This window comes from Streptomyces sp. NPDC001315 (genome assembly GCF_042896175.1).
Taxonomy (GTDB): Bacteria; Actinomycetota; Actinomycetes; order Streptomycetales; family Streptomycetaceae; genus Streptomyces.
The window spans coordinates 1-56,491 of record NZ_JBIAWZ010000001.1; the positions used below are offsets into that span (position 1 = coordinate 1).

Annotated in this window: 52 protein-coding genes (1 of these 52 cut by a window edge); 19 read left to right on the plus strand and 33 right to left on the minus strand. The window is 71.3% G+C overall.

Going from position 1 to position 56,491, the window contains the following annotated elements; all coding sequences use genetic code 11:
- Positions 1 to 134: 134 nt before the first annotated feature.
- From fabD (ACFY16_RS00005) to ACFY16_RS00080, 16 genes are all read right to left on the minus strand, one after another.
- Positions 135 to 1,094, minus strand: coding sequence for an ACP S-malonyltransferase (gene fabD / locus ACFY16_RS00005; RefSeq protein WP_390644779.1), 960 nt, complete (start codon positions 1,092 to 1,094; stop codon positions 135 to 137).
- 68 nt (positions 1,095 to 1,162) lie between these two features.
- Positions 1,163 to 3,559, minus strand: coding sequence for an SDR family oxidoreductase (locus ACFY16_RS00010; RefSeq protein ID WP_390644780.1), 2,397 nt, complete (start codon positions 3,557 to 3,559; stop codon positions 1,163 to 1,165).
- Positions 3,556 to 4,791: an NAD(P)/FAD-dependent oxidoreductase gene (locus tag ACFY16_RS00015; protein ID WP_390644781.1), complete on the minus strand. Its 1,236-nt coding sequence runs from the start codon at positions 4,789 to 4,791 to the stop codon at positions 3,556 to 3,558. Before ACFY16_RS00015 ends, ACFY16_RS00010 begins: the two co-directional genes overlap by 4 nt.
- A 166-nt stretch (positions 4,792 to 4,957) precedes the next feature.
- On the minus strand, positions 4,958 to 5,173 hold the full coding sequence (locus ACFY16_RS00020; RefSeq protein ID WP_390644782.1) for a ferredoxin: 216 nt from the start codon (positions 5,171 to 5,173) through the stop codon (positions 4,958 to 4,960).
- 33 nt (positions 5,174 to 5,206) lie between these two features.
- Positions 5,207 to 6,391: a cytochrome P450 gene (locus tag ACFY16_RS00025; protein WP_390644783.1), complete on the minus strand. Its 1,185-nt coding sequence runs from the start codon at positions 6,389 to 6,391 to the stop codon at positions 5,207 to 5,209.
- A gap of 43 nt (positions 6,392 to 6,434) precedes the next feature.
- On the minus strand, positions 6,435 to 7,379 hold the full coding sequence (locus ACFY16_RS00030) for an aromatase/cyclase (RefSeq protein WP_390644784.1): 945 nt from the start codon (positions 7,377 to 7,379) through the stop codon (positions 6,435 to 6,437).
- A 76-nt stretch (positions 7,380 to 7,455) separates the two neighbouring features.
- Positions 7,456 to 8,241, minus strand: coding sequence for a 3-oxoacyl-ACP reductase FabG (gene fabG / locus ACFY16_RS00035; RefSeq protein WP_390644785.1), 786 nt, complete (start codon positions 8,239 to 8,241; stop codon positions 7,456 to 7,458).
- Between the two features lie 102 nt (positions 8,242 to 8,343).
- Positions 8,344 to 8,610 (minus strand): acyl carrier protein, encoded by a 267-nt coding sequence (locus ACFY16_RS00040; RefSeq protein WP_390644786.1) that lies wholly within the window; start codon positions 8,608 to 8,610, stop codon positions 8,344 to 8,346.
- A gap of 94 nt (positions 8,611 to 8,704) precedes the next feature.
- Positions 8,705 to 9,919: a ketosynthase chain-length factor gene (locus tag ACFY16_RS00045; protein ID WP_390644787.1), complete on the minus strand. Its 1,215-nt coding sequence runs from the start codon at positions 9,917 to 9,919 to the stop codon at positions 8,705 to 8,707.
- Complete coding sequence (locus ACFY16_RS00050; RefSeq protein ID WP_390644788.1) at positions 9,916 to 11,184, minus strand: beta-ketoacyl-[acyl-carrier-protein] synthase family protein; 1,269 nt, start codon at positions 11,182 to 11,184, stop codon at positions 9,916 to 9,918. The genes ACFY16_RS00045 and ACFY16_RS00050 overlap by 4 nt, the downstream gene beginning before the upstream one ends.
- Positions 11,181 to 11,519, minus strand: coding sequence for a TcmI family type II polyketide cyclase (locus tag ACFY16_RS00055; RefSeq protein ID WP_390644789.1), 339 nt, complete (start codon positions 11,517 to 11,519; stop codon positions 11,181 to 11,183). The genes ACFY16_RS00050 and ACFY16_RS00055 overlap by 4 nt, the downstream gene beginning before the upstream one ends.
- Positions 11,520 to 11,563: 44 nt before the next feature.
- Complete coding sequence (locus tag ACFY16_RS00060) at positions 11,564 to 13,024, minus strand: FAD-dependent monooxygenase (protein WP_390644790.1); 1,461 nt, start codon at positions 13,022 to 13,024, stop codon at positions 11,564 to 11,566.
- 23 nt (positions 13,025 to 13,047) lie between these two features.
- The gene (fabD, locus tag ACFY16_RS00065; protein WP_390644791.1) at positions 13,048 to 14,001 is read right to left on the minus strand and encodes an ACP S-malonyltransferase; all 954 of its coding nucleotides are present in this window, start codon (positions 13,999 to 14,001) and stop codon (positions 13,048 to 13,050) included.
- 58 nt (positions 14,002 to 14,059) lie between these two features.
- Positions 14,060 to 15,523 (minus strand): multicopper oxidase family protein, encoded by a 1,464-nt coding sequence (locus ACFY16_RS00070; RefSeq protein WP_390644792.1) that lies wholly within the window; start codon positions 15,521 to 15,523, stop codon positions 14,060 to 14,062.
- A gap of 528 nt (positions 15,524 to 16,051) precedes the next feature.
- A complete protein-coding gene (locus ACFY16_RS00075; protein ID WP_390644793.1) occupies positions 16,052 to 16,918 on the minus strand; it encodes a hypothetical protein in 867 nt (288 codons plus the stop codon).
- Positions 16,919 to 16,985: 67 nt separating this feature from the next.
- Entirely contained in the window at positions 16,986 to 17,651 is a 666-nt protein-coding gene (locus tag ACFY16_RS00080; protein WP_390646053.1) for a response regulator transcription factor, read from the minus strand.
- Positions 17,652 to 18,032: 381 nt separating this feature from the next.
- Here ACFY16_RS00080 and ACFY16_RS00085 point away from each other — a divergent pair, with 381 nt between their 5' ends.
- Positions 18,033 to 18,692, plus strand: a complete 660-nt coding sequence (locus ACFY16_RS00085) for a ScbR family autoregulator-binding transcription factor (RefSeq protein ID WP_390644794.1) — start codon at positions 18,033 to 18,035, stop codon at positions 18,690 to 18,692.
- A 150-nt stretch (positions 18,693 to 18,842) separates the two neighbouring features.
- Positions 18,843 to 20,075, plus strand: a complete 1,233-nt coding sequence (locus ACFY16_RS00090) for a cytochrome P450 (RefSeq protein WP_390644795.1) — start codon at positions 18,843 to 18,845, stop codon at positions 20,073 to 20,075.
- 52 nt (positions 20,076 to 20,127) lie between these two features.
- Here ACFY16_RS00090 and ACFY16_RS00095 read toward each other — a convergent pair whose 3' ends face one another.
- The 3 genes from ACFY16_RS00095 to ACFY16_RS00105 all read right to left on the minus strand — a co-directional run bounded on the left by ACFY16_RS00095 (position 20,128) and on the right by ACFY16_RS00105 (position 22,805).
- Positions 20,128 to 20,970: an NAD(P)H-binding protein gene (locus ACFY16_RS00095; protein WP_390644796.1), complete on the minus strand. Its 843-nt coding sequence runs from the start codon at positions 20,968 to 20,970 to the stop codon at positions 20,128 to 20,130.
- Between the two features lie 28 nt (positions 20,971 to 20,998).
- Positions 20,999 to 21,946 carry a ScbA/BarX family gamma-butyrolactone biosynthesis protein gene (locus tag ACFY16_RS00100; protein WP_390644797.1) on the minus strand — a complete coding sequence of 316 codons (948 nt, stop codon included), beginning with the start codon at positions 21,944 to 21,946 and terminating at the stop codon, positions 20,999 to 21,001.
- A 376-nt stretch (positions 21,947 to 22,322) separates the two neighbouring features.
- Positions 22,323 to 22,805, minus strand: coding sequence for an ATP-binding protein (locus tag ACFY16_RS00105; protein ID WP_390644798.1), 483 nt, complete (start codon positions 22,803 to 22,805; stop codon positions 22,323 to 22,325).
- Positions 22,806 to 22,933: 128 nt separating this feature from the next.
- Between ACFY16_RS00105 and ACFY16_RS00110 the strand changes: the two genes are divergently transcribed.
- Together ACFY16_RS00110 and ACFY16_RS00115 are read left to right on the plus strand one after the other, a co-directional pair.
- Positions 22,934 to 23,764: a Scr1 family TA system antitoxin-like transcriptional regulator gene (locus ACFY16_RS00110; RefSeq protein WP_390644799.1), complete on the plus strand. Its 831-nt coding sequence runs from the start codon at positions 22,934 to 22,936 to the stop codon at positions 23,762 to 23,764.
- A complete protein-coding gene (locus tag ACFY16_RS00115) occupies positions 23,761 to 23,955 on the plus strand; it encodes a DUF397 domain-containing protein (protein ID WP_390644800.1) in 195 nt (64 codons plus the stop codon). Before ACFY16_RS00110 ends, ACFY16_RS00115 begins: the two co-directional genes overlap by 4 nt.
- Here ACFY16_RS00115 and ACFY16_RS00120 read toward each other — a convergent pair.
- Positions 23,936 to 24,160, minus strand: a complete 225-nt coding sequence (locus ACFY16_RS00120; RefSeq protein ID WP_390644801.1) for a hypothetical protein — start codon at positions 24,158 to 24,160, stop codon at positions 23,936 to 23,938. The two genes, ACFY16_RS00115 and ACFY16_RS00120, sit on opposite strands and share 20 nt — an antisense overlap.
- A gap of 695 nt (positions 24,161 to 24,855) precedes the next feature.
- Positions 24,856 to 25,236 carry a hypothetical protein gene (locus tag ACFY16_RS00125; protein WP_390644802.1) on the minus strand — a complete coding sequence of 127 codons (381 nt, stop codon included), beginning with the start codon at positions 25,234 to 25,236 and terminating at the stop codon, positions 24,856 to 24,858.
- 100 nt (positions 25,237 to 25,336) lie between these two features.
- On the opposite strand from ACFY16_RS00125, the gene sigJ reads away from it, so the two are divergent.
- Entirely contained in the window at positions 25,337 to 26,254 is a 918-nt protein-coding gene (gene sigJ, locus ACFY16_RS00130) for an RNA polymerase sigma factor SigJ (protein WP_390644803.1), read from the plus strand.
- Positions 26,255 to 26,908: 654 nt separating this feature from the next.
- Here the strand turns inward: sigJ and ACFY16_RS00135 are convergent.
- Positions 26,909 to 27,562 carry a DUF4360 domain-containing protein gene (locus tag ACFY16_RS00135; RefSeq protein WP_390644804.1) on the minus strand — a complete coding sequence of 218 codons (654 nt, stop codon included), beginning with the start codon at positions 27,560 to 27,562 and terminating at the stop codon, positions 26,909 to 26,911.
- Positions 27,563 to 27,795: 233 nt separating this feature from the next.
- Here ACFY16_RS00135 and ACFY16_RS00140 point away from each other — a divergent pair, with 233 nt between their 5' ends.
- From ACFY16_RS00140 to ACFY16_RS00155, 4 genes are all read left to right on the plus strand, one after another.
- Positions 27,796 to 28,491: a hypothetical protein gene (locus tag ACFY16_RS00140; RefSeq protein WP_390644805.1), complete on the plus strand. Its 696-nt coding sequence runs from the start codon at positions 27,796 to 27,798 to the stop codon at positions 28,489 to 28,491.
- 599 nt (positions 28,492 to 29,090) lie between these two features.
- Positions 29,091 to 29,216 carry a hypothetical protein gene (locus ACFY16_RS00145; protein ID WP_390644806.1) on the plus strand — a complete coding sequence of 42 codons (126 nt, stop codon included), beginning with the start codon at positions 29,091 to 29,093 and terminating at the stop codon, positions 29,214 to 29,216.
- 229 nt (positions 29,217 to 29,445) lie between these two features.
- Complete coding sequence (locus ACFY16_RS00150; RefSeq protein ID WP_390644807.1) at positions 29,446 to 32,835, plus strand: hypothetical protein; 3,390 nt, start codon at positions 29,446 to 29,448, stop codon at positions 32,833 to 32,835.
- 79 nt (positions 32,836 to 32,914) lie between these two features.
- Positions 32,915 to 33,304 carry a hypothetical protein gene (locus ACFY16_RS00155; RefSeq protein WP_390644808.1) on the plus strand — a complete coding sequence of 130 codons (390 nt, stop codon included), beginning with the start codon at positions 32,915 to 32,917 and terminating at the stop codon, positions 33,302 to 33,304.
- Positions 33,305 to 33,316: 12 nt separating this feature from the next.
- Here the strand turns inward: ACFY16_RS00155 and ACFY16_RS00160 are convergent, their stop codons facing one another.
- Together ACFY16_RS00160 and ACFY16_RS00165 are read right to left on the minus strand one after the other, a co-directional pair.
- Positions 33,317 to 34,222, minus strand: a complete 906-nt coding sequence (locus tag ACFY16_RS00160; RefSeq protein ID WP_390644809.1) for a sulfite exporter TauE/SafE family protein — start codon at positions 34,220 to 34,222, stop codon at positions 33,317 to 33,319.
- Between the two features lie 134 nt (positions 34,223 to 34,356).
- Positions 34,357 to 34,815: an RrF2 family transcriptional regulator gene (locus ACFY16_RS00165; RefSeq protein WP_390644810.1), complete on the minus strand. Its 459-nt coding sequence runs from the start codon at positions 34,813 to 34,815 to the stop codon at positions 34,357 to 34,359.
- A 90-nt stretch (positions 34,816 to 34,905) separates the two neighbouring features.
- Between ACFY16_RS00165 and ACFY16_RS00170 the strand changes: the two genes are divergently transcribed.
- Positions 34,906 to 37,851, plus strand: coding sequence for a beta-galactosidase (locus ACFY16_RS00170; RefSeq protein ID WP_390644811.1), 2,946 nt, complete (start codon positions 34,906 to 34,908; stop codon positions 37,849 to 37,851).
- A gap of 12 nt (positions 37,852 to 37,863) precedes the next feature.
- Here the strand turns inward: ACFY16_RS00170 and ACFY16_RS00175 are convergent, their stop codons facing one another.
- From ACFY16_RS00175 to ACFY16_RS00200, 6 genes are read right to left on the minus strand one after another with little or no spacing between them, the layout of a single operon-like run.
- Positions 37,864 to 38,130: a hypothetical protein gene (locus tag ACFY16_RS00175; protein ID WP_390644812.1), complete on the minus strand. Its 267-nt coding sequence runs from the start codon at positions 38,128 to 38,130 to the stop codon at positions 37,864 to 37,866.
- On the minus strand, positions 38,123 to 39,643 hold the full coding sequence (locus ACFY16_RS00180; RefSeq protein WP_390644813.1) for an alpha-N-arabinofuranosidase: 1,521 nt from the start codon (positions 39,641 to 39,643) through the stop codon (positions 38,123 to 38,125). The genes ACFY16_RS00175 and ACFY16_RS00180 overlap by 8 nt, the downstream gene beginning before the upstream one ends.
- Before the next feature lie 31 nt (positions 39,644 to 39,674).
- On the minus strand, positions 39,675 to 40,646 hold the full coding sequence (locus ACFY16_RS00185) for an arabinan endo-1,5-alpha-L-arabinosidase (protein ID WP_390644814.1): 972 nt from the start codon (positions 40,644 to 40,646) through the stop codon (positions 39,675 to 39,677).
- 16 nt (positions 40,647 to 40,662) lie between these two features.
- On the minus strand, positions 40,663 to 41,526 hold the full coding sequence (locus ACFY16_RS00190; RefSeq protein WP_390644815.1) for a carbohydrate ABC transporter permease: 864 nt from the start codon (positions 41,524 to 41,526) through the stop codon (positions 40,663 to 40,665).
- Positions 41,523 to 42,464 carry a carbohydrate ABC transporter permease gene (locus tag ACFY16_RS00195; protein WP_390644816.1) on the minus strand — a complete coding sequence of 314 codons (942 nt, stop codon included), beginning with the start codon at positions 42,462 to 42,464 and terminating at the stop codon, positions 41,523 to 41,525. Before ACFY16_RS00195 ends, ACFY16_RS00190 begins: the two co-directional genes overlap by 4 nt.
- Entirely contained in the window at positions 42,461 to 43,810 is a 1,350-nt protein-coding gene (locus tag ACFY16_RS00200; protein WP_390644817.1) for an extracellular solute-binding protein, read from the minus strand. The genes ACFY16_RS00195 and ACFY16_RS00200 overlap by 4 nt, the downstream gene beginning before the upstream one ends.
- 388 nt (positions 43,811 to 44,198) lie before the next feature.
- Here ACFY16_RS00200 and ACFY16_RS00205 point away from each other — a divergent pair, with 388 nt between their 5' ends.
- The 5 genes from ACFY16_RS00205 to ACFY16_RS00225 are packed head-to-tail and all read left to right on the plus strand — an operon-like array spanning position 44,199 to position 49,790.
- On the plus strand, positions 44,199 to 45,455 hold the full coding sequence (locus ACFY16_RS00205; protein WP_390644818.1) for a DUF6545 domain-containing protein: 1,257 nt from the start codon (positions 44,199 to 44,201) through the stop codon (positions 45,453 to 45,455).
- A gap of 33 nt (positions 45,456 to 45,488) precedes the next feature.
- Positions 45,489 to 46,013, plus strand: a complete 525-nt coding sequence (locus ACFY16_RS00210; protein ID WP_390644819.1) for a toxin — start codon at positions 45,489 to 45,491, stop codon at positions 46,011 to 46,013.
- The gene (locus ACFY16_RS00215; RefSeq protein WP_390644820.1) at positions 46,010 to 47,194 is read left to right on the plus strand and encodes an MAB_1171c family putative transporter; all 1,185 of its coding nucleotides are present in this window, start codon (positions 46,010 to 46,012) and stop codon (positions 47,192 to 47,194) included. Before ACFY16_RS00210 ends, ACFY16_RS00215 begins: the two co-directional genes overlap by 4 nt.
- On the plus strand, positions 47,191 to 48,402 hold the full coding sequence (locus tag ACFY16_RS00220) for an MAB_1171c family putative transporter (RefSeq protein WP_390644821.1): 1,212 nt from the start codon (positions 47,191 to 47,193) through the stop codon (positions 48,400 to 48,402). Before ACFY16_RS00215 ends, ACFY16_RS00220 begins: the two co-directional genes overlap by 4 nt.
- Positions 48,399 to 49,790: an FAD-dependent monooxygenase gene (locus tag ACFY16_RS00225; protein WP_390644822.1), complete on the plus strand. Its 1,392-nt coding sequence runs from the start codon at positions 48,399 to 48,401 to the stop codon at positions 49,788 to 49,790. The genes ACFY16_RS00220 and ACFY16_RS00225 overlap by 4 nt, the downstream gene beginning before the upstream one ends.
- 90 nt (positions 49,791 to 49,880) lie before the next feature.
- On the opposite strand, the gene ACFY16_RS00230 is transcribed toward ACFY16_RS00225, so the two are convergent.
- Positions 49,881 to 50,726: an SMP-30/gluconolactonase/LRE family protein gene (locus ACFY16_RS00230; protein WP_390644823.1), complete on the minus strand. Its 846-nt coding sequence runs from the start codon at positions 50,724 to 50,726 to the stop codon at positions 49,881 to 49,883.
- Positions 50,723 to 51,496, minus strand: coding sequence for an IclR family transcriptional regulator (locus tag ACFY16_RS00235; protein ID WP_390644824.1), 774 nt, complete (start codon positions 51,494 to 51,496; stop codon positions 50,723 to 50,725). Before ACFY16_RS00235 ends, ACFY16_RS00230 begins: the two co-directional genes overlap by 4 nt.
- Positions 51,497 to 51,662: 166 nt before the next feature.
- On the opposite strand from ACFY16_RS00235, the gene ACFY16_RS00240 reads away from it, so the two are divergent.
- Positions 51,663 to 52,280 (plus strand): hypothetical protein, encoded by a 618-nt coding sequence (locus ACFY16_RS00240; protein ID WP_390644825.1) that lies wholly within the window; start codon positions 51,663 to 51,665, stop codon positions 52,278 to 52,280.
- Here the strand turns inward: ACFY16_RS00240 and ACFY16_RS00245 are convergent, their stop codons facing one another.
- A complete protein-coding gene (locus ACFY16_RS00245) occupies positions 52,281 to 53,162 on the minus strand; it encodes a RimK family alpha-L-glutamate ligase (protein WP_390644826.1) in 882 nt (293 codons plus the stop codon).
- Between the two features lie 153 nt (positions 53,163 to 53,315).
- Between ACFY16_RS00245 and ACFY16_RS00250 the strand changes: the two genes are divergently transcribed.
- The 3 genes from ACFY16_RS00250 to ACFY16_RS00260 all read left to right on the plus strand — a co-directional run.
- Entirely contained in the window at positions 53,316 to 54,380 is a 1,065-nt protein-coding gene (locus tag ACFY16_RS00250) for a MerR family transcriptional regulator (RefSeq protein ID WP_390644827.1), read from the plus strand.
- Positions 54,381 to 54,400: 20 nt separating this feature from the next.
- Positions 54,401 to 55,015: an O-methyltransferase gene (locus ACFY16_RS00255; protein ID WP_390644828.1), complete on the plus strand. Its 615-nt coding sequence runs from the start codon at positions 54,401 to 54,403 to the stop codon at positions 55,013 to 55,015.
- Positions 55,016 to 55,151: 136 nt separating this feature from the next.
- Positions 55,152 to 56,491 carry the 5' portion of an acyl-CoA synthetase gene (locus tag ACFY16_RS00260; protein ID WP_390644829.1) on the plus strand. Its footprint extends 103 nt past the window's final position, so only the first 1,340 of its 1,443 coding nucleotides appear in the window; its start codon is at positions 55,152 to 55,154; the stop codon falls past the right edge of the window.

The following is a 56,491-nucleotide window of genomic DNA, read 5'->3' on the forward strand; positions in this document are numbered from 1 at the left end:
GGTCCAGGAGCAGCTCGATCCGCTCCCGGGCGGTCAGCTTGCCCTTGGCATGCTGTGCCTCGGTCGCCCTCTCGCTCGGACCCGCCAGCGCCTGCGCGCGCAGGGCGATGAGCTCCACTACTTGGGGCTTCATGTCACACGGTCTCCTTCGCGAGGCCGACCGCTTCGACGGCGAGCTTCAACTGCCTGACCTCGTTGGTGCGATGGACGGACACTCCCGGTCGGATGCGGCCGCACAGCCCGCCGAGCACCTTGCCCGGGCCGACCTCGATGAAGCGGTCCACCCCGTCCGCGGTCATCCGCTGCACCACGTCGGTCCACAGCACCTGGCCGGTGAGCTGGCGCACCAGGAACTCCCTGGCCAGCCGGCCGCTGGTGACCAGGGCTCCGCCGCTCCCCGAGTACACGGGCGTCAGCGGATCACGGAACTCCACCTCGTCCAGCGCCGCGGCGAACTCCTCGGCGATGCCGCCCATCAGGCTGCAGTGGGCGGGACCGCCGATCTCCAGGACGACCACCCGGTCGGCACCCGCCTCGTCGACCAGCTTGAGCAGCCGGTCGACGGCAGCGATCTGACCGGAGATCACGACCTGCGTGAAGTCGTTGTGGTTGGCGATCTCGACGATCTCGCCGGTCTCTGCGGCCGCCCGGCCGCAGAGTTCCACAACCTGGGCCAGGGTCAGCCCCACGACGGCCGCCATCTTGCCCGGCACCTGTTCGGTGACCGACGTCATCAGCTCCCCGCGCAGCCGGACCAGGCGCAGCGCGTCGGTCCACTCCAGCACGCCCGCGCAGATCAGGGCGCTGAACTCGCCCAGGCTGTGCCCGGCCACCGCGTCGGGGGTGACTCCGTGGCCGCGCAGTACGTCGAGAGCGGCGACGCTGGTGAGGACGACGGCCGGCTGGGTGACCGGCATCTCCCGCAGCGCCGCTGCCGGTCCCTGGCGGCACAGCTCGGTCAACGGAAAGCCGAGGATGTCGTCCGCCCGGTCGTAGTAGGTGTCCTTGAGGCGCGGCCACTCGGACAGCAGGTCGATCCCCATGCCCACACGCTGGGATCCCTGGCCGGGAAACACGAAGGCGGTCCTGCCCATAAGGGCCTCTCCTTGTCGTTGTGTGCGGAGTCCGGCGGGAGCCCTTCCGGAGTTCGTCCGGGCGGGGCTCAGCCGAGGAGCGTGCCGCCGGTGGCGTCGATGAACGCACCGGTGATCCAGCGGGACTCGTCGGAGGCGAGGAAGGCCACCACGTCCGCGATGTCGGAGGGGGCGCCGACCCGGCCGAAGGCCGAGAGCTGCGCCATCATCTGCACCGCCTGCGGGTTGCTGAAGATCTCGCCGCCGTTGTCGGTGATGCCGGGCGCCACGCTGTTGACGGTGATGCCGCGCCCCGCCAGGTGCCGGGCGTAGTGCAGGGCGAGCATCTCGACGGCGCCCTTGGTCATCGCGTACGCGATCTCCTCCGGGTTGGCGAAGCGGGTGAGACCGGAGGAGATGTTGATGACGCGGCCGCCGTCCCGCATGTTCTGCACGGCCCGCTGGACGATGAAGAAGGGCGCCTTCGCGTTGACGGCCACCAGGCGGTCGAAGAGCTCGGGGGTGGTCTCCTCGGGGCTGGTGTTGCCCATGATCCCGGCGTTGTTGACGACGATGTCCAGCTCGACGCCGCCCGCGTGCTCCTTGAGGCCCTCCTCCAGGCCGTCGAAGAGGACGTCCACATCACCGGGGCCGCCGAGCTGGGCCCGCACGGGGAAGGCGCGTCCGCCGTTGGCACGGATCGTGTCGACGGTGTCCTCGGCCGCCTCCTTGTTGCGGCCGTAGTGCACGGCGACCAGCGCGCCGTCGGCGGCGAGCCGCTCCGCGACGGCCCGGCCGATGCCCCGGCCGGCACCCGTGACGAGCGCGGTCTTGTTCGTCAGACGGCCCATGGTCTTCTTCCTCCTGCTGACTGCGTGATCGGTGGGATACGTGTGGTCCGCCGACGCCGGGCCGCCGAACCAACGGCGCAGCGCCGCCTCGGCGTCGCGGCCGACGGCGGGGGCGGGTACGGGGGCGGAGTCAGTGACGCCGACGCCCGCCGTGGCCGTGGCGGTGGCGGTGGCGGTGGCGGTGGCGGTGGCGGTGGCATCCTGTGGGCCGTCCGCCCAGACGATGTGGCCGTCGGGCCGTACGAGGGCGGCCGTCAGACCGTCGAGTGCGTCGTCGAGCGGCTCGGCGATCACCACCCGTACACGGTCGGCCAGGCGCCCGGCGGCGGCCCGCAGTCCGGCGTGCCCCGCGGCGTCCGGGGCGAGGTCGAGCAGTACGCCCCGGGCGGGACGCAGCAGCTCCGTGGTGCTGGTGTCGCGGCCGAGGCCGGCCCGCAGCCGGGCCTGCGGGAGCCGGGCGCCGAGCAGCGGGTGGCCGCCGGGTCCGGCCGGGTGGCGTACGTCGAGACCGCTGATCCTCCCGGTCAGGTGCCGGACGACATGCGGGTCCTGGAGCAGTTCGCCGAAGACCTCCCGCAGGGCGTCCGTCTCCTGGCCGCCCAGCAGGATCGAGGTCTGGGCGACGATGTCGCCGAGCACCCGGCGGCCCACCGCGTGCCGCTCCTCGTGGTAGCTGTCGAGCAGTTCCCCGGGCGCCCGGCCGCTCACCTCGGCGCCGAGTTTCCAGCCGAGGTTCATCGCGTCGGCCAGCCCCAGGTTGAGGGCCTGGCCGCCGACCGGCATCTGCTGGTGCGCGGCGTCCCCGGCCAGCAGGACCCGACCCGAGCGGTACCGGGCGGCCTGCCGGGAGGCGTCGCCGAAGGCGTTCACCCACAGCGGGTCACCGGCCGAGATGTCCTCGCCGGTGACCTCCCGCCAGGCCTCGACGACCTCGGCGAACCCGGGTTCCGAGGTGCGGGCCACGGCCGGCGGGCCGAATCGGTGGACCATCACCCGGGTCACCCCGTCGGGCCGGCGGCCCGCGATGGCCAGGCCGCCGGGGAAGCGCTCGAAGCGCCGGTCGGGGATCTCGATGCCTGCCACGTCGGCGCGCAGCAGCTCCCGCGTCGCGTCGCTGCCCTCGAAGGCGATGCCCGCGAGCCGGCGGACCACGCTGTCCTCGCCGTCGCAGCCGACGGCGTACCGGGCGCTCACCCGGACCTGAGCGCCGTCCGGAGCCTCGGCCAGGACCTCCACCTGCTCGTCGTCCTGTTCCAGGCCGGTGACTGTGTGGCCGGTGCGCACCTCGGCGCCGAGCCGCACGGCCCAGTCGAGCAGCACCGCCCGCGTGCGGGTCTGCGGCACTTTCCACTGCCCCGCGTACGGACCGGGCGACCCGCCGAAGTCCAGCGGGAGGCCGCCGAAGTGCCCGCCCGGGACGCGGGGCGCGTCGCCCAGCTCCGCCAGCAGGCCCCGCTGGTCGAGCAGTTCCATGGTCCGGGCGTGGAGGGTGGTCGCGCGGGACTCCGTGCTCGGTTCGACGAGCCGTTCCAGGACCGTCACCCGTGCGCCGGCCAGCCGCAGTTCGCCCGCGAGCAGCAGCCCGACGGGCCCGGCGCCCACCACGACGACATCGGTCGTCGGTATGTCGCTCACCGTGCTCCTCCCACCGGCTGGGCGGCCTCCGCCTCGTGGCGGGCCGCGAGATCGATCGCCTGCTGCCAGCTCGTCCCCCGGCGCAGCAGCTTCCGGTACCTGACGATGTCGGCCTTGCGGTTCACGGCCAGGACCCCGCCGAGCCGGTCACCGGTGCGGTACAGGGCGACATAGCGGTGGCCGCCGAGGTCGCCGAAGAGTTCGGTGCCGTCCGGATCGGGCACGCCGAGGAACTGGATGCGGTTGCCGTACCAGTCGGACCAGAAGTAGGGGACGGTGGCGCATGCTTCGCCGGGCCCCTCGGAGAGTGCGTTGCGGGCGGCGAGGGTGCCCTGCTCCGCCGCGCTCGTCCAGTGCTCCAGCCGCATGGTCCGGCCGAACAACGGGTTGTACCAGCGAGCGGCGTCGCCGGCCGCGTACACCCCGGGGGCCGTGGTGGCCAGCGTCTCGTCGCACACCACACCGTTGTCCAGGGTCACCGCGGAGTCCCGGCACCACTCGACGGCCGGTTCGGCGCCGACCCCGACGACCACCAGGTCCGCCGGGAGGACCGTGCCGTCCGTCAGCACCACCCGTTCCACCCGGTCCGTGCCCTCGATCCGGTCGACCGCGGCCGGGCAGCGCAGCACGGTTCCGTGTGCGGCGTGCAGGGCGGAGACCCGGGCGCCCAGCCGAGGGCCCACCGATCGCGCCAGCGGCGCGGGGGCCGCGTCCAGCACGGTCACCGCGGCCCCGCGGGCCCGGGCGGCGGAGGCGGCCTCGGCGCCGACGAACCCGGCGCCGACGACCACCACCCTGCGGGCACGGTCCAGCGTGTGCCGCAACCGGCGGGCGTCCTGAACGGTACGCAGGGTGTGCACGCCGGCGAGGCCGACCGGGTCGGCCAGGGTGCGGGCACGTACTCCGGTCGCGATGATCAGCCTGTCGTAGGGAACGGCCGTGCCGTCCACCTCGACGGTCCGGCGATCGGTGTCCAGGCCGGTGGCGGGTGCGCCGAGCCTGAGGTCCACGCCGAGTTCGGCGCGGTAGGAGTCGGCGTCCCGGTAGTACGGCACTGCGGGTTCGGCGCCGAGCTCCAGAAAGCTCTTGGAGAGCGCGGTGCGGTCGTACGGCAGATCGGGTTCGGCGCCGATGAGGGTGACGGAGCCGCGGAATCCGGTCGCGCGGGCGGCTTCGACGGCGCGGAGCCCGGCCAGTGAGGCTCCCACGACGACCAGTCGCTGGATGCTCACCACGGCCGCCCGAGGTCCGGACGGCGGGCGGGGGCGGGCCCCTCCGGTACGTACTGCGCCATGGCGGTCACCTCTTCGGTTGTTGGTCGGACAGGTTCTCGGGGGGAGACGCCGCGGATGCGCCCGCTCGGGGGTGGCGCGAGCGCATCCGCGGTGCGCGGCGCGGTCAGCTGGACCGGGCCGGGCTCTCCAGCCGCAGGGCGCCGATCGGGCACACCCGTACGGCGCGCTCCGCCTGCTGATGCAGCCCTGCGGACAACGGGACGTCCTGGTCGTAGAGCAGGACGAGGTCCCCCTCGTCGTCCAGCTTGAGGAGGTCGGGGGCCGCCTCCTCGCAGACTCCGTGGCCCTCGCAGCGGGCCAGGTCGACGATGAGCTTCATGAGGTGATCGCTCCTCGGATTGCGCTGCCCGCCTCAGGCATGCAGCACGACGGGCAGGGACTCGATGCCCCGGATGGTGTTGTGCAGCCGCCACACCGGCTCGCCCACCTCGACGCGGCGCACCTTGCGCGTCAGGGCGTTCAGCAGCGAATGCCCCTCGAGACGGGACAGCGCCTGGCCCACGCAACCGTGGATGCCGTGGCCGAAGCCGAGGTGGGTCGCCGCGTTGTCGCGGGTGATGTCGAAGATCTCGGGCGCGGTCCAGTGCCGCTCGTCGCGGTTGGCCGAGCCGTACAGCAGCAGCACCCGGGAGCCGGCCGCCAGCTCCGTGCCGCCCAGCGCCCGGTCCTTGGTGAGCAGCCGGGTGAAGCCGCGCAGGGGAGACTCGTAGCGCACGATCTCGTTGAACGCGTTGGGGATCAGTGAGGTGTCCGAGCGCAGCAGGTCCCACTGCCCCGGGTGCGCGCCGAACAGCCACAGGGTGCTGGCCAGCGCGCTGACCGAGGTGTCCATGGAAGGGGCGAGGAAGTCGCCGAGGAGCGCGGGCAGCAGCTCCGAGGCGATCTCGCCGGCCTGGGCGTCGGCGACGAGCTGGGCGCCCCAGCTGTCGGCCCGGAGGTTGCCCGGGACGGACATGCGGTGCAGGAACTGTTCCATCTCGCCCAGCAGCGGGAAGCCCGCGATGGTGCGCTCGTTGAGCGGACCGAAGGCGTTGAAGCCGGCGGACGCCCAGTCCAGGAGCCGCTCGCGCCCCTCGTCGATCGGCCACCCCAGCAGGTCCGGCACCAGCGCCAGCGGGAAGGCCTGCCCGAAGTCGGTGACGGCGTCGAACTCGCCGCGCTCGATGAGCTGGTCGACGAGTGTGTCCGCCCAGTCCTGGATGTAGGTGTGGAACTCGCGCAGCGCCTTGGGGGTGAGGTGCCGGGAGACCAGGCCACGGACCAGGTCGTGGTACGGCGGATCGCTGGTCAGGCTGGAGCCGTGCTGCACCTTGTTGAGCTGTTCGGTGACGCCCACGCCCTCGCCGGAGATGAAGGACTCGTGGTCGTGGAGGGCGTCGTAGACCTCCTGGTAGCGCGCCACGACCCACAGTTGGTACTGGTCGAGGCGGACCACGGGGCCGATGTCGCGCAGCTGCCGGTATTCCTCGTAGGGGTCGGTGATGGTCGAGTCGGCGTACGGGTCGATCTGCGACCGGAACGTGTCCGTTGTCAGCACGGGTTCTCCCTGGTGTGCTCGTCTGCTCGGAGGCGGGCGGGGCTCAGCGCCGGCCCTCGGCGAAGTCCCTGGCGTGGCCGAGGGTGGCGCGGCTGTTGGTGCTCAGCGCGTTCTGCACGAAGGCCCGGGCCTGCGCGAGGTCGGCGTCGGGGCCGAGGACGGCCGCGATGTTCGCGGTGTTGATCGCCACGGTGTGCTGGGAGGTGGCGGCCACGCCGTCCGCGTTCTCCGTCAGCTCCCAGTAGCCGGTGTGCAGCGTCATCAGCGCCGGCAGGCCGATCTGCTTGTAGGCGATCCTGCGGTGGGGGAAGCACACGCGGATGGACTCGGTGGTGTGGGTGGACCCGTCCTTGGTCCTGGTGTCCATCACCAGTCGCTGCAGACCGGGCGAGGGCTCGTCGAGGCGGACCTCGGCCACGTGCGGCAGTCGCTCGGACCACAGCTGCGCCTCGTTGAGGAAGTCGTAGACGTCCTTGGTGGCGCCGTTGATCTGGACCGTGTCCGAGAAGGACAGCAGCAGGTCGGCGGAGCCGGTGACCAGCTCCACGTTGGCCTTGAGCGCGGCGAGTTCGGTCTGGGAGTTGCGGTCGACGGCCCTGTCGATCCAGGCGAGCGCCTCGGGGTCGTCGTCGACGGCCCGGTAGTCGTGCAGCAGCCGTACCCGGGCGCTGGTCTCCGTCAGGGGCTCGATGATCCAGGTACCGCCCATCCGGGCCACCGGGGGCGCCGAGACCTCCTGGCGGAAGGTGATGCGCAGCGCCTGCGGGTCCAGCGTGCGCCGGGACGTCCAGCTCTTCGGCTCGCCGTTGGCGGTGGCCCAGATCCGGATGCGCTCGGTGGCGCCGTCCTGCTCGACCTGGTCGGCGTGGATCGTCGGGGGGAAGATGCGCGGCCAGTTCTCCACCTCGGCGATGAGCCGGTAGACGGCGGCGGCCGGTGCGAGCACGGTGATCTCGTGCTCGACCTCCCGAAGGCCCGGCTGGGACATGGGTTCTCTCCTTGGTGTCACGAGTGGGTGTCACGAGTGGGTGTCGCGGTTCGATGCCGGGCGCAGTCGGGCCGGATCAGAAGTTGCCGAGGCCGCCGCACACGTTGAGCGCCTGGGCCGTGATGGAGGCGGCGGTGTCACCGGCCAGGTAGCCGACGAGGCCGGCGACCTCCTCGGCGGTGGAGTAGCGGCCGAGCGGGATCTTGGCCTGGAACTTCTCGAGGATCGCCTCCTCGCTGGTGTCGAACGCGGCCGCGTAGCCCTGGCGCACGCGTGCGGCCATCGGGGTCTCCACATAGCCGGGGCACACGGCGTTGACCGTGATGCCGGTGGGGGCCAGTTCGTTGCCGAGGGACTTGGTGAAGCCGACCACGCCGTGTTTGGAGGCGGAGTAGGGCGCGGCCAGCACGACACCCTGCTTGCCCGCGGTGGAGGCGATGTTGATGATGCGGCCACGGTTCTTGTGGCGCATGCCGCCGGTGGTGAGAACCTCGCGGGTCATCCGGAAGACGCTGTTGAGGTTGGTGTCGATGACGTCGTTCCACAGCTCGTCGGTGAGGTCCGCGGTCACCCCGCCGCCGCTGCGGCCGGCGTTGTTGACCAGGACGTCCACGGTGCCGAAGGTGTCGACGGCAGCCTCGACGAAGGCGCGGACGTCGTCGGCGGAGCGGACGTCGCAGGCCTGACCGTCGACGGTCAGGCCTTCACCGCGCAGCTGCTTGACGGTGACGGCGACGGATTCCGCGGTGCGGGCACACAGGAACACCCGGTGCCCGGAGGCGCCGAGGAGTCGGCTGACGGCCAGGCCGATGCCACTGGTCGCACCGGTGACCAGGGCGACCCGCTGGTGATCGGTATTCATGTACTGGCTCCCTGTCGAAGGTTGCACGGGAAACGGGACAGGCCCGCGGTGCGGCCTGTCCCGTTCGCTGCGGGGATCTCGGGTCCTTGGTGGGCCGGAGGCTCAGGCGGCCTGCGACGCCCGGGCCAGCTGCTCGTTGACGGCCTCGATGAACTGGCGCGGCGTCTCGATGTCGGTGAGCGTGGCGTCGTCCAGCTCGATGCCGTACTCGCGGCCGATGCGTACGCCGGTCTCCAGCAGCGCGAGCGACTCGTAGCCGAGGTCCTCGAAGGGGGTGTCGAGGATGCTGCCGTCCAGGTCGACGTCCTCTCCGGCGCCCTCGCGCAGGATGCGGCGCAGGTCGTCGAGGGTGAACGAAGTGGTGGCCATGTCAGGTCCTTTCGTGGTGGGCGGGCGTCTCGGGCAGGACACGCCACGTGCTTCATGGGTGGTCGGACTCGGCAGGTGAGTCCGGTCCGGTCGCTCAGTCGACGGCGCGGACGACCATCGCGGAGTTGAAACCGCCGTAGCCGCGGGCCAGTACGAGCGCGGTGCGCACTGGTGCGGTGCGCGCGAAGCCGGTGACCAGGTCCAGCCCGTACGCGGAGTCGGCGACGACGTTGACGGTCGGCGGGATGACTCCGTCGCGAATGGAGAGCAGCGCCGCCGTCAGGTCGAGCGAGGCGGCACCGGAGCAGAGACGTCCGGTCATCGTCTTGGGGGCGGTGACCGGGACGCCCCGCTCGCCGAAGACCGCGTTGATCGCGTCGGCCTCGATCCGGTCGAGCTCGGGGATCGCTGCGGCGTCGGCGAACACGACGTCGATGTCCTGCGCGGCCATGGCCGCGTCGGCCAGGGCCGCCTCGACGGCTCGACGCAGCGCGGGCTCCCGGCCGCTGCCGGGCCTCGGGTCGGTGGTGGCCGCGTAACCGGCGATCTCGCCGTAGATGTCGGCGCCGCGGGCCCGGGCGCTGTCGGCGTCCTCGAGGATCACCAGCGCACCGCCCTCACCCACGACATGGCCGCCGGCGGCCTCGTCGAAGGGCAGGTAGGCCCGGTCCTGCGAGGTACTGGTGCTCATCCGGCCGGCGGCCATGTGCGCGGTCCAGCCCCAGGAGCAGATGGACCCGTCGATGCCTCCGGACACCACCAGTTTGGTGCCCTTGCGGATCTGGCGGCGGGCCTGGGCGATCGCGTCGAGGCCGCCGGCCTGGTCGCTGACGACCACTCCGCTGGGTCCGCGCATACCCTGGCGGATCGAGATCTGCCCGGTGTTGACCGCGTAGAACCAGGCGTACGACTGGTACGCGCTGACCGCCTTGCTGCCCTCGCTCCACAGGTTGCGCAGCTCGCGTTCGCCGAACTCGTAGCCGCCGGCGGAGGCCGCCGTGATCACGCCGGCCTCGTAGTCGGCCAGCTCCGCCGGGTCGACACCGGCGTCGGCGAGCGCCCAGTCCGCGGCCACCAGCGCCAGACGGGTCATGTGGTCCGTCTGCGGGATGAGCCGGCTGGGCAGGTGGTCCGCGGCGACGAAGCCGGGCACCTCGCCCGCCAGCCGGGACGGGTAGCAGGCGGCGTCGAATCTGCTGACGGGCCGGATACCGCTCTCGCCCTTGCGGGTCGCCGTCCAGTACTCCTCGGTGCCGAGCCCGTTGGGCGCGGTGACGCCAAGTCCCGTGACGACAACGGCCGTACTCATGCATTCCTCCTGTCGGGGCGGGTCAGGACCATCGCGCTCTGGAAGCCGCCGAAGCCGCTTCCGACGGTGAGCACCGAGTCCGTGCGCCACTCGCGGGCATCCAGCGGGACGTAGTCCAGGTCGAGTTCGGGGTCGGGCGTGTGCAGGTTCGCGGTGGGCGGCACCACGTGGTTGTCCATGGCGAGCAGGGACGCGGCGATCTCGACCGAGCCGATGGCGCCCAGCGAGTGGCCGATCATGGACTTGATGGAGCTGACCGGCACCCGGTAGGCGTGCTCGCCGAGAGTGCGCTTGAAGGCCGCCGTCTCGTGCCGGTCGTTCTGCTTCGTGCCCGAGCCGTGCGCGTTGACGTAGTCGATGGCCGTGGGGTCGAGGCGCGCCTCGTCCAGCGCCGAGCGGATCGCCTCGGCCATCTCCGCCCCGTCCGCCTTCAGACCGGTCATGTGGTACGCGTTGCACCGCGAGGCGTAGCCGCCGATCTCGGCGTAGATGTGGGCGCCGCGGGCCCGGGCGCTCTCCAGCTCCTCCAGGACGAACCCGGCCGAGCCCTCGCCGAGCACGAAACCGGTGCGAGTCCTGTCGTACGGCCGCGAGGCGTGCTCGGGGTCGTCGTTGTAGGTCGAGGTCGCCTTGATGGCATCGAAGCAGGCCACCGTGATGGGGGAGATCGGTGCCTCGGTGGCGCCGGTGAGCATGACGTCGGCGGCGCCTTCGCGGATCAGTTCCGCCGCGTGTCCGACGGCGTCGATGCCGGAGGTGCAGCCCGTGGAGACCACCGTGCTGGGGCCCTCCGCACCGACCGTCCAGGCCACCTCCGTGGCGAACGAGCTGGGCACGAAGTGGCTGTAGAGGTGGCGCGCGGCGTAGGTGTGGTCCACCGGGGAGAGCCGGCCGTCGTCACTGGCGACCCGGTACTCGTCCTCCAGGCTGATGGTGGCACCGACCGCGCTGCCGATGGTCACACCGACCCGGCCCGGGTCCAGGGTGGAGAAGTCCAGCCCGCTGTCGGCGACCGCCTCGCGGGAGGTGACGACCGCGAACTGCGCGGCCCGGTCCATACGGCGGATCTCCTGCGGCAGCAGGCCGTGGCTCTCCGGAAAGAAGTCGACCTCGGCCGCGACCTTGGAGCGGTAGGGCGCCGGATCGAAGAAGGACAGCGTCCGAGTCGCGGTGCGTCCGGCGCTCAGCAGCGCCCAGAAGTCCTTGGTGCTGGTACCGCCGGGCGCCACCACACCGATGCCGGTGATCACCACACGTCGGGTCACTTGGATTCATCCCCCTTCGGGTTCCACAGGTAAAATCGCTGGGCCATCGCGTCCGACGGCGTCTGCCAGGCCGGGTCGTACGGGTCGATGAACGGCCGCAGATCGGCGCTGATCTGCTGGAACTTCGGGTCGCTCTTGGCCTCTTCGATCGACTCGCCGCCCTGGGCGTGGTCGAAGTCCTGGAGGTGGAAGTAGAGCCCCTGGTACGCGAACAGCTGACGGCGGCGGGTGCCCATGCGATGGGGCATGTCGGTGCCGTCGAACTGAGCGAAGAGACTGGCGACTTCATCCCGGGAGGCCGGGTCCATGCGGGCCACGATCAGGGTGCTGTGCATCCTCTTCCTCAATCTGTGTGGTGGTGCCGGAGGTGTCGGTCCGGTCAGCGCGGAGCGCCGAACCAGCGGTGGAGTGCGCGGGGCAGTTCGCCCGCACCGGGTGCCGCCCAGGCCACATGGCCGTCGGGGCGGACCAGGAGCGCACTGGTACGGGTGAACGGGCCGTCGTCGGCCGGGGCGTGAGCGTGCCCGCTGAAGACGTCCACCCGGCCGTGCCACGCCGAGGCGATGCGGCGCAGTGCGGGGTCGTCGGCGAGATCGAGGAGGACGCCGCGGCCCTGGTGGAGCAGTTCGGTGGTGCTGGTCTTGCCGGTGTCCCCGACCAGTTCCTGGTGCGGGATCCGGCGGCCGAGGAGCGGGTGTTCGCCCGGCCCGGTGTCGTAGCCGACCTCCAGGCCGGTGACCATGTGCGCGAGATGGAGGCCGACCGAGGGCAGGGCGATCAGCTCGGTCAGCACGTCGCGCAGCGGCTGCACCTCGTCGCCGCCGAGGAAGAGCAGTCCCTGGGCGCGGGTGTTCATCAGGAGCCGCTCGCCCACCGGGTGGCGCTCGCGGTGATAGGTGTCGAGCAGTGCGGGCGGAGCCCAGCCGTGGATCTGGGCGGCGAGCTTCCAGCCCAGGTTGACGACGTCCTGGAGGCCGACGTTCATGCCCTGGCCGCCCGCGGGGAGGTGGATGTGCGCGGCGTCGCCGGCCAGCAGTATCCGGTCGCGCCGGTAGGCGGTGGCCTGCCGGCTGGCGTCACTGAACGAACTCGCCCACAGCGCCTCGGCGTTGCCGATGTCCTGACCGGTCAGGCGCTGCCAGGCTTCGGCGACCTCGGGGAAGTCGGCCGGCCGGGACCGGGCCGGGGCTCCGTGCTCGCGCACGATGATGCGGTGTACGCCGTCGCCGAGCGGGGCCGACATGGCGACACCGCCGGAGACGCGGTGACCGAAGGGGTGCGCCGGGATGTCGCAGCCCTTCACGTCGGCCAGCATCATCTCCATGGTGCCGGGCGTGCCGGGGAAGGAGAATCCGCCGAGCTTGCGCACCGTACTGCGGCCGCCGTCGCAGCCGACCACGTAGGAGGCACGCAGCCGTTCGGTCCCGGTGGCCGTGCGTACCTCCACCTCCACCCCGTACGGGTCGGCGGCCAGCGAGACCACCTGGTGTCCGCGCCGGATGTCGGCGCCGAGCTCCGCCGCCCACTCGCCGAGCACCTCCTCGGTGCGGGCCTGGGGTATCCCGTGCGAGGTGCCGTGCGGGCTGTCCAGCATCCCGAAGTCCACCAGAAGGCCGCCGAAATGCCCCACCGAGCTGGTGGCGATCTCACCGAACCGCGGCAGCAGGCCGCGCTGGTCGAGCACCTCCATGGTGCGAACGGTGAAGCCCAGTGCACGTGACTGGCCGGTCGGCTTCTGCAACTGCTCCAGCACCACGACCGGCACGTCCGCGAGCCGCAACTCGGCGGCGAGCATCAGCCCCACCGGACCTGCGCCCACCACAATGACTGCGCTGTCCATGACTTCTGCCTCCTTCTCGTCGGTCACCGCACCGGTGCGGCGAACTCGTCGGCCGTCCGCCGCAGTTGCCGGACGTCGTGGGTGGTGTGGCTGACCGTCTGCGGAGCGATGCGCCGGCACAGTCCGGCCAGTACCTTGCCGGGACCCACTTCGACGAAGCGGTCGATGCCGGCCTCGGCCATGTGCGTGACGGCACTCGTCCAGACGACCCGGCCGGTGAGCTGCCGACGCAGCGCCAGGGACACCTCGGCGGCGTCCGCCAGCGGGCGGCCGGTGACGGTGGAGACGACCGGTGTGCGGGGTGCGTGGAAGTCGACGGCGGCCAGGGCGGCGCCGAACTCCTCCTCGATGTCCCGCATCAGACTGCAGTGGAAGGGGGCACCGACCCTGAGAGGTACGACCTTCAGGGCGCCCGCGGCGAGCGCGGCCTCGGCGGCCGCCGCCACCGCCGCGGTCCGGCCGGAGATCACCGTCTGCCGCGGTTCGTTCTCGTTGGCGACCTCGACGATCTGCCCGGTGGCGGCGGTGGCGGCCGCGCACAGCCGGTCCACCTCTGCCGGTCCGAGGCCGATGACGGCGGCCATGGCCCCGGGCTGTTCGGCGTTGACGGCGGCCATGAGCCGGCCGCGCAGCCGCACCAGCCGCAGTGCCTCGGTCCACTCGAGTACGCCGGCGCAGACCAGGGCCGCGTACTCGCCCAGGCTGTGTCCGGCGACCATGGCGGGCTCGATGCCCCGGCCGCGCAGCACATCGAGGGTGACGATGCTGGTCAGGAAGACCGCGGGCTGGGTGAACGCGGTGTCGGCGAGGGTGTCGGCCGGCCCCTCCCAGCACAGCCGGGAGAGCTCGAAGCCCAGGGTCTCGTCGGCCGTTCGGTAGTACGTGTCCAGCAGGTCGGGCCGCTCCTCCAGCAGATCCCGTCCCATGCCCACGCGCTGGGACCCCTGTCCGGGGAAGACCATGGCAAGGGTGTTCATCGGCTGTTCCTCCTCGCGTTGCGTACGCGTACGCGGGCGCGGATGTGGCGGGGAGGGATCAGCCGGTGATCTCCATCTGCCCCATCATGCCCATCATCTGGTGCTGCAACAGATGGCAGTGGTACATGAACTGCCCGCTGTAGTCCGTGAACTTGATCTTGATCCGGACGGTCTCGCCCGCCAGGACGGCGACGGTGTCCTTCAGTCCGGCCTCCGCGGGAGCCGGCGGCCGGCCGCCCCTGTCGACGACGGTGAAGTGGTTCAGGTGGATGTGGAGCGAGTGCGGGATCCCGAAGGCCGTGTCGGCGTTGGTGATCTTCCAGATCTCGGTCTGCCCGAGCCTGGGCCGGAAGTCCGTCCGGTCCATGTCGAACGCCTGACCGTTGATCAGGTGTCGGCCCGTGGCCGGGTCGAACCGCAGGACGACCTCCCGCTCCAGCGCGGCCTCGCCCTGGTCGTGCACCGGGCGCAGCCGGTCCGGGATCCGGCTCGGGTCATCGGCCTCGCGCACCACGTCGAAGCGCATGACCTCGGGCGCCTCGCCGGGCAGGGCCGCCAGGTTCTCCAGGACGACCTGGGAACCGATCGGGTACCGGGAGAAGTCGACGACGACCTCGGAGCGCTCGGCGGGCCACAGCCCGGGCGTCGCCGCCGGGACGGGGGAGGGCAGCAGACCACCGTCGGAGCTGATCTGCACGATCTCCCCCTCGCCGCGCAGACCCAGCAGGAAGAAGCGCTCGTTGGAGGTGTTCAGCAGGCGCAGCCGGTATTTGCGGGCCGCCACCTCGAAGTACGGCCGCGGCCGCCCGTTGACCAGGTACTCGGGACGCCGGCGGAACCCGTCCGGGTCGTAGACCAGGCTGCCGTCGGCGGCGAACGCGGCGTCGCGGAGCTGGAGCGTGACGTCGTACCGCCCCTTGGGCAACGGAAGTCCGTCCTCGAACTCGTCGGTGAGGACGTAACTCGCCGCCAGGCCACGGTAGACGTTTTCCGCGTGGTCGTGGTGCGAGTGGTCGTGCAGCCACATCGTGGACGCCTGCTGCGTGTTGGGGTACCGGAAGATCCGGGAACGGCCCGGCTCCAGCTGGTCGCGGGGGTGCCCGTCGGAGTCCGCCGGCACGTGCCCGCCGTGCAGGTGCATGGCGAACGGCACCGGGAGACGGTTCACCTGCTCGATCACGACGGGGCGGCCCCGACGCGCCACGATGAGCGGGGCGATCGTGCCGTTGAAGGAACGGATCCGGGTGGTGGCGCCGGGCAGCAGCGTCGCGTCGGTCTCGGCGGTGGTCAGTTCGTAGTGGTCGACGCCGGCACGGCGGCGCGGGCGCAGCGGCGACTGTACGAGCAGCGGCACCTGGAACGGCGCGGAGCCGGGCTCCGCGGCCGGCGCCGGGGCCGACGCCGGGGCCGGGGACGACGCGGCGGCGGTCGCGGGCCGGCTCATCGCCCAGCCCATCGGAAGCGATGCCAGGGTGACGGAAGCGCCCGCGGTCGCCAGCAGCCCTCTGCGGCTGTGCAGCATGAAGTCTCCTCGACAAAGGAATCAGCGGATCGCGGGCGGAAGGACGTCGCCCGGACCGGGCTCCGGGGCAGCGGCGGGCGGGGCGGGCCGACGGGGCTCGTACGCCCTGCGGAGGCAATGCACCGGAAGGTAAGAACAGCTTCTTCGGCCCGCGACCGTCGTTCAAGGGGTCCCAGGACAGGGTTCGGTCCGGTTTCACAGAGGAAGGTAAGCCGTCCCCACCCCATGGCAGAGGAGCGTCAGAACGCGGTCAAGTGGGGTGATCGTCGTCCGTTTGCCGAGGGTTCGCACGGCGGGGGATCGCAGCTGCCGACGAACGTGCGGCGCGCGGGGCGCGGGCGCGGGCGCCCAGGGCACCAGGGTCCGGATGTCCGGCGTGGGTGCGTGAGTGGGTGCATGGGGGGGAACGCGAAGGAGCCCGTGCGGTGGTCCGCACGGGCTCCTCGTCACGCCGTTGTGGTGCTGCCGATGGTCGCGGTGGCGCCGCGTCCGGCCCCGCTCCGCTGTCCGCGGCGGGCCTGCGCCCGGCTAGCCGCGGGCGGCCCGCCGGCTGAAGCAGGCGTGCACGTCGGCTTCGCTGTAGTAGGTACGGCCGGCCCGGGTGCGTCGGTTCCAACGCTGTTCGCTGGCCAGTCGGTAGACCGTTCCCAGGCTGGTCGTCCACAGGCGTGCGACCTCGGCCGCGGTGAGCCAGCGTCCCTCGGCCGCTCGTGACGCCCCCGCGGGGGCCGCCTCCTCACGCAGGGTACGGCGCAGCTGGGTCCACTGGTGGCCGGCCCACGTGTGCTCCGGGTGCACGCCGCACTGGATGGTCGCGAGTTCCGTCGGCTCCGCAGCACGGAGCGAGGCCACCAGCTCACCGTCGCACCCGGCTTCCACGCAGGCGCCGATGCGCACCTTCCGGTTGAGGTCGGGATGAGCCACCCGGCGCGCCCTGGCCGCCGAGCGGGCTATTTCCTCGGTCAGTTCGGCGACCGCGGGATGCCCGGCCAGCCATGGGGCGTGCAGGACGAGGAAGTCGGCGAGTACGCGCACAACACGCCGGGGTGCGGGAACCCGGCGCTCCGCAGCGACGAGACCGCTCCAGGAGCCGAGTGTGGCGAGGATCGCCTTGCGGGCCTCGGCCGCGTCGGCGTTGAACGGCATGCCCGGCAGCGGACCGCCGGACGTCTTCTCGCGCGGCTGCGCCGGAGCGCCGCCGAGCGCCTGCTCGCACGCCGTGTAGAGCTCGTCGAGGGCCCGCAGGCCGGCGACGAGGCGGGAGAGGCATCCGGTACACAGACGCAGTCCGTCGATCGAGGGCGTGCGCGACCGGCCGCCGCCCTGGTCTCGCCGGCAGCCGGCGCCTTCGCACAGTCCGACGGTCGCGGTGGGGGAAACTGCACTGGGGTTCATTCAGGTCTCCGAGTGTGTTTCGGTGAACGTGCTTCGCTGGGGTCCGACCTCGGGATCGCGACAGGCCCTACTCGGCGGGCCGCCGTGCCGCCTGCATGCGGCCGGGCTCGAACCGGAAGCCGACACCTCGGACCGTGGTGATCCAGTCGCTCGCTCCGAGCTTGTTGCGCAGGCTGTTGATGTGGGTGTCGACGGTCCGGCGGGACCACGAGTCGCCCCATACCCGGCGCATGAGTTCCTGACGGGAGATGACGGCGTCGGGGCTGGCCGCGAGGCAGCTGAGGAGGTCGAACTCCTTGCGTGTGACCTCGACATGACGGTCGTGGAGGCGGACCTCGCGGGCCCGGGTGTCGATCCGCAGGCCTCCGTGCGAGAGGCTGGTGGCGGCACGGGGCCGGGCCCGGCGCATGACGGCGTCCATGCGAGCCATCAGTTCCTGGAAGCTGTAGGGCTTCGCGATGTAGTCGTCGGCCCCGGCCTTGAGGCCGAGGACCCGGTCCAGTTCACCGTCGCGGGCGGTGACGGCGATCAACGGCACGTCACAGGCCGCCCGGATGGTGCTGCAGACCTCCAGGCCGTCGACGTCGGGCAGTTCGAGGTCCAGGAGCACCAGGTCGTAGCCCTCGTACACCTGGAGGGCCTCGACTCCGGTGGCGACGTCGGCCACGTCGTGACCGTGTCGGCGAAGCCCCACGGTGAGGGCCTCCGCTTCGCTGCGGTTGTTCTCGACCACAAGGACGGTCCAGGAACCCGGCGATCGCCGGAACCCGCCTGGCCGTCCCCCTCTGCACTCGTCCAGCAGGCCGGTTTCCTCGGTGCCGTGCGGCTTCGGTATGTGCGGGTCCAGGCCATTCATTGCGCGTACCAGCTCCCCCTGTGTACAGCCGACAGGCCACTAGGACCTACGATGCGCTCGAATATAGAAACCGCCATCGCGTTTTGTCAAAGCTTCCATTGACCCCAGACAGCCTCCAGCACCTCTGGAGAGCGCCTCCGGCGCACCCCCCTCACACCCCCCGTAGCCAAACGAAAAATCCTGCAAAAACGTTCTATCTTTCATACAAAAACCAGGTTGCTGGTTTTATATGGGCACCCGCTGCTCAAGGAGACACACATGGCCAAGCAGGAACGAGCCGTACGCACCCGCAACCAGCTGATCGCCTCGGCTGCCGACACCTTTCGCCGCTGTGGCTTCGCCGAAGCGAGCCTGACCGTCATCAGGGACGACGCCTGCGTCAGCTCGGGCGCCCTGTACTTCCACTTCGCGAACAAGGCCGCACTGGCCTCAGCAGTGGTCGACGAGGCCGCGAGGATTCTGCGCGCCGCCGCCCGCCATATGCGGCACCGGCCGGCGCCCGCCCTGCAGCACCTCATCGACGTCACGCACGGCCTCGCCGCGTTGCTGTGCGAGAACGTCGTCGCACAGGCCGGCTTCCAGCTCAGCCGCACCGGCTACGGAGGCCCCGGGCCGACCCTGCTGCAGGAGTGGCGAGAATGCGTGACGGCCATGCTCGCCGAGGCGCACCACCAGGGGACGCTCCGCCGCGACGTCGCACCACAGGATGTGAGTGCGATGATCGTAGCCATGGCGGTCGGCTTCGAGTCGCTCAGCCGGGAGGACCAGTCATGGCTGCGCGAACCGGCGATCACGGCCTTCTGGAAGCTGCAACTCCCCTGGCTGGCCGCTCCACAGGCACTGGACGGGCTGATGCCCGAGGGTTCCGAGTCGACACTGAGCTCCCTGCGGCGACTGCTCCAGCTACCGCGCGTATGACCCCGAGAACTTTCGGTACTTGTAAACAGGCTCGTCGGTTTATTACTGTCCCGGTCTGGGGCCTGCGTTGCCGACATGCTCCGCGATCGCCGTCGTCCGCTGATCACCTCTGATCACCTCCGATCACCTCTGATCCTGGGAGCCAGATTCATGAAGCGTCAGCACTGTCCGGTCGTCCTCGATCCCACGGGCACGAACATCCACGCCGAGATCTCACGGATCCGCGAACAGGGCCCCGTCACCCAGGTCGTCCTCCCCGGGGGCGTCACGGCCTGGTCGATCACCGACGCGGACCTGGTCAAACGGGTGATGCTCGATCCCCGGGTGTCCAAGGACGCCGAACTGCACTGGCCCGCCTGGATCAGCGGGGAGGTTCCGCGCACCTGGCCGCTGGCGATCTGGGTCTCCGTCCGCAGCATGATCACCGCCTACGGAGAAGAGCACAGCAGACTGCGCAAGCTGGTCTCCCAGGCCTTCGCCGCCCGCCGGACGATGGCGCTGAAGCCCCGCATCGAGGCGGTCACCGCGGATCTGCTCGACCGGCTCGCCGCCGTCCCCGCAGGTCAACCCGTGGACCTGCGGGCCGAGTTCGCCGCCCCGCTGCCCGTCCAGGTCATCTGCGAACTGCTCGGCATACCCGAGGACGCCCGCGACCGACTGCGCGAACTCATCGACATCACCTTCCTCACGTCGGTGTCGGCAGAAGAGGCCGAGGCCAACGGGCGGGAGCTGTACATCGCCCTGCACGAGCTCGTCGCGGCCAAGCGTGCCACCCCGGGGGACGACCTGACCAGCGCGCTGATAGCCGCCCGGGACGACCACGAGGAGACCGGCCTGAGCCACCAGGAACTGGTGGACACCGTGCTGCTGATGATCTCCGCCGGCTACGAGACGACGGTCAACTTGCTCGACAACGGCGCGCATGCCCTGCTCACCCGCCCCGAGCAGCTCGCGCTCGTACGGTCCGGTGGCGTCTCGTGGGAGGACGTGGTCGAGGAGACGCTGCGGGTCGAGCCGCCGGGGGCCCACATCCCGCTGCGGTACGCCACCGAGGACATCGAGATCGACGGCCATGTGCTGCCCAAGGGCGACCCCATCATGGTCTCCATCGCCGGAGCCGGGCGTGACCCCAAGGTGCACGGGGAGACCGCCGACCGCTTCGACGCCACCCGGCCGACGCGCCGCGAGCACATCGCCTTCGGCCACGGGGTCCACTACTGCCTCGGTGCGCCCCTGGCCCGGCTGGAGGCCACCCTGGCGCTCTCCGCACTGTTCGAGCGCTTCCCGGGCCTGGCACTCGCCGAGCCCGACCGGCCCCTCCGGCCGCTGGAGTCGTTCCTCTCCAACGGGCACCGGACGCTGCCGGTACTGCTGAAGAGTTAGGCCCTTCGTACGGACCCCGCGGCGGGAGAGGCCGGCGTTCGCCCGACCCGGGTCAGGCGAACGCCTCGGCGTGGTCGGTCGCCCAGGCCCGGAAGTCGCGGGCAGGGGAGCCGGTCACGTCGCGGACCGTGGACACCACCTGCGACTTCCCGCCTTCCAGCCGCCGCTGCGCACTGCGCATCAGCGCCTCGGCCACCACCGGCGGGTAGCGCCGCAGCAACTGGGACCTGGCCTGGTCGGCGGTCAGTTCCTGGAAGCGCAGGGGGCGTCCCAGCGCTTCCGAGAGGCAGGCGGTCTGCTGCTGCGGGGTGATCGCCTCCGGCCCGGTCAGCTGATACGCCTTCCCTTCGTGCCCCGGTCCGGTGAGGGCGCGTACCGCGACCTCGGCGATGTCCCGGGGGTCCACGCAGGCGTCGGGAGCCGAGCCGTGCAGGGCCCGCACCACTCCGTCCGACCGGACCCGCGGCGCCCAGGCCAGCGCGTTGGACATGAAGGCCCGGGGCCGCAGGAAGGTCCAGTCGAGCCCCGAGTCGCGCAGGATCCGCTCGTTCTGGCGCTGTTTGCGCGTGATCAGGTCCTGTGCCTGCGGATCGGCCACGGCGTATGCCGAGAGCTTGACCACATGGCGGACTCCGGATGCGCGGGCGGCCGCCACGAACCGCTCGTCGTCCGGCTCCGCAATGTCGTTCGTCACCAGGAAGGCCGCTCGCACGCCGGTCAGCGCTCGCAGCAGGGAGCCGTGATCGGCGTACTCCCCGCGCACCACCTCCGCGTCCGGGCCCGCCGCGGCGACCTCGCTCCGCCGTCTGGCCAGGATGCGCAGCGGCCGGGTGCCGGCCAGCAGGCCGGCCACCTGCCCGCCCACGGTCCCGGTCGCTCCGGTCACCAGAATCATCGGATGCCCCCGTCGTCCGTCGCGGCCGTCACCGGCCGGTCAGCGATCTCGACAGGTCGGCGACGAACACCACTTCGTCGTCCTGAACACCCGTCACCTGCACCTTCGTTGCCCCGGACGGGTCGGACCCGACTATGTCCGCCCGTATCCAGCAGGGGCTTGCGAACTCCGCGTACCGGCGGTACGAGATGGCGCCTGCGGACGCGATGAACGGGACGGGGGAGGTGATGGCACCGGCGGCCTGCCGGGCCGCCTCCAGCAGCAGCATCCCGGGAACGTGGTCGTTGGGACGCTGGAAGAGCGTCGGGTGCGTGGTGTCGACCCGCAGGAGCCAGACCAGTTCCTCGTCCGTCGGCGAGAGGACCACGTCGCCGGGGTGCGTGCGTCCCACCACCTGCGGCGCGACGGCCGCCGGCAACGGCTGCGGAGCCGTGGGGAAGGCCCGGTCACCGCGCAGCCGGCGGTACACCTGGGGGCTGGTGCAGGTGATCTGGCCCCTGCCGCTGGCGATGAGCCGCCCCCCGCGGCGTACGACGACGTCGGTGCGCAGACCCGCGATCCGCTTGCCGCGCCGGTTGACCTCCGAGCAGGTGACGTCCACGACGACGTCCATGGGTGCGCTGCCCGCGCTCTGGTGCCGCGGATAGCAGGTGAAGTCCAGGTCGGTGAGCAGGAAGGGATGTCCGACCGGCACGCCGAGTCCCGCGTGGGCAACCAGCATGGTGGTCTGGCGCATGGTCTCGACGATGAGCAGCGGGTCGTGGCAGCCGTCCCCTACCGGGGCGAAGAACGGGTGGGCGTGCGGCAGGGTCGCGGTGACCGCATAGTCGTGCTCGCTCATGCGGGTCCAGCCCACGGGAAAGGCGTCCCTGCCGACGGTGCGATGGACGAGCTCCATGAGTGTCGCGCGCGGAAGGCTGTCGGACTCCTTGGTCGACAGCGGAGTGTCCACGTGGGGTTGGCGCTCCGAAATCATGCTGATGCTGTCCGACATTGTTTCCCCCTGAGATCAGCTTCGTGGGCGCAGCAGCCCCCTGCGCCACACCGACAGAGCAAGAAGATACGGAGGTGCCGGTTTTTTTTCAATCAATACAGCAGCAAGTTCAGAGGAGTAACCGCCCCGTAACAGACACATTCTGCGGACCCGGCTCACCCCGGAGTCGCCTTCACCGACGTCCGGCGCGTCACGGCATCTCGGCCAAAAGCGCGCTCATACGCAGGCCGCGCCTGGTGCCTCGTGATATGGGAACCAGAGATTCCGCCCTCTCGAGGCAGGCCGATCGTGTCATCGGTCACATCCGTGCGCCGTGCCCCGTCATCCCTGGAGGAAACAAGACCCGGACAACCCGCCTCTACGCCCTCGCCGCCACCGGCCCCTGGGCCCTCACCAGGGCCAGCCACCCCGGCAGGTCGACCTCGGCCCGCACGGTCTTCCCGGGCGGCGGCTCCCGGTCCACCACTTCCCACCGGTCAGCGAGCGCCGCTACGAGTACGAGCCCACGCCCCGACTCGTCGAGCGGCGAGGCAGGCCGTACGTCCGTCGGCTCCGGCGGGCGGGGCTCGCTGCGGGTGTCCGTGACCTCGACCCGCACACTCCCCGCCACGAGCGAGAGCCGCAGCTCAAAGTCCCGCCCCGGCACCCGGCCGTGCGTCACCGCGTTGGCCGCCAGCTCGGCAACGATCACGGCGACGGCATCGGACACGTCTGTGCCGTGCGGGACGCCCCAGGCGCACAGCTGGTTCACGGCGAGGTGACGGGCGAGGCGAGCGCCTCGCGGGGTGGCGCTGAGGCGCTGGGTGAACACACGTACGGTGACGGGTTGCTGGGAGACCATGGGGCCCAATCTGGCGTCCCCAGCGGGCATTTCACCAGTCCGTCACCGCGTACGCTGCGGCAGCGTACGCGGTGACGGACTGGACAGTACTCGTGACGGACCGTGACCATGCGTGCGGGAGGTGCCCCATGGTGGCCGACGGGTTGGCGGGTGAGCCGGAGGGCTCGGACAGTCTGCGGACGTTCGGGGCGGTCGTACAGGCGTTGCGCGAGCACGCTGGCTACGGCAGGGAGGAGTTCGCCGAGCTGGTGCGGTTCTCCAAACACACGGTCGCATCGGTGGAGCTGGGCAGGCGGATGCCGGATCCGGCGTTCATCGAACGGGCGGAGGAGGTGCTGGGGAACACCGGCGCGTTACGGAGGGCGGCGGCGCATCTGGCTCGGCAACCGGGGCTGGCGGCTTGGTTTCGGCAGTGGGCGCGGATGGAGTCGGTGGCGATCACGTTGTACACGTATGAGTGCCGGTTGATTCCGGGGCTGTTGCAGACGGAGGCGTATGCACGAACCCTGTTCACCGAGCAACTGCCACCCCTGGACGACGAGCAGATCGAGGCGCAGTGGGTGGCACGGGCCGAAAGGCAGGACTTGCTGCGAAACCGGCCGAATACGGCGTTCGGTTTCATCCTGGAAGAGCACCTGTTCCGAAGGCATACGGGAGGGGCGGGCGTCACACGGGGACTGCTGGATCACGTGCTGAAGCTCGCTGCACTGCGGAACCTCGAGATCCAAGTCATGCCGACGGAGCGGGCGTCACATGCGGGACTCGACGGCCCCATTCAGTTGCTGGAGACACCGGAGAACAAGTGGTTCGCCTACTGCGAGGGACAGCGAGGCGGCCTGTTCATCTCCGATCCGAAAGAGATCAGCGTCCTCCATCAGCGGTATGCAAAACTGCGCTCGCAGGCCCTCACGCCAGAGGACTCCAAGGGTCTGTTGGAGCAGATGCGAGGAGCGCTATGAGCACGTCCGAACTGGCCTGGTTCAAGTCCAGCTACAGCAGCGGCGGCGACGGCGACTGCGTCGAGGTGGCCACCCGCCCCGAAACCGTCCACATCCGTGACTCCAAGAACAGCAACGCCACCACCAGCGGCCCGCAGCTCGCCGTATCCCCTACCGCTTGGACCGACTTCCTCACGTACACCGTGAAGTAACCGTCGCCACCACGTGCTCGGCGGCGCCCGCCTCCGGCGGGGCGCCGTCCCGGCCGGCGAAGAGCATGTGCGCGCTGCCGATCAGCGTCAGCGCGACCGAGTCGAACAGGTCGGTCAGCGCGCCGGTGACGTTGCCCGCGACGGTGCCGTTACCCGCGGAGTCCCGTAAGGTCGCGGCCCGGTCGTCGATGCGCCGGACCCGCACCGCCCTGGTCGGCCGGTGGGGACGCCTGTTGCGTCGGCACCGTCGGGGCTGCCCGCTTCTTTGCAGTGTCGTGCTTCCACGAGCCGAGTAAAGGGCGCTCCGCTGTCGCTGCGCGTCGCCTCCGGCGATGGCCCTGCGGGCCACCCTTGACTCGGCTCGCTCCAGCACGGGTGAGAAGCGAGCGAGCGGCCCGGAAAGACGGGTGGCCGAACGGGGTTTGCGTCTCGGGTCGGCTGGACGGTGGCCCGGGGCCGACGGACGCGCCGACGGCGCGGGGGCACGCCGGGCGGGCTCAGCGGCTTACGGCCGGTGGGGGCGGCGCATCGGCAGAGTGGCGGCACGGCGGGCGGGCTCAGCGGCTTACGGCCGGGGGTGCTGCGGGACGCACCAGCGAGGCGGGGCGCCTTGGGTCGGTTTGGCGACTGTTGGCCGGTGGGTAGTGCGTGCGGTCCTTCGGGTCCTGCCCGCCGTGGTGCGCCTGGTGGCTGGACGCCTCACCCGTCACATCAGCCTCACCGATCACGTCTTGGGAGGTGATTGGTAGATCTGTTTCATCGGCTGCCAGGCGACCTGGGCTTTCCCCTCATGGGGTGGAACACATCCACCAATCAGGGACTCACTCGCGTCCCGGCCTCGCGGGTGGCACGCCGTTGGGCCGAACCGATGGACCCGACCGGCGGGCCTCGTGTCGGACCTCAGCGTCGAGACAGCGCCAGCACACTCAGGCCGAACATCAAGACACCCAGGGGGAGATGGACCGACGGGACGTGCGCGATGCCGAGCACGACCTGGAACGAGGCGAGTACGAGGAAACCTGACGCGTGCCAGACAGGCCGGGGCGAGCCGCCGCCCGGCTTCCACGCCAGCACCGCCGCGAGCACGTACAGCATCGACGCGCCGTACATCACACGGGCGCCGACACTGTGCAGCGTCTCTCCGTAGGACGAGGTCAGCAGCAGTCCGGCGGAGACCGCCTGAAGGAAGATGGTCAGGGTCTGCAGGGCGATCGCGATCTTCAGGAAGGAGGAGTTGCGCTGTGCGTTCGCCGTCGCCGTCGCCGTCACCTGAGTGGCCATGTCACAGTCCCCTTTTCTGCCCTCGGGCAGTAGATCGATAAGGTCTCACCAGCCCGACGACGCGGGCCTGCGAAAGGTAAGGCGGGGGGCGGCCGGAAGCATGGGGACTGTCGGGAGCAGCACAGATGAGATAGCCGGCGAGCAACGCCAACTGATCAATGTCGCCTACCGGTTGCTCGGTTCGGTGAACGAGGCCGAGGACGCCGTACAGGATGCCTACGCACGCTGGTACGCGCTGCCCCGAAGCCGGCAGGAGGAGATCCTGTCCCCCGGCGCTTGGCTGACGACGGTGACCAGCCGTATCTGCCTGGACCTGCTCGGCTCGGCGCGGGCCCGCCGTGAACGCTACGTCGGCGCGTGGCTGCCCGAGCCGCTGCCCGACCGCACCGAGTGGGACCACGTGGGCGGCGCCGACCGCACCGGCCCCGCAGACCCCGCCGACCAGATCGTCCTGGACGAGTCGGTGGCCATGGCCTTCCTCGTCGTCCTGGAGTCGATGACGCCCGCCGAGCGGGTGGCGTTCGTCCTGCACGACGTCTTCCGGTACCCGTTCGCCGAGATCGCCGACGTTCTCGGCCGGACCCCTGCGGCCTGCAAACAGTTGGCGGCCTCCGCCCGGCGGCGGGTGAGCGTCGAGCGCGCTCCGGTGACGGCAACCGGCCAGGCCGACGTGGTGAGGCACGTCAAAGAGGCATGGGAGACCAAGGACATCGCAGCCCTCGTCGGTCTCCTCAACCCAGCCGCCGTGATGACAGCCGACGGCGGCGGCATGGTCGGTACCGTCCTGCGCCCGGTCGAGGGCGGCGCGCGCATCGCCCAGTACATGGTCGCCATTGCCGATAAGGCTCCGGGACTCGAACTCCTGGAACGGTCGGTCAACGGTGTGCCGGGCTTGGTGGCCCAGCGTGCCGGCGTCGTCTTGACCGTAGCCTCGTTCGACGTCTCCGACGGGCGCGTCACCCGGATCTGGGCGGTCCGCAATCCGGCGAAGCTGCGGCCGTGGGCGCGGGAGGGCTAGCCGGCCCTCGATCGGCAGAGCGTGCATTCGCCGTCAGCGGATGGCTGGTGTGCCGCTCTCACCTGGCGCAAGCCGCCAAACCGCCCCAGGGTGCCCCGCCTCCCTGGTGCGTCCCGCCTCGCTGGTGCGCCCCGCAGCACCCCCCGCCGCAAGCCGCTGAGCCCGCCCGGCGCACCCCCACTCTGCTGGCGCGCCGCCCACGCCTCCCGCAAGCCGTTCGGCTCACCCGGCGCACCCTCAACCTCGCGGCGCGCCGCCCCCGGCCGTAAGCCGCTGAGCCCGCCCGCCGTGCCGCCACTCTGCCGATGCGCCGCCCCCACCGGCCGTAAGCCGCTGAGCCCGCCCGGCGTGCCCCCGCGCCGTCGGCGCGTCCGTCGGCCCCGGGCCACCGTCCAGCCGACCCGAGACGCAAACCCCGTTCGGCCACCCGTCTTTCCGGGCCGCTCGCTCGCTTCTCACCCGTGCTGGAGCGAGCCGAGTCAAGGGTGGCCCGCAGGGCCATCGCCGGAGGCGACGCGCAGCGACAGCGGAGCGCCCTTTACTCGGCTCGTGGAAGCACGACACTGCAAAGAAGCGGGCAGCCCCGACGGTGCCGACGCAACAGGCGTCCCCACCGGCCGACCAGGGCACGCCCGCCTCAGAAGTGCAGGCGCCTCAGGACTCCGGGCACTCCTTCCACGCCAGGTGGTACACCGTGCTGATGTCTCCGTCGGTCGAGTCCATCGTCATGAAGCTGACCTTGCCGGGTGCGGAGCTGCCCGTGTTGACCCGGAGTTCGGTGTTGATGTTGAAGTTGCGCTGGACTCCACAGGGTGCCCAGACCAGTTGGGCCCAGTCGGTGGTGTCGGTGGCCTGCCAGTTGTCGTCGTAGGGGCCGTTGTACGGGTGGTTGCGGTACGCCGTGTTCGGAGAGCCCTGGAAGTAGTACGAGGCCCGCTGTGTGCCGCTCGCGCCGGGCTGGAGCGCGGCGAAGCCGCGGTAGTCGGCGCTGGCGATGGCGTACGTGAAGCCCTGTGGGACGTGGACGAGCAGGTTGAGCTGGCAGTTCTTGCGGAACGCCGTGGGGTCGGAGTTGCCGCCGGCCTGGGCGAGGTAGGCGCTGTAGGTCACCGTGAACGCGGTGTTGTCCTCGGAGACGGCGACGGCGGTGGTGCCCTGAGGACAGCCGGAGCCGTTCACCGTGGCGACCTTGATGACGATCTTGTCCGGGGGCGGGTCCTCGAACCCGGAGGACGGGCCCTGCGCGGGCAGCGCCGAGGTGAGCAGAGCGGCGGCGGCCGCTCCACTCAGGAGGAGTCCAACAGACATGGTTCTCCCAATCGTTCGGTCACTCAGTGGGGGGTGGCACTCACACTCCCGATCTGTGGAGAAATGATGAGAACACCGTGAAGAAGTTCGGGAGCGGTCGCATCGTAGGCGGCCCCGGTCGGAGCGGTCAGGCCCAACTCCGGCCATCCGGAACGCCCGCCTGTGACACGGCTGTGACCGGAGGTGTGGCTTCCGCCACGGCCGTACGACTTCGATCCGTTCAAGATCAACAGATGCGCAGAAACCCCTTACTCGCCCGGACGGCAGGCCGCCCGGCCGTCGCGGTGCTCGCCGCCGTCGGTGTCGTCGCCGGCGTACTGGTCGGCTGGCAGGGCCTGGACACCGTCAACGGGTGTGGCCTTCCGGTCAATCGGCATCCGTCCGAAACCGCGCAGGACTGGGTGCGCAACGCCGATGTCGTGATCGTCGGACGCGCGGTACGGGAGCGGGAGAGCGACCGGCAGGAGCTGACAGCCGGGGCGTACCGGTACCAGCTGGAGCGCACCGTGGAACTGACCCGCGAATCCGTCGCGTTCACCTCCCGCCGACGCACCCACCCCTCCCCCGGCCCCACCGTCGACTACGTCGCCCCCGGCTGGAAGGTTCTCCGCTCCGACGGCACGACCCGTGTCGACGACCTGACCGGCGATGCCCCGCGCGTCGTACCCGGCCACACCTACATCCTCGCCCTGCGCTGGGAGGAGGATCGCTGGGTGTCCCTCGGGGAGGGCGCGGTCGTGCCGTTCGACGGCCATGTGGTCGGCCGTGGGGAGTGGTGCGGCCAGGTGCTCGGCACCGACGGCTTCGCCGAGGGCGAGCGGATATCCCGCCATGACGACCACAGTCTGGAGAAGTCCCTGCTGGGGCAGGGCGAGAACGCTCTGACCCGGGCACTCGACCGGGCGGCCGGACAGGACGCCGGCCAGTAGAAACACGCCTTGAATACGCAAGACCAAGGAAGGTAATAGACTCCCAAAATGGCTCGGCCATTAATGCGGAAATCCACAGCAACGTGACGCACGCCACACCGAAGACCGTTCCGAACGCCCTTCTTTGCACCTGTTTACACGATGGACAAAGCCTGGGGTATGAGATTTCATGGCGCAGCCAAAGGGACTTCCGTACATGATGCAAGCGCTTCCAAGTCCCTTTTGGCTGTTTGCTTCATGCAGGGTATCGAGGGCCGCCAGCGGGGGGTGAGCTCATGAATGTGCGCGTGCATAACGTTTTATCTTGCTGCTTAACGCCAGTTTTTCCACGCCGGGATTCCGCTCGTTCCAGCCGCCGTGAACCGCGGCCTTCACACCCGCGTCGATCCGACCTCCAGGGCTGTGATCAGGACTGTGACGAAGGCACGTGTTCATACCGCGACTCCTTCGAGGGCCGACCGGAAAAGACTCGTGCGGCGCCTTCCGAGCGCCGCGGCAACAGCCGCCCTGGCCCGGCCAGTTGTGCCGCAGGGCCGCACCACTCGCGCTGAGCGCCGTGCCCGAGCGGCCCCCCGGGCCCCCTGGGCGCCTCACGGCTCGTGGGCAACTACCTGAAGGCCACGCCCACGTACCGGTGGATCGGCATGCCGTACGACCCCGCCGAGCGCGGCGCCGTACACGCCCTGCCGTCGTCGAACGCCGTGGGCGGCAGGGGGCGACGGTGACGACCTACCAGCCCGGCCTGAACAGCCCGAAGGCCCTGAACGGCCTGCCTGTCAGGGCAGGCCTTCGGCATGGCGATCCGACGACCGCGGATCCGCCGCCGATCCGCCACCGATCCACTGAACTCCCGCGCCGGACAAAGGCGCAGCCGACCCCCACACTCCGTCCGCCGGTGTGCCACCAGCCGTGCCCACCGCCGGGCGCCGATCCCTCCGATCCCGAAGGACCACTTTGAACACGAACCATCTGAACACGACCTACTGGAGCAGACGGCGCGTTCTCGGCGCCCTCGCGGCCACCACGGCCGTCGCCGCCACCTCGAGCCTCGTTCTCGGTTCCACGGCCGCCGTAGCCGCGGTCACCCCGCCGGACGACATCGACGAAGGTGACCCGTTCACCCTGCCCGACACCGACCGGGCGAAGGCCGTCAACGCCTGGCTGCTGGGCGGCAAGGCCGTCCGCGCCGCGGCGGAGACGGCGCTGATCGGCTCCGACACCGACGTCCAGACCTTCCTGACCGTCGACCTCCCCAAGGCCACGGCGGAGGACAACCGCGTCGCCATCGTCACCTCCCTCGCCGGCGGCGGAAAGGGCACCCGGCGCGAGGCCGCCGCGGCGCTCGACGGCGGTGACGCCACCATCGCCGACTACCTCGCGGGCGGCTTCAAGACCGCCATCCTGGAAGACCTGAACGTCGCCACCGCGACCGTGATGGCCGTGGGCGACAAGGGCGTTCGCCGCTACGGCGACGCCGCCCTGAGCGCGGGCACCCAGGCCGCGTTGGAGCAGTTCCTCAACGAGGACCAGTACACGGGCCGTCTGGAGGACATGCGCATCGAGGTGGCCAAGCTCATGGTGATGGCCGGCCCGGAGGTGCAGACGTACGCGTCCCGGGCCCTGGACGGGACCGAGGCCGACGTCGAGTGGTTCCTCGACACCGGTCAGCACATCGCCCGCGCCCGCGACCAGGAGTCCGCGACGATCGAGGAACTCGTCGCGGTCGTCGAACGCGAGGGCAAGAAGGCCGACGCGAAGACGAAGCAGGCCGAGGAGGCCTCCGCCCGCGCCGTGGAGGCCGCCGAGAAGGCCAAGGAAGCGGCGGAGACCGCCGCGGCCGAGGCCCAGGCCGCCCAGGACGACGTGATCAAGTCCGGCAAGGCAGCCCGTAAGGCGGCCGAGGCCGCGACGGGTGCGGCCGACTCGGCCCGGGTCGCCATCAGCGCCTCCCACGCCGCCGTGCAGGCGTCCCGCCGCGCCGCCTACGCCGCCACCGCCGCGAGCCAGGCCGCGGCCACCGCCGGATCCGCCGCCGCCAAGGCGTACAACGCCGCCATCGCCGCGTCCAAGGACGCCTCCCAGGCATCCGCCGCCAAGAACGCCGCCGTCGCCGCCCGCAACGCCGCGGCCAAGGCCCGTAGCGCGGCGAAGGCCGCCGACGCGGCCGCCACTTCCTCGGCGGCCGCCGCCAACGCCGGGTCCGCCGCCGCCTCGGCGGCCCGTAACGCCGCCGCTGCCGCGAGTGCTTCCGCCACGGCGGCCTCCGCCGCCGGCAAGGCGCAGGCGGAGGCCGCGGAGGCCAAGCGGCAGGCGCAGATCGCGAGCAGCAACGCCTCGATCGCCACGAACGCCGCCGGGACGGCACAGGCGCTGGCGAACACGGCAGCCGCGGCCGCCCGTACCGCGCGCGACGCCGCGAACAGCGCGGCCGACCACGCGGACAACGCGGCGACGGCCGCCGAGTGGGCCGCCCAGTACGCGGGCCAGGCCGTCGAGTACGCCAAGAAGTCGACCGAGTTCGCCAACGCGGCCACCGAGGCGGCGAACACCGCCACCGACGCGGTCAATCATGCGATCGACGTGGAGAAGCAGGCGCGGGAGGCCGAGTGGCAGCGCCTGGACGAGGACATGAAGCAGGCGATCGAGGAGACCCGCCTGCTCGCGCAGATCGAAGAGCAGGAGAAGGCGGAACTCGCCGAGAAGCGTACCCAGGCGGAGCAGGCCGAACAGGCCACGAAGGACCTCATCTCCCAGGCCGAGTCGGCACTGAGCGCGGGCGACACGGGCCTTGCCGCCACCCTCGGGCGCAAGGCGGCCATCGCCCTGATGAGCTCCCGCGGCTCCTGGTCGTGCGAGGCCGCCCGGTTCGCCCTGTCCGGGGCGGACGCCGACGTCCACGGCTGGATCGACACCGACCGGCAGATCGCGCAGGGACAGGACGACCGGGAGACCGTCCTGTACCTGGCCCAGATCTCCACCCCGGACGTCGCGGACGCCGCGACCGCCGCGCTGGCGGGCGACGCCACGGACGCCGCCACGCAGTTCCTCGCCGACAGCGTCATCGAGGCCGCCGCGACGGACAACCGCGTCGCGGTCGCCCGGGTCCTGGCCAACGACCCCGGCAGCGCGGTGAAGAAGGCGGCGAACGCGGCGCTGGACGCCGGAACCGCCGAAGCCCTCTACGAGTTCCTCAGCGTCACGTACGAGGCTGCGCAGCAGGAGGACGACGCGGTCGCCACCGCCACCCTCATCGCGAACGCCGGCCCGTACACCCAGGCCCACGCCCAGGCCGCGATGGAGGGCCCGGCGTGGATGCGCCGCAACTTCATCGCCTCGGCCCAGTACAAGACCGCGCAGCTCGACTACGACTCCGCCACCCACATCGCCGGCATACAGGGCGCGATCGCCGCGTCCGCGAAGATCGCGCAGAAGGCGCAGGAAACCGCGGCCCGTGCGCAGCAGGCGGCGGCGACGGCGCGCAACGCGGCGGCGGAGGCGCTGGAGTGGTCGGACAAGGCGAACGACTGGGCCGCGCAGGCCGCCACCTCGGCCACCCAGGCGGACGCGAACGCGGACGCCGCCGAGCAGTCGGCCAAGGACGCGCAGGCCTCGGCCGACAAGGCGAAGCAGGCCGCCAGCACCGCTCGGTCGGCCGCGCGCTCGGCCAACTACTCCGCCAACCGTGCCGTGGACGCCGCCCGTCGCGCGGTGGCCTCCGCCAACGCGGCCCAGGCGTCGGCCGCTTCGGCCCACGCCTCCGCCGTTCAGGCGGGCCAGGACGCGAAGACGGCGGCGGCGGCCGCGAGCCAGGCGCACCAGATCGCCACGGCCAAGCGGAAGGCCGAGATCGCGGAGGCGGCCAAGAAGGCGGCCGAGGAAGCGCGCAAGGCCAAGGAGGCCGGCACCAACCCGGCCGACACGACGGACAACGACACCGTCAAGGGCGGCCTTCCCTGGTGGAAGGAGGACGCTCGGTGGCTGGCGAACGCCACCAACTGGCTCAGCATCGGTTTCGGGTTCGCCTCCGCCTTCACCGGCCTCGTCGGCCTGGCGGCCGGCTTCATCTTCCCGCCCGCGGTGCCGTTCATCGAATCCCTCGCGGCCGGCTTCGCGTACACCTCCCTGGCGTTCTCCGGACTCAACGTGCTGTTCACCGGAATCGGCTACGGCTGGTCGAGCAGCGAGTTCAAGTCGTCCCTCGGAAGTGCCGCCCTGGGTGTGCTCACCTTCGGCCAGTCCAAGTGGATCGGTGCGCTCGGGGGCGGCACGGTCGCCACGAAGGTCACGCAGTTCGGCCACGACCTCATATCGCCGGTCACCGGCGTGCTGGGGTCCCTGTTCTGAGTCGATACCATGCGGGTTTCGCACCGGGGGCCGGCGGCGTACGTTCCGTCGGCCCTCGGGCGCTGCCGAAAGGACCGCCGTGCTCGCACAGCTTCCCCTCGCCTACCTGTTGCTCATGGCGGCTTTCGCCACCTTCGTCCTCTGCTTCGCCATAGACAGGTCGATGAAGGTCCGCAAACTGACGATCGTGGTTCTCGTCGTTTCCGTCGCATGCTGCCTCGGAATGATCGCAGTGGGCGCCGTCCAGCCCGAACACTGGAATGCCCGGCAGATGCTGGTCATGTACTCCTTTGTGTGGACCGGCCTGGCAATCGGTCTGATTCCGCCCAGGAAACTGTTCCTGGAATACGGTGACGAATGGCGCCGAGGGGTGAAACGGGATACCTACGCATACCCCGTGCGGTACCAGGTGATCATGTATGTCTCGGTCGGCGTCATGTGCCTCCTGGCATTCGTTCTCTCGACCTGACCGCGCACCGGCTCAGGCCGCGACCGGCTCCCGCTCCGGCTCGGTCTCCGCCGTCTTCTCCCGCAGATGCGCCCGGACCGAGTACGCCAGCGCCCCGGCCCACGCCGCGTACAGCACGACGTACACCACCGTGCTCACCGCGCCCGACGCCGCGCTCCAGTCGCTCTTCAGGAGCGTCCGGACGTTGGTGACGACGATGACGCCACCGACCGCCGAGCCGAGGACGCGCGGCGGGAGCAGGCGGACCAGCCAGGCGGCGACCGGGGCGGCGACCAGACCGCCGAGGAGGAAGGCGAGGACCCAGGTCCACTCCAGGCCCTGGGAGCCGAGGGAGAACAGGAAGCCGAGGCTCGCGGCGATCGCGACCAGGAACTCGCTGGTGTCGATCGAGCCGATCACCTTGCGCGGCTCCATACGGCCGTCGGCCAGCAGCGCGGGCGTGCCGACCGGGCCCCAGCCGCCCCCGCCGGTGGCGTCGAGGAAGCCGGCGACCAGGCCCAGCGGGGTGAGGAAGCGCCGGCTCAGCGGCTGGCCCAGGCGGTCCTTGGGCAGGCCCCGGAAGGTGAAGCGGGACATGACGTACAGGCCGAGGCCGAGCAGGATCAGGGACATCGCCGGCGCCGCGACCTCGGTGGAGAGCTTCGACAGGACCGTCGCGCCCAGGAAGGAGCCCACCGCTCCCGGGACGCCGATCTTCACGACGACCTTCCAGTCCACGTTGCCGAAGCGCCAGTGCGAGGCGCCCGACATCAGCGTGGTGCCGATCTCGGCGAGGTGGACCGTGGCCGAGGCGGCGGCCGGGTTGGTGCCCATGGCCAGCAGCAGCGTCGTCGAGGTCACCCCGTAGGCCATGCCGAGGCTGCCGTCCACGAGCTGGGCCCCGAGGCCCGCGAGGGCGAGCAGTATCAGCGTGCGCATGTGGTGCGTCCCGTCTTCCCTGTCTTTCCCACCGGTCAGGTAGGGATGAACGGGAGGCGACGCTAGACCGGAAAGCTGAGGACAGCCTGAGCGTGCGATGAGGATGCCTCACAGGAGACACCGGCGCGGCGTGGCTACGGGTTCTCCCACGCCGTCGGCTCCGCCGCCAGTTGCCGTACCGGCTCCGGCAGGGCGTCCGCCGCGATGTCGGCGACCGTGACGCCCTCCAGGATCTTGCGCACGTTGGCCCGCAGCGCGATCCACAGGGGCAGCAGCGGCTGTGCGGAACCGGTGTAGGCGAGGCCGGTCGGGCGCTCCCCGCGTACCGACACGATCGGGCCGTCGACCGCGCGGATCACATCCGCGACCGTGATCGCCGAGGCGTCCCGGGCGAGCCGGTAACCGCCGCCCCCGCCGCGCCGGCTCTCGACGATCCCGCCGCGCCGCAGGTCGCCGAGGATGCCCTCGAGGAACTTGTGCGGGATGTCCTGCGCGGCGGCGACGGTCTCCGCCTTCACCGGGTCCCCGCCCTGCCGCAGGGCGAGCTCGAGAACCGCCCGTACCGCGTAATCCGCCCGTGCCGAGATCCTCATGTCCCCATTGTGAGGTGTCCCGGTGTACAGAATGACCGGCACGCGGCCCCGCACGGGCGCCGCCGGACGACCTGGTCACGGGAGGCCGACTTGCCGCTCACCCGACGTACCTTCAGCTCCCTCGCCGGCACCGCGGCCCTCGGTCTCGCGCTCACCGGCAGCGGCGGGGCGACCCGCGCCTACGCCGCCCACGCCGCGCCCACGGGTCCGCCGCCGGGGCCGCCCGGCGCCGACGGCGAGCGGCACACGATCGGCTTCGACCGCCACTCCCTGCTCGTGGACGGGAAGCGGCTGGTCGTGTGGTCCGGCGAGATGCATCCCTTCCGGCTGCCGAGCCCCTCCCTGTGGCGGGACGTACTCCAGAAGATGCGCGCGCACGGCTACAACGCCGTCAGCGTCTACGTCGCCTGGAACTACCACTCCCCCGCCCCCGGCCACCACGACTTCACCGGCGTCCGGGACCTGGACCTGTTCCTGCGGATGGCCGCCGAGACCGGCCTGTACGTCATCCTCCGCCCGGGGCCCTACATCAACGCCGAGGTCGACGGCGGCGGTTTCCCCGGCTGGCTGACGGTCACCGAGGGCACCGCCCGGACCGCCCACCCGACCTATCTGCGGCACGTCGACGCGTGGCTGACCGCGGTGAACCGGATCGCCGCCCGGCACCAGTACACCGACGGCTCCGGCACGATCCTGCTCTACCAGATCGAGAACGAGTACGACGCCCATGTCACCGAGCCGACCGGGCGCGCCTACATGTCCCACCTGTACCGGAAGGTGCGGCGCGACGGCATCGACGTGCCGCTGTTCCACAACGACAAGGGACGGAACGGGTACTGGACCCCCGGGACCTTCGACACCGGCGGCGAGAAGGGGCGCTGGCTCTACGGCTTCGACGGATATCCGTCACCCGCTCACCTCCCGCCGGACTGGGGCCACTTCGGGAGCGGAGGGCTGAAGGGCGGGGCCACCGCCAGTCCCTGGACCCCCGGGTTCGTGCCGGAGTTCGGGGGCGGCTGGTTCGATCCGTGGGGCGGGGTGTGGTTCAAGGGGAAGGGGTACGCGGAGTCACGCCGGACCCGGGACGCGGCGTACGAGCGGCGCTTCTACCTCACCAACCTCGCCAACGGGATCACCCTCCACAACGTGTACATGACTTTCGGCGGCACCTCGTGGGGCTGGCTGCCCGCGCCGGTCGTCTACACCTCGTACGACTACGGGGCCGCCTTCGACGAGGCCCGCAACCCGACCGCCAAGCTGGTCCCCATGCACCAGCTCGGGCATCTCCTCCAGTACGTGCCGGACTTCGCCAGGCTGGACCGGGCGGCGGACGTCGAGGCGGCCGGGCTGACGGTGTACCACCTCACCAACCCCGACACCGGCGCCCACGTGCACATCCTGCGCAACGACACCGACGCGACGGTCACCTCCTCCGTGCCCGCCGCCGGCACCGACCTCCGCGTGACCGTCCCGGCCCGCGACGCGCGTCTCCTCGCCACCGGGCTCGCCCTGGGGCGGCGCACGCTGCGGCACTCCACCGCGCAGCCCATGCTGGCGCTGACCGTCGGGCGGCAGGACATCGCCGTACTGACCGGGCGGACCGGGGAGGCGACCCGGACCGTGCTGGAGTGCTCGGGCCGGCCGACGGTGACCGTGCTGGAGGGCAGGGCCTCGTCCACGTACGGCGACGGCGAGCTGCGCGTCGATGCCGAACTCGACGGACTGACCCGGGTGATGGTGACGGGCGGTGGGGCCGATGTGCCGTTGCTGCTCCTGCTCGCCGACGACGACACCTCCCTGCGGCTGTGGCCGCGCCGGACCTCCTCGGGCCCGGTGCTCGTGTACGGCCCGGCGCTGCTGCGGACCGCGTCGCCGGGCGGTGCGGCCGTGCGCCTCACCGGGGACACGGTCAGGGCCGCCGATGTGGAGGTGTGGGCGCCGCGCGGGATCCGTGACGTGACCTGGAACGGGCGCGCGGTGGAGACCCGGGCCACCGCCTCCGGCAGTCTGCGGGCGGTCCGGCGGCTGCCCGGTGTGGGGAGGGTGACGCTGCCCGCGCTGCGCGGTGGCTGGCGCCGGCGGGTGGAGAACCCGGAGTCCGCGCCCGGATTCGACGACTCGCGGTGGCCGCGGGCCGACCGGAAGTCGTCGTTCAGCACGACGCCCGTGCCCGCCGGGCAGCCGGTGTTGTTCGCGGACGACTACGGCTTCCACTACGGCGACGTCTGGTACCGGGGGCGCTTCACGGACGCGCGCGGCGCGCAGTCGGTGTCCCTCGCCTACAGCACGGGCACCCAGGGGCTGCTGATGGCGTGGCTGGACGGGAAGCCGCTGGGCACGCACCGGATGCCGGTGCCCGACAACAGCACGATCCGGCAGGGAAGTTGGACGGCCGAGGCCGTCTTCGCCGTGCCCACGAAGCTGCGTACCGCGGGCGCGCATGTGCTGTCCGTGCTGGTGCGGCGGATGCAGCACGACCAGGACGGCAAGGCGCTCGACACGCACAAGGTGGCGCGGGGGCTGACGGCGGTGTCCTTCAAGGGGGCCTCACCCAGGGTCGGCTGGCGCATTCAGGGTACGGCGGCGCCCGATTCCCTACGGGGGCCGCTGAACAACGGCGGGCTGTACGGGGAACGTAAGGGCTGGCATCTGCCGGGGCACCCGGACCGCGGCTGGGAGGCCGTCGCGCTGCCCCGTGCGGACCGGCGGCAGGGCGTGACCTGGTACCGGACCAGTTTCGGGCTCACCGTCCCGGCGGGCGTCGACGCCTCGATCGGGCTCGACCTCGACGACGACCCGGCCCGCGCCTACCGCGTCCAGATCTTCCTCAACGGCTGGAACATGGGCCAGTACGTCAACGACGTGGGCCCGCAGCACACCTTCGTCCTGCCGAACGGGATCCTGCGCACCCGGGGCACCAACACCCTGGCCCTGGCGGTCCTGGCCGACGGGACCACCGCCTCCGGCCCCGGAGACGTCCGGCTGACGCTGCTGGGGGCGGTGGCGGGAGGGGTGCCGGTGTCGCCGGTGGTGTGACGCGGGCGGGGATCAGGCGGCCTTGTCGTAGTCGGTCGGCGCGTCCTTGCCGGTGTGCCGGCCGCCGCCGTCGTCCCCGTACTTCTCCCGAGCCCGAAGCGCGGCCCACAGCAGCGCCCACACCGGCAGCAGGAACCAGGGCAGCGGCCACACCGTGTGCCACCAGCCGGCAGCCGGCTCGAGCACTGCTTCCGTCGCCGCGGTGAGCATGGCGACGGCCAGGGTCCAGCACAGCAGGCGGCCGGCCCACCGCACCGGACCCGTACGTCTGTCAGGCAAGGCGGATCACGTTCCAGGACAGCGGTTCCAGGGTGGCGGTCAGCCTGCCGTCCACGAGGGTCGTGCCGTCGACCGGGTGCGGGACGACCCGCTCCGGCTCCGTCAGCGTGTTGCGGGCGTCGGGGTCGGCGTCCGCGAGGGCGCTGTGCTCGACGACCGTCGTCACCTCCAGGCCGCCCAGGGCGACTTCCAGCGGAAGCGGCTCGGTGCGGCTGCGGTTGACGGCGAAGACGGTGACCGAGCCGTCCTCGGCGCGTACGGCGGTGGCGTGCAGCAGGTCGGTCTCGCCGTACTTCTTCGTCTCGTACGTCGGCGAGTCGACGCGGACGTCGAGGACCTGTCCGCGGCCGTACTTCGACGCCTGCGCGAACGGGAAGAACGTCGTCTGCCGCCAGGCCGGACCGCCCGGCTCCGTCATGATCGGCGCGATGACGTTGACGAGCTGGGCGAGGCAGGCGACGGTGACGCGGTCGGCGTGCCGGAGCAGGGCGATGAGGAGCGAGCCGAAGACGACGGCGTCGGTGACGCTGTAGCTGTCCTCCAGCAGGCGCGGTGCCTCGGGCCAGTCGTCCTGCGTGAACGTCGTCGCCTGCTCCTCCCAGCGGGAGAGGTACCAGACGTTCCACTCGTCGAAGGAGAGGTTGATCTTCTTCTTGGACTTGAGGCGGGCGCCCACGTGGTCGCAGGTCGCCACCACGTTCTCGATGAAGGACTCCATGTCGACGGCGGAGGCGAGGAAGGAGTCGATGTCGCCGTCGACCGGCTCGTAGTAGGCGTGCAGGGAGATGTAGTCGACGAGGTCGTACGTCTCCTTCAGGACCGTCGCCTCCCACTCGGCGAAGGTGGGCATGGCCTGGCTGGAGGAGCCGCACGCGACGAGTTCGACGCCCGGGTCCATCTGGCGCATCGCGCGGGCCGTCTCGGCGGCGATCCGGCCGTATTCCTCGGCAGTCTTGTGACCGGTCTGCCAGGGGCCGTCCATCTCGTTGCCCAGGCACCACAGCCGGATGCCGAAGGGATCCTTGTCGCCGTGCGCGGCTCGCAGGTCGGACAGGGCGGTGCCCTCGGAGTGGTTGGCGTACTCCTGGAGTTCGAGGGCCTCGGCGACACCGCGGGTGCCGAGGTTGACGGCCATCATGGGCTCGGCCTGCGGACCGACCTTCTTGAGGAAGGCGATGTACTCGGAGAGACCGAAACGGTTCGTCTCGGTGGAGTGCCAGGCCAGGTCGAGGCGGCGGGGGCGCTCGTCCGCCGGGCCGACCGAGTCCTCCCACTTGTAGCCGGAGACGAAGTTGCCGCCGGGGTAGCGCAGGGCGGTGACGCCGAGTTCGCGGACCAGTTCCAGCACGTCGTTGCGCAGGCCCGATTCGTCGGCGGAAGGGTGGCCCGGCTCGAAGATGCCGGTGTAGACGCAGCGCCCGAGGTGTTCGACGAAGGATCCGAAGAGCCGGGGGTTGACCTCGCCGACGGTGAAGGCGGGGTCGAGGGCGAAGCGGGCGGTGGTGCGGGACATGTGTACCTTCCAGAAAGGGTCTTGCTCTGTCTTACTCGACTGTCGGCCAGCCGTCACTCCCCCAGCTGAGCCTGTTCAGGCCGAGCTTGGGCGTGCCGCTGTCGTCGCCGTCGTAGTAGTGGTAGGCGAGCCAGTCGTGGCCGTGGTCGCGGAAGACTGACTGTCCGCCGGTGCCGACGTAACGGCCGTGTCCGGCGAGGAGGAGATCGCCGCCGCCCTCGAGCATGGAGGTGCCGGAGCTGTCGACGTACGGTCCGGTGACCGACGTGGACCGGCCGACCTTGATCTTGTACGTGGAGTTCACGCCGGAGCAGCAGGCGTCGTACGAGGCGAAGAGGTAGTAGTACCGGCCGTGCTTGACGACGTACGGGCCTTCGACGGCGTACGGCAGGTCGGGGCGGGTCGCCAGGTGCCGGACGGTCGCGCCGTCGACGGCCTTGCCGGTCTTCGGGTCCAGTTCGACCATGCGGATGCCCGTCCAGTACGAGCCGAACGCCATCCACAGCCTGCCGTCGGCCTTGATCACGCCGGGGTCGATGGCGTTCCAGGAGTCGGTGGTCTCGGAGGAGAAGACCTTGCCGTGGTCGGTCCAGGTGCCGGGCATGCCGGTCGGGGAGGTGGCCACGCCGATCGCGGAGTGGTTGGTGCCCCAGGAGGAGACGGCGTAGTACAGCCAGTACGTGCCGTCGCGGTACGAGAGGTCGGGCGCCCAGGGGTCACCGGTGCTGTTGTACTCGTACCACCAGCTGGGCGGCACGGCGAAGGCGTTGCCCGCGTCGTCCCACTGCCGCATGTCCGTCGACACGCGGGCTCCGATGATCCCGCCGGTCGAATAGGCCACGTACCTACCGTTCTTGAGGTGCTGAACGGTCGGGTCGTGGATGATCTCCTGGCCCGAGATGGCGAGGGGGTCGGGATAGTCGGCCGCCTGGGCCGACGACGGGAGGAAGGCCAGGAGGGCGGCGGCGAGGACCGCCGCGACTCTGAAGCGCTTCAACTTCATGGCTCCTGTTCGCAGGTTACTGGCCGGCGAGGCCGGTGTGTGCCACACCCGCCACGATCTGACGCTGGAAGAAGACGAAGACGACGATCAGCGGCAGGCCCGCCATCAGGCCGCCGGCCATGAGCTGGGCCCACTGGATGCCGTAGGAGTTCATGACGGTCGCGATGCCGTTCGGCATGGTCATCAGATCGGGGTTGTTGGTCACCATGTACGGCCACAGGAAGTTGTTCCACGACGCGATGAAGGTGAAGATGCCGACCGCGGCGAGGGAGGGACGGGCGAGCGGCACGACGATCGTGAAGAAGACGCGCCAGCGGCCCGCGCCGTCGATGAACGCCGCCTCCTCCAGCTCCTTGGGGATGCCCTGGAAGAACTTGTAGAGGATGTAGACCATCGCGGCGGGCGCGCACTGCGGCAGGATCATGCCCCAGTAGGTGTCGACCATCCCCATCTGCTGGACCGTGGTGAAGAGGGGGACGCCGAGGACGGCCGGGGAGACCATGAGCCCGGACATGACGACGCCCATCAGGACGCCCTTGCCGCGGAACTCCGTGCGCGCGAACCCGTATCCGGCGAGTGCGCTCACCGCCAGCACGATCGTGGTCACACAGACCGAGACGACAAGGGAGTTGACGAACCAGTTGGTGATGTTGCCGGTGTCGAAGAGCGCCTTCCACGCCTGGCCGGTCCAGGCCTTGGGCACCCAGTGCGGCGGGATCTCGGCCGCCTCGGCCTCGGACTTGAGCGAGGTGAACAGGGCGGCGACGATCGGCGCGACGAAGACGGCGGAGACGGCGACGCCGAGCAGCGTGAGGACGATCTGGCTGGGCGACCAGGGCTTGCGGGACTTGGTGCGTACGGTCGTCGTGGCGGTGGTCATCGGCCGCCCTCCTCACGGTTGCGCAGCAGCCACATCCGCGCCAGGGCGACGACTGCGATGATCACGAAGAAGATGATGGACATCGCGGAGGCGTAGCCCACGCGGTAGCTGGTGAAGCCCTGTTCGAGGGTGTACTGCACGAACGACCTGGTGCTGAGCTCCGGTCCCGGTCCGAAGTCCATCATCACGACGGCCTGGTCGAACAGTTGCAGCGAGGCGAGGACCTGGAGTGCGATCACCAGGCCGGTGATGTTGCGCAGCATCGGCAGGGTGATGTGGAGCATGCGGTGCCAGGCGTTCGCCCCGTCGAGCTTGGCGGCCTCGTAGAGATGGCCGGGGATGCCCTGGAGAGCGGCGAGGTAGAGCAGGAAGGAGAAGCCGACCGTCCACCACAGCGTCTCGATGACGATGGCGAGCATGGCGTACGACTTGTCGGTCAGCCAGGGCGTGTCGATCCCGAAGGTCTGGTTGAACTGGCCGATGCCCTGGGTGAACAGCCACTGCCACATGTTGCCCGCGACCGTCGACGGCAGCAGGAACGGCGCGAAGAAGCACAGCCGCCACAGCCACTTACCGCGCTCGATGTGGTGCGCGAGCATCGCGAGCAGGAACGCGAGGACGGTGAGGCAGGGCACGACGAGCAGCGTGAAGTACGCGCTGTGGCCGAGCGCGTCCCACATCATCGAGTCGTGCAGGGCCTCGCGGTAGTTGTCGAGGCCGACGAAGCTCGCGCCGTCGCCGGAGATGTTGGCGTCGGTGAAGCTGAGGTAGACGCCGCGCAGCAGCGGCCAGATCACGAACAGGACGAAGAGCAGCAGGAACGGGGCGATGAACCAGCCCCCGTGCTGGAAGCCCTGCTTGCGGCGGACGGTGGCGCTGTCCGCGGCGGTCCTCGCCCGCGCCGGGGCGAGGACGGTCTGAGCACTGGTCGTCGTCATGCGACCGCACCTCCCTGCGCGGCGGTCTTGCCGTCCATCGGGTTCTTCGAGGCGAGGAGCGTGGTGAGGTGGGCCTTCATCTTCCGCGCGGCGGCGTCCGGCTTGGCGGAGCCCATCGTCGAGGAGACGACGATCGGGCCGAGGTCCTGGGCGAGCACACCGGTGGAGCCCGCGAACCACACCTTCGGCTCGTTGGCCTGGTGGTCCATGGCGCTCACGTACTCGTGCTGCGGGGTGAGCTTCTCGTACGCGGCCGTGGACAGGGTCGGCGTGTACGCGGGGATGTGGCCGCCGGCCGCCCACTGCAGGGCGTGCTTGACGACGTAGGCGGCGAGTTGGTGCGCGCCTTCGTTGGAGGCACCGCCGCGGCCGGCCTGGTGCGGCAGGACGAAGGAGTGCGACTCGGCGTGCGTGGCCTGCTTGCCGAAGACGGGCGGCAGCGGGGTCGCCCCGTAGTCCAGCTTGGCGCCGGAGAAGACCGGCACGGACCAGTTGCCCTCCCAGGTGAAGGGGGCGCCGTTGATGAACTGCTCGCCGGTGGGGGCACCCGGGATGACATACCCGTCGGTGACGTGCTGCCGGAGGAACTCCAGGACCTGGGTGGCCTTGTCGACGTCGAAGAGCACCTCGGTGTTCGCGTCGTTGAACCAGGCGCCGGCGAGCTGCGTGTAGAAGGCGACGAAGAACCACCACTGGAAGTTCTGGTCGTTGGTCCACAGGCCGATGGTCTGCAGGCCCTCCTTCTGGACCTGCTTCGCCTTCTTCAGCACGTCGAACCACTCACCGGTCGACGTGACCGGGACGATGTTGCCGTCGTCGCCGAGCAGATCCGCCTTCTTCAGCACGTCCTTGCGGTAGAAGCAGAGCTGGACGTGGATGTCGAGCGGAAGGGCGTAGAGCTTGCCGTCGATGACGGCGCGCTTCCACAGCTTGGGGTTGAAGTCCTGCTCCCGTACGCCGTACTTGGCGAGCAGGTCGACGTCCCAGGCGTCCAGGAGGCGGCCGGGTGCGAAGCCGGTGACCCGGCCCAGGTGCATCACGCCGAGGTCGGGCGCGCGGTTGCCTGCGGCCGCCATGGCGAGCTTGGTGTAGAAGGGGTTGCCCCACTGGAGGGTCGAGTCCTTCACATCGATGCCGGGGTTCGCCTTACGGAAGGCGTCCAGCATCGCGATCATGTTGGAGCCGTCGCCGCCGCTGAAGAGGTTCCAGTAGCGGACTCGGGTGCTCGCGCTGGAGGCCAGCGCGTCCGCTCCGGTGCCCAGCGCGGCGAACCCGAAGCTGCCCGCGACCGTCAAGCCGCCGAGCCCGCCGAGAAGTTGCCTGCGACTCAGGCCAGGTCGTCCCATGCCCTGCCCTTACTGTTCGATATACCGACGTGCGCTCGTAACTTCGAACGGGACCGTAAAATCGAAGCGCGTGCGCGTCAATGGTTTGGACAGAGTTCTCAGGCGAGTTTCGGCGCGCCTTCGAAAGACGGCGGTCGTGCCCGGTTGAACAGCGGTCGCTCACGGTTGGACAACGGTCGCTCCAGGTTGGACAACGGTCGCCGGATCGCATGACGCGGACAGTTGCGGCCGCGTAACCTCGAACAGCCTGCTGTGCAGGGCTGCGACGGCGAGGGAGAGCGATGAACATCGCGGGCGCGCGACGGAGGGCGGCCGGGATCGCCGCGTCCCGGCTCGTGACCGCGCGACACTCGCGCACCGGCGACGGCGGAAACGGGGGAGCCGCCCGGTGAGGCACGCGCAACTGGCGCTGGACGTCACCGGATTCCTCAGCGCGTTCTACACGTCCTTCTGGTGGATACCGGCCGGGGTCCTGGCCGCCGCCCTGGCGATCAAACTGCCCACCATCATCCGGCTCTGGAAGGACCCACTGCTGCGCGCGGTCGGCGGCCTGCTGCTGCTCGCCTGCTCGGTGTTCGTGTTCGTCGCGCCGTCCACCATCGCCTGGGTCAACCGGATCACGGGCGTACCGAACATCTCCGCGCCCTGGGTGTACTCGCTGCTCACCGCGTTCTGCGGGTCCTGTCTGCTGCTGATCATCGCCTGGCGCAACGGCCTGTCCGACCGCTCGGCCGCGACCCGGCGCGCCATGCGCTGGGTGATCTGCGTGTACTCGGGCGTGATCGTGGCGCTGTGGGTGCTGTTCGCCCTCGCGAACGCGTCCGTGGAGCGGCTCACCGACCTCGACACCTACTACGCCAACACACCGTTCATGCGCGAGCTGATCCTGCTCTACCTGCTCGCACACGCCGTCGCGGTGCTGATCACGTCCCGGCTGCTGTGGAACTGGGTGCGCACCGACGGCCTCGACGCCTGGCTGCGCTGGGGTCTGACGTTCCTGGGCGCCGGCTACGGACTGAACCTCATCTTCGACGTCGCCAAGCTCACCGCCGTCGTGGCCCGTTGGACCGGGCACGACCTGGACTGGCTGAGCACCGGCGTGGCACCGCCCGTGGCCTGTCTGTCGGCCGTCGCGATCGCGATCGGTTTCATCCTGCCGCACGTCGGCCAGTACCTGCACGACCGCTGGCGGGTGCGGCTCGCCCACCACGAACTACGGCCGCTGTACCTGCTGATGCGCTCCGTCAACGGCGGCGGCGTGCCCTGGCTGCTGCGCGGGACGGCCGAGCTGCGCCTGACCCGCCGCGAGACCTTCATCCGTGACGTGCTGCTGCCGCTGGCCCGGCGCATCGACGCGGACCTGCGCGGGCGGTCGTACGCCGCCGCCCTCGCCCTCGGGTTCCCGCCGGAGCGGGCCAGGGCTTTGGCCGCCGCGGTCGCGATCCTGGACGCCGTCGACGGCACCCGGGACCGCCCGTCCGGGGACGACACCGCCGACGACACGGACACCACGGACCTGCTCCAGGAGATCGGGGCCGTGTCCCGAGCGCTGCGCCGCCCCGACGCCGTCGAGGCGGTGCGTACCCGGGCGGCGGCGCGGGCGGGGGCCGCGGGGCCGTCGCTTCCGGCACCGGAGGTGAGGTAGCTGAAGCGGGGCCTGTCTTGGCATATTTCAACGGTGCGCACGAAGAAGGAGATGCGCCGGCTCGCCGGCACCCTCATCGACCCCATCCGGATCCCGATCCCGGCGGACCCGGAGGCCCTCTTCGACGCGCTCGTGGAGTCCGTCAGCCAGTGGCGGGGCCGCGAGGTCGTGGTCCACCGGCGGGTCTTCCCGCCACACACCGCCAGCGGGCTCTGGCTGGACGGCGAGAACCACGACGACGTCGTCATCGACAAGCGGGCCGCCGCCTGGCACCAGATCGTGATCTTCTGCCACGAGGTGTGGCACATGCACCGGCAGGGCGCGAGCGCCGCGGACGAAGCCCCCGCCGGTGACGGTCCCCGGCTCGTCGCGGCCCGCACCGACTTCAGCCTCGCCGACGAGCAGGAGGCCGATCTCTTCGGCATGCTGATGGGCCGTCGGCTGCGCACCTGGCTGGAGGCGCCGTCCGACTCCGTGTACGCCGCCGACAGCAATGGTGCCCAGGACCTCGCCGGACGCATCGGGGCCGCCCTCAACTACCGCGGGACACGAGGATGAGCGGCCTGATCAACTACGTGAGCGGTGCGATGCTGTGGCTCGGCCTGGTGGTGAAGGCCCCCGACCTGATACGTCACCGGCGCGACCCCTACCTGCGCGCCATCTGCGCGGTACTGGGCCTGGCCGGCGCCTGCTTCTTCCTCGGGGCCCCGCCGACGGTCGGCACGATCAACCACGTCAGCGGCATCCCGAACCTCGCCGCCCCGCTGACGTACGCGTCGATCACCGCGTACAGCGCCGCCGCCCAGATCCTGATCGTCTACTGGCGGGGCGGGCCGCACGTGCACCGGACCACCCGCCGCTGGATCGTGGCGTACGCCTGCGTCCTCGTCGGTATCGCCGGGATGTTCGCGCTCGGGGACGCGCCCGTGGAACGCCGTACCGACCTGGACATCTACTACGCGACGACCCCGTTCATCGCGGAGATGATCGTGCTGTACCTGGCCGGGCATCTGGCCGCGGCCAGCGTGACCATGGTGTCGTCGCTGAGCTGGGCCCGCCAGGTGCGCGGCTGGCTGCGCGCGGGCCTGGTGACCCTGGGCATCGGCACGCTGTGCAACGCCGGTTACAGCGTGAGCAAGCTCGCCGCCGTCGTCGCGCGCTGGTGCGGGCGGGACTGGTCGGTGCTGGGTACCACCGTCTCGACGGCCGCCGCAGGACTGGGCGCGCTGATGACGGTCACCGGCACCCTGATCCCGCTGATCGGGCCCCGGCTGACGCGGTGGCGGGACTCCCGGCGGACGTACACGCGGCTCGAACCGCTGGAGCGGGAACTCGACGGCGTCCTCACCCGCCGCGCGCTGCGGCTGCCCCGGCCACGCTGGTCCTCCCCCACCACCCGGCTGGTCTGGCGCCGGACCAGCATCCACAACGCGCTGGGCCACCTGGACGCGTTCTTCGACCGGGGCCTGTACGAACGTACCCGCGAGGCGGCGCTGGCGGACACCGGCGGCGATCCGGAGCGGGCCGACGCCGTCGCCTGGGCCGCGGTCATCGCGGTGGCCGCGCGGGAGGAACCGTACCGGGAGACACCCCTCGCGGGGGCCGCCGGCACCGACTGGGTCGAGGACCGGACGCCCGGTGCGGACGCGCTCGCGCGCATCGCCGACGCGCTGGTCTCCTCGCCGCTCGTCGCGGCCGCCCGACTCCGCAGCGGTACGACCACGACGGGCACCGCATGAGTCTCGTCGTCTACGTCGCCGCCGTCGTCCTCGGGCTGTCCGGTGCCGTGCTGTTCCGCCGGCCGCGGGCCGGCGTACGGGCCGTACGCAACCCGCTGACCGTGTCGACCTGCGCGGCCATCGCCCTCGGCACGCTCGTCTTCGTCTGCTCGGCCCCGCTGACCCTGGCCGCCGTCAACGACCTCACGGGCGTCCCGAACTTCGGCGCCCCGCTGACCTACGGGATGCTCTCCGCGTACAGCTGCTCCCTGTTCATCCTGCTGATCAACTGGCGGGGCGGGTCCCGTGAGCGGATCCGGCGCATGGTGCTGTGCGGCATCGGCGCCTACGGGGCGCTGATCGTCGCCATCGTCGTGCTCTTCACGCTCGCGGACGCGCGCACCGAGCGGCTCACCGACCTCGACACGTACTACGCCAACACGCCGTACATGCGCGAGATGATCGTGCTCTACCTGGCCGGGCACAGCGTCGCCACCATCGGGCTGTGTGCGGTGGGCGTCAAGTGGGGGCGGGAGGTCACCGGGTTGCTGCGGACCGGGCTTCGGCTGATCCTCATCGGGTCGCTGCTGGACGTGGTGGGCTTCCAACTGACGAAGTACACGGCCGTCGTGGCGCGTTGGTCGGGCCACGACCTCGACTTCCTGTCCACCAGCGTCGCGCCGCAGATGGCCTCCCTCGGCGCGCTGATCTGTTCCGTGGGGTTCGTGCTGCCCCGGCTGCTGCCCTCGGTCGCCGCGCACTGGCACAGCCTGCGCGACCTGCGGACGCTCGGGCCGCTGTGGTCGGCGCTGCGGTTCGCGTCCACCGCTCCCCCGGCGCCCGGCTCCTGGTGGCGGCTGCCGCGGGAGCGGTTGCAGTGGCGCGAGGTCGCCATCCACGACGCGCTGCTGGCGCTGGCCCCCTACTTCGACGACCGGGTCCGGGAGCGGGCGCTCGACAGCGCGCTGCGCGCGGGCCGTTCCCCGGACCGGGCGCGGGTCGTGGCGGAGGCGGCCATGCTCGCCTCGGCCGCGCGCCATGCCGCCGCGCGGGCGCGGCCGCTCGACGCGCCGAGCGGGTACCGGCTGCACGCCACGAAGGTCTCCACGACGAACGGGCTGGCCGAACTGGTGGAACTGGCCCAGGAGTTCACGGAATCATTTCGCGTCGGCGCCGCACGTGAAGATACGGTGACCGCCACCCCCGACCAAACCCAAGGAGCCCCATGACGCGTAGAGCTGTCGTCATCGGTGCCGGCCTGGCCGGCATGCTGGCCGCGGCCGCGCTGTCCCCCAGCGCGGACGAAGTGATCGTTCTGGACCGCGACGAGCTGCCCGACGGGCCGGACCACCGCAAGGGCCTCCCGCAGGGGCGTCACGCCCATGTCCTCATGGCCGGCGGCCTGTCCGCGATGGAGGACATCGTGCCGGGCGTGAGCATGCGCAAGCAGCTGCTCGCCGCGGGCGCCCACGAACTCTCCCTCGGCCGCGACATGGTGGCGCTGACATCCGAGGGCTGGTTCCGGCGCTGGCGCCACGAGGGGCCCCGGATACTCGCGTGCAGCCGGGCGCTTCTCGACTGGTCGGTGCGGGTCGCGGTGCTGGCGAACACACGGGTCGAGATCCGCCGGGGTCAGGTCGTGGACCTGCTGGGCGACGCGGGCCGCGTGACCGGCGTACGGGTCTCGACCACCGATGCCGGCGAGTCGGAACTCGCCGCCGACCTCGTCGTCGACGCCAGTGGCCGGGGGTCGCGGGTGGTGCGGTGGCTGGGCGGACTGGGCGTGACCGGCGTCCGTGAGCGGACCGTCGACACGGGCCTCGTCAACGCCACACGCGTGTACCGCGCCCCGGAGGGCGCCGAGCGCTTCCCCATGACGGTCCTGCAGGCCGACCCGTACGTGTCCCGGCCGGGCCGCAGCGGGATGATCCTGCCGATCGAGGGCGGCCGCTGGATGGTCAGCCTCGGTGGCACCCGCGGCGGCGAACCGCCCGCCGACCCGGACGGCTTCCTGCGCTACGCGCTGGACCTGCCCCACCCCATGGTCGGCAAGCTGATCTCCGGCGCCGAACCCCTCACCGACGTGCACCTCAGCCGCAGCACCCGCAACGACCGGCGGTACCTGGAGAAGGTCCGCGACTGGCCCGAGGGCCTGGTCGTCCTCGGCGACGCGCTGGCCACGTTCAACCCGGCGTACGGGCAGGGCATGACGGTGGCGGCACTCGGCGCGCAGGTGCTCCGCCGGGAGCTGGAGGGCACGGGCCTCACCGCTCCCGGCCTGGCCCGCCGGGTGCAGCGCGGGGCCGCCCGTCCGGTCGACGCGGCCTGGGCGGCGGCCGTCGGCCAGGACGTCTGGTACCCGGAAACCCGCGGCGCCCGGCCCACCGCCGCCGACCGCCTCGTCACCCGCTTCAGCCGCCGCCTGACCCTGGCGTCGACCGGCTCCTACGGCGCGGCGGCGGCCCTGTGGGACGTGACGAGCCTGCTGACGGGCCCGGCCCGCCTGCTCCACCCCGCGACCCTCCTGGCAGTGCTCAACGGCCCACTGCTGCCGCCGCTGGCGGGGCCTCCGTTGACGAGGGAGGAGTGGCGGTTGGTGGGGGCTACCTCCGGCTGAGTGGACGGGGCGTGCGACGCCGGGAACGGCGCGGGCATACGGCGGGCCGGGGCTCGGGGACATCGCCTCGTCCCCGGCCCCGAGCAGGACTCAGCCCGCGAACGCCCGCTGCGGCAGTCCCTTCCCCGCCCCCGGCACCACCAGCAGCGAGCCCGCCAGGGCGGACGGTGCCGAGAGCCCCGTACGGGCTGTCGTGATGTACAGGTCGGTCAGGTCCGGGCCGCCGAAGGTGCAGGCGGTCGTGCGGGGGGTGGGCAGGTCGATCACCCGGTCCAGATCGCCGGACGGGGTGTAGCGGCGTACCGCTCCGCCGTCCCACAACGCCACCCAGACGCAGCCGTCGGCGTCGACCGTGAGGCCGTCGGGGTAGCCGGCACCGTCCTCGATCTCCGTCAACGGGCGGCGGTTCGTGACGCGGCCGTTGTCGTGGTCGAAGACGTCGACGCGGCGGGTCGGTGAGTCGATGTAGTACATCAGGCGGCCGTCGGGGCTCCAGCCCGTGCCGTTGCTCACCGTCACGTCGTCGAGGATCACCTCGGCCTCGCCGTCGCCGGTGACGCGGGAGAGGGTGCCGCCGCCCAGGGCCTCGTCGTAGCGCATCGTGCCGGCCCAGAGGGAGCCGTCGGGGGCGACGGCGGCTTCGTTCGCGCGGCGGCCCGGGACGGGGGCGTGGTGCAGCCAGCTGAAGGAGTCGTCCGGGTCGAGGAGGGCGACTCCGTCGCGGAGGTTCAGGACCAGGCCGCCGCCCTCGCGGAGTTTCACCGCGCCCACGTGCTGTTCCGTCGTGCGGACCGTACGGCGGCCGGAGGCGGGGTCGTAGGTGTGGATGCGTGAGCCCAGGATGTCCAGCCAGATCAGACGACCGGTCGCCGCGTCCCACGTCGGGCCCTCGCCGAGCGTCGCCTCCGCCAGTACCGCCACCTCGTACGCCGTCATGCCACGCTCCGGTAGCCCAGGCTCTCCGACAGATCGAGGGCGCCCTTGGCGGCGAGCTGCTCCAGCTCGGCGCGGCGCTCGTCGCTCCAGCGGATCATCGGCACGGAGATGGAGAGCGCGGCCACCACCCTGCCCGTGCGGTCACGGACCGGCGCGGCCACGCAGCTCACGTCCGGGTTGGACTCGCGGCTCTCCACGGCGACGCCGCGCTGCCGGATCTCCGTCAGGGCCTCACGCAGGGCGGCCGGCGAGGTGATGCTGTTCGGAGTCATCGCGATCAGGTCGGCGTCGTCCGGGATGCGCGAGGTGAGCTCCGGCTCGGGGAGCGAGGCCAGCAGCATCTTGCCGACCGAGGTGCAGTGGGCGGGCAGACGACGGCCGGCGGCGGACACCATACGCACGGCGTGCGTGGAGTCGACCTTGGCGATGTAGATGACGTCGGTGCCTTCGAGGATCGCCACGTGCACGGTCTCGTCGCAGGTCTCGGCGACGGTCCGGGCGACCTGCTGGCCCTCGGCCGCGAGGTCGAGCTGCTCAGCGTATCGGCTGCCGAGCTGGTACGGACGTACGCCGAGCCGGTAGCGTCCGGGCTGACCGGGCACCGGCACGATGTACTGGCGGGCGGCGAGCGTGGTGACCAGCTCGTGCACGGTGGTGCGCGGCAGCTGGAGCCGGCGCACGATGTCGGGGGCGGAGAGCGTACCGTCCCCGTCGAGGAAGAGCTCGAGAATGTCGAGAGCTCGGGTCACGGCAGGTACGAGGCGTCCCACGACCGATTCCCTCCCTGTGTTCGAAATTTCAACTGACGATCGGCATGACGAACACAGGCTGTCATAGTGGGGATCCTCGGGCAATGGTCGTGAAGCGGCCGACTCCCCCGGCACCCGCGCCGCCTCCCCGGCCGTACGGCCCCTGGAGTGCGCGCGGTGGGCGACGATGGTTGCCATGCCGTCCCCGAAACACCCCGCCGGCCCCTTCACTCCTCAGGACTTCCAGCTGGTGCTCCTGCGCCGCATGGCCGACCACAACCCCGACCTGGTGGACGACGCCCGCCGCCGGCTGGGCGCCTCCCTCGCCGACATGCGGGAGGCCAACAAGCGCTGGCAGGCCATGCTCCGCTCACCGAGGGCCCGTTCCGCCGCCTCCCGGTACCGCTCGGTCCTCGGCGCACCCGAGTCCGTCACCCCCCGCCGGATCGGCGAGCTCGACTGCGAGGCCCGGCAGTGGCCCCTCCCCCTCTGGCCCGACCTGCGCTTCGAGGTCCTCGTCGGCCCGAACGAGGCGGTGTGGAACGAGTGGCTGGTCCGTGCGCCGGGTGCCCCGGGCCCTGAGCTGCGTACGGTGGACGACCTCCGCCCGTGGTCCTGCACGGTCGACGAGGCCGCCCGCGCCTTCGCCCCGGCCCGCCCCCTGGAGGGCACGGCTCCCACGCGGTGGGGGCTGGCGTTCGAGGCGCCCGACGGGGAAGGGGTGCGGCACCAGGTCGTCGCCGAGTTCACCTGGGGCCTGCTTCAGCGGACGGCGGTCAGCGGCCAGGACAGGTCCGGTCAGTGACTAGGACAGGCCCTGAGCGGCGGCTTTCAGGATGGCCTCCGCGACAGCGTCCACGGACCCCGGGTGCAGGAACAGGAACAGATTCGGCTCGACCAGTTCCAGCTCCATCACCCTGGGCTGCCCGTCCTCCCCGTCCACGAGGTCCACGCGCGCGTACAGCAGCTCCGGCGCGTCCGGTACCGCGGCCAGGGCGTGTTCGGCGACGGCGAGTTCCGCCGGGGTCGGCGTCCACGGCTCGAGGTCCGGGTGCGCCACCTTGTCCGCGTCGTAGGCCGTGCCGGGCGACAGCACCGCTCGCTTGCGGCTGGCGTGCAGGAAGCGGCCGCCGAAGTACTGCAGCGCCCGTTCACCGCTGACGTCGATGCCGGTGACGTAGGGCTGCACCATGGCGGTGAGGCCCTCGTCGTGCATCCGGGCCAGGTGCCGCAGGGCCGTCTCCCGCTCGTCCGGCGTGTAGCGGGCGGCGAAGCGGGCGCCGGCGCCGGAGGTGGGCTTGACGACGTACTCGTGGTCGTCCGGGAGGCCGGCGGGGTCACCGGGCGCGAGGTAGCTGGTCGGTACGACGGGCACACCGGCCGCCGCGAGATCCCCGATGTACCGCTTGTCCGTGTTCCACCCGATGACCTCGGCGGGGTTCAGCAGCCGCGTGGCCGCGGCGCACTCGCGCACCCACGCCGCGAACTCGGCCGCCCGCCAGCTGTAGTCCCAGGTCGACCGGATGACGACCAGGTCGAACCCGCTCCAGTCGACGTCGGGCTCGTCCCAGGGCACGGCGACGGGCTCCGCCCCGGTCTCCCGCAGCGCCCGCACCAGCACCGGGAGGTCCCTGTCCTTGCTCGGCGCCGGTCCGGGGTCGTAGGTGGCGAGTGCGATGCGGGGCACGGCGGGTTCCCTCCTGGTGGGGCGGCTCGACGCTTCGCAGGCTAACGGGCGGCCCCGCGCACGGGACGACGGGATTGACCTTCACCCTTGGTGAAGCCCCAGCATCGGGGGCGGGAACCGGGAGGGACCGGGCGAGGTGCATAGGGGATGCGCATGGACATGCTGACGATCGGCGCCTTCGCGAAGGCGTGCCGACTGTCACCGAAGGCACTGCGGCTCTACGACGAACTGGAGCTGCTGCGGCCCGCGCGGGTCGACCCCGACACCGGCTACCGCTACTACGCCCGCGAGCAGTTGGAGCAGGCGCGACTGGTGGCGTGGCTGCGGCGGCTGGGCATGCCGCTGGCCGGGATCCGCCAGGTGTGCGCCCTCGCCCCCGCGGCCGCCGCCCGGGAGATCCGCGCCTACTGGGCGCGGGTCGAGGCGGAGACCGCGGTACGGCGGGACCTCGCCGCGTTCCTCGCCGACCACCTCTCGACACCCCACCCACCGCGAAAGGACACCGTCATGCTGGAACTGCGCTACTCCGCCCACTCCGACCCCGGCCGCGTCCGCCCCGCCAACCAGGACACCGCCTACGCGGGCGGTCGGCTGCTCGCCGTCGCCGACGGGTTCGGTCCGGCGGGCGCGCCCGCCAGTAGCGCCGCCGTGGAGGCGCTGAAGACGCTGGACACCGAGGAGGTGCCGGCGGGCAGCGTGCTCAACCTGCTGGAGGACGCGGTGCAGAACGCGACCCGGGCCGTGCACGAGGTGTCGGCGGCCAGGGACGTCGGTACGACCCTCACCGCCATGCTGTGGACCGGTTCCCGGCTCGCCCTCGTGCACATCGGGGACTCGCGCGCCTATTTGCTGCGCGACGGGGAACTGTTCCGGATCACCCACGACCACACCATGGTCCAGTCGATGGTCGACGAGGGCCGGCTGACCGTGCAGGAGGCCACCGTCCACCCCCAGCGCGCCCTGCTCCTCAAGGCCCTGGCGGGCGGCGCGCCCGTCGTGCCGGACCTGCACCTCCAGGACGCGCAGCCCGGCGATCGCTTCCTGCTCTGCTCCGACGGTCTGTCGGGGGTCGTCGCCGACGACCGGATCCGGCAGCTGCTGTCCTCCCTCCCGGACCCCGACGACGCCGTACGGGCCCTGGTGGACGCCGCGAACGACGCCGGCGGCCCGGACAACGTCAGCTGCGTGGTCGCCGATCTGGTGGCCGCGGCGGCCTGACCCACGGCAGGATCGGCACCATGTCGATCTCCGGAACGGACGCCTACGACTCCCACGACCACCTCCCTCCGCTCGTCGAGCGGGCCCTCGCCGCCGCCCGCGCCCACGGCTTCCCCTACTCCTGCCGCCCCGAACAGGGCCGCCTGCTGCACGCGCTGGCGGGCGGCGCGCGCGGCCTCATCGGCGAGACGGGCACGGGGTTCGGGGTCGGGCTGGCCTGGCTCGCCTCGGGCGCGGGCGACGGCGTGCGGCTCGTGAGCGTGGAACGGGACCCCGAGCGCGCCCGCGTCGCCGCCGAGGTGTTCGCCGGCCGGCCCGAGGTGGAGGTCCTCACCGGCGACTGGCAGCGCATCGGCGAGCGGGGGCCGTACGACCTGCTCGTGCTGGACGGCGGCGGGCAGGGGAAGGGAGGCGGCCCTTCGGCGGACGTCGAGCGCCTCCTGACCCCGGGCGGCACGGCCGTCGTCGACGACTTCACCCCGGCAACGACCTGGCCGCCGATGTACGAGGGCCGCCCCGACGCGGCACGCCGCTTCTGGCTGGACCACCCGGCGCTCCGGTCGGTGGAACTACGGCTGGCGCCCGACCTGAGCGCGGTGGTGGGGACCCGGCGGCTGCCGGCTCCGTCGAAGTGAGCGGCGTCAACCGTTCGGGGGCGCCGGACGACGCCGGCGCTGGTGTAGGAACGGAGGTGTTGTTCCCGGCCGTGTCCCCTCACCAGTTCCCTCCCCCGTTTCCCCACCCGTTCCCTCACCACTAGGAGTGCGCCGCGTGACCTCCCTCTTTCCGGCCCTGACGGGCGATCCGGGTGAGCAAGTCGCCCTGCGGTTCGGTGACCGGTCCCTGACGTACCGGGAGCTCGCGGCGGCGGCCGCGGCGGTCGGCGAGCGGATCCGCGGGGCGGGCCGGGTGGCCGTGTGGGCGACTCCCGCCCTGGAGACGGCCGTCGGGGTCGTGGGCGTGCTGCTCGCCGGTGCGGCCGCCGTGCCGCTGAACCCCAAGTCGGGAGAGAAGGAGCTCGGGCACATTCTGTCCGACAGCGCGCCGGCCCTGGTACTGGCCGCCCCGGGCGACGAACTCCCCCCTGCGGTACGTGATTTGGCACGCGTCGACGTCGATGTGCGCGGTGCCGGTGTGCCCGTCGCCGACAAGGTGGACGCCTCCGCCCCCGCCCTGGTCGTCTACACCTCCGGCACCACCGGCCCGCCCAAGGGCGCCGTCATCCCGCGCCGCGCGATCGCCGCGACCCTGGACGCGCTCGCCGACGCCTGGCAGTGGACCGGCGACGACGTGCTGGTGCACGGGCTGCCCCTGTTCCATGTGCACGGGCTGGTGCTGGGCGTCCTGGGCCCGCTGCGGCGGGGCGGCTCGGTCCGGCACCTGGGCCGGTTCGGCACGGAGGGCGTGGCGCGCGAGCTGAACCATGGCGCGACCATGCTGTTCGGGGTGCCGACGATGTACCACCGGATCGCCGAGACGCTGCCCGACGACCCCGAGCTGGTCAAGGCGCTCGCCGGGGCCCGGCTGCTCGTCTCCGGTTCCGCCGCGCTGCCCGTGCACGACCACGAGCGGATCACGGCGGCGACCGGACGGCGGGTGATCGAGCGGTACGGCATGACGGAGACGCTGATGAACACCAGTGTCCGAGCGGACGGGGAGGCGCGGGCGGGGGCGGTCGGCGTGCCGCTGCCCGGTGTGGAGCTACGGCTCGTCGAGGACGACGGGACGCCGATCACCACGTACGACGGCGAGAGCGTCGGCGAGATCCAGGTGCGCGGCCCGAACCTGTTCACCGAGTACCTCAACCGGCCCGACGCTACGAGGGCCGCCTTCACCGCCGACGGCTGGTTCCGCACCGGCGACATGGCGGTGCGCGACCCCGACGGCTATGTCCGGATCGTCGGCCGCAAGGCCACCGACCTGATCAAGAGCGGGGGTTACAAGATCGGGGCGGGCGAGATCGAGAACGCGCTCCTCGAATATCCGGGGGTGCGTGAGGCCGCCGTCACCGGGGAGCCGGACGCGGACCTGGGCGAGCGGATCGTCGCCTGGATCGTGCCGGAGGATGCCGGATCCCCGCCCACCGTCGACGAGTTGGCCGACCATGTGAC

Bases quoted from the DNA above. Each gene is read 5' to 3' on its own strand.
- fabD (WP_390644791.1), bottom strand. From the start codon at position 14,001: ATGAACACCCTTGCCATGGTCTTCCCCGGACAGGGGTCCCAGCGCGTG.
- ACFY16_RS00125 (WP_390644802.1), bottom strand. From the start codon at position 25,236: ATGGCCACTCAGGTGACGGCGACGGCGACGGCGAACGCACAGCGCAAC.
- ACFY16_RS00220 (WP_390644821.1), top strand. From the start codon at position 47,191: ATGAGTCTCGTCGTCTACGTCGCCGCCGTCGTCCTCGGGCTGTCCGGT.
- ACFY16_RS00085 (WP_390644794.1), top strand. From the start codon at position 18,033: ATGGCCAAGCAGGAACGAGCCGTACGCACCCGCAACCAGCTGATCGCC.
- ACFY16_RS00135 (WP_390644804.1), bottom strand. From the start codon at position 27,562: ATGTCTGTTGGACTCCTCCTGAGTGGAGCGGCCGCCGCCGCTCTGCTC.
- ACFY16_RS00140 (WP_390644805.1), top strand. From the start codon at position 27,796: ATGCGCAGAAACCCCTTACTCGCCCGGACGGCAGGCCGCCCGGCCGTC.
- ACFY16_RS00040 (WP_390644786.1), bottom strand. From the start codon at position 8,610: ATGGCCACCACTTCGTTCACCCTCGACGACCTGCGCCGCATCCTGCGC.
- ACFY16_RS00060 (WP_390644790.1), bottom strand. From the start codon at position 13,024: ATGGACAGCGCAGTCATTGTGGTGGGCGCAGGTCCGGTGGGGCTGATG.
- ACFY16_RS00030 (WP_390644784.1), bottom strand. From the start codon at position 7,379: ATGTCCCAGCCGGGCCTTCGGGAGGTCGAGCACGAGATCACCGTGCTC.
- ACFY16_RS00200 (WP_390644817.1), bottom strand. From the start codon at position 43,810: ATGGGACGACCTGGCCTGAGTCGCAGGCAACTTCTCGGCGGGCTCGGC.
- ACFY16_RS00180 (WP_390644813.1), bottom strand. From the start codon at position 39,643: ATGTCCCGCACCACCGCCCGCTTCGCCCTCGACCCCGCCTTCACCGTC.
- ACFY16_RS00095 (WP_390644796.1), bottom strand. From the start codon at position 20,970: ATGATTCTGGTGACCGGAGCGACCGGGACCGTGGGCGGGCAGGTGGCC.
- ACFY16_RS00195 (WP_390644816.1), bottom strand. From the start codon at position 42,464: ATGACGACGACCAGTGCTCAGACCGTCCTCGCCCCGGCGCGGGCGAGG.
- ACFY16_RS00215 (WP_390644820.1), top strand. From the start codon at position 46,010: ATGAGCGGCCTGATCAACTACGTGAGCGGTGCGATGCTGTGGCTCGGC.
- ACFY16_RS00255 (WP_390644828.1), top strand. From the start codon at position 54,401: ATGTCGATCTCCGGAACGGACGCCTACGACTCCCACGACCACCTCCCT.
- ACFY16_RS00100 (WP_390644797.1), bottom strand. From the start codon at position 21,946: ATGATTTCGGAGCGCCAACCCCACGTGGACACTCCGCTGTCGACCAAG.
- ACFY16_RS00020 (WP_390644782.1), bottom strand. From the start codon at position 5,173: ATGAAGCTCATCGTCGACCTGGCCCGCTGCGAGGGCCACGGAGTCTGC.
- sigJ (WP_390644803.1), top strand. From the start codon at position 25,337: ATGGGGACTGTCGGGAGCAGCACAGATGAGATAGCCGGCGAGCAACGC.
- ACFY16_RS00075 (WP_390644793.1), bottom strand. From the start codon at position 16,918: ATGAACCCCAGTGCAGTTTCCCCCACCGCGACCGTCGGACTGTGCGAA.
- fabD (WP_390644779.1), bottom strand. From the start codon at position 1,094: ATGGGCAGGACCGCCTTCGTGTTTCCCGGCCAGGGATCCCAGCGTGTG.
- ACFY16_RS00185 (WP_390644814.1), bottom strand. From the start codon at position 40,646: ATGAAGTTGAAGCGCTTCAGAGTCGCGGCGGTCCTCGCCGCCGCCCTC.
- ACFY16_RS00165 (WP_390644810.1), bottom strand. From the start codon at position 34,815: ATGAGGATCTCGGCACGGGCGGATTACGCGGTACGGGCGGTTCTCGAG.
- ACFY16_RS00115 (WP_390644800.1), top strand. From the start codon at position 23,761: ATGAGCACGTCCGAACTGGCCTGGTTCAAGTCCAGCTACAGCAGCGGC.
- ACFY16_RS00090 (WP_390644795.1), top strand. From the start codon at position 18,843: ATGAAGCGTCAGCACTGTCCGGTCGTCCTCGATCCCACGGGCACGAAC.
- ACFY16_RS00110 (WP_390644799.1), top strand. From the start codon at position 22,934: ATGGTGGCCGACGGGTTGGCGGGTGAGCCGGAGGGCTCGGACAGTCTG.
- ACFY16_RS00105 (WP_390644798.1), bottom strand. From the start codon at position 22,805: ATGGTCTCCCAGCAACCCGTCACCGTACGTGTGTTCACCCAGCGCCTC.
- ACFY16_RS00190 (WP_390644815.1), bottom strand. From the start codon at position 41,526: ATGACCACCGCCACGACGACCGTACGCACCAAGTCCCGCAAGCCCTGG.
- ACFY16_RS00045 (WP_390644787.1), bottom strand. From the start codon at position 9,919: ATGAGTACGGCCGTTGTCGTCACGGGACTTGGCGTCACCGCGCCCAAC.
- ACFY16_RS00225 (WP_390644822.1), top strand. From the start codon at position 48,399: ATGACGCGTAGAGCTGTCGTCATCGGTGCCGGCCTGGCCGGCATGCTG.
- ACFY16_RS00250 (WP_390644827.1), top strand. From the start codon at position 53,316: ATGGACATGCTGACGATCGGCGCCTTCGCGAAGGCGTGCCGACTGTCA.
- fabG (WP_390644785.1), bottom strand. From the start codon at position 8,241: ATGAATACCGATCACCAGCGGGTCGCCCTGGTCACCGGTGCGACCAGT.
- ACFY16_RS00160 (WP_390644809.1), bottom strand. From the start codon at position 34,222: ATGCGCACGCTGATACTGCTCGCCCTCGCGGGCCTCGGGGCCCAGCTC.
- ACFY16_RS00240 (WP_390644825.1), top strand. From the start codon at position 51,663: ATGGTTGCCATGCCGTCCCCGAAACACCCCGCCGGCCCCTTCACTCCT.
- ACFY16_RS00230 (WP_390644823.1), bottom strand. From the start codon at position 50,726: ATGACGGCGTACGAGGTGGCGGTACTGGCGGAGGCGACGCTCGGCGAG.
- ACFY16_RS00070 (WP_390644792.1), bottom strand. From the start codon at position 15,523: ATGCTGCACAGCCGCAGAGGGCTGCTGGCGACCGCGGGCGCTTCCGTC.
- ACFY16_RS00055 (WP_390644789.1), bottom strand. From the start codon at position 11,519: ATGCACAGCACCCTGATCGTGGCCCGCATGGACCCGGCCTCCCGGGAT.